We start from the raw sequence: 57,671 nt of genomic DNA, 5'->3' as shown, positions 1-57,671 counted from the left end.
AAGGGGTGTTATTAATTGAAGGAGTTACCTAAGATATCAGATGCAGAGTGGCAGGTTATGAAAGTAGTGTGGAAAAAGACACCTATTACTTCAAGTGAAATTATTGATGGCTTAAAACAAGACAGCCTATGGAGTTCAAAGACCATACATACACTCATAAGTAGATTAGTTAAAAAAGAGGCACTTGGAGTAGAAAAGAATTCATCACATTATTTATACTATCCACTTGTTTCTGAAGAAGAATGTAAAAGAGAAGAAACAAAATCTTTTTTACAAAAAGTTTATGACGGTTCTATTAATCTTCTGATTTCAAATTTTATAAAAGAAGAGAAACTAACAGAAGAAGAAATTGAAGAGTTGCAGAGTATATTGAATAAAAGTAAGAAATAAGTAGGTGAGATATGAATTTATTAATATTGTTTAAAACAGTAATTTCTTTATCTTTTATGGGAAGTATAGTTGCTTTGTTAATAGTAATGATTAAACAACTATTTAACAATAGATTAAGTGCCAAATGGCACTATTATATTTGGTTTCTTCTTATCCTAAGGCTTATAATACCCTATAACCTGCAAAGCAACTTTAGTATATTTAATTTATTCAGCAGTGCTCAAAGAAGCATTCAATTACTTCAAAATAATATATTAAATAAAGATAACAGTATTAAGGAGCAAGACCACAGTAACGAGAATTTACAAAATAAAGCAATAAATAATGATTCTACGAAAGAGATAAATAGTAATTTGAAGGATAAGGTTACTATAGGAAACTCAATAAACAAGGAAATTTACAAAAATAATACTATGGATATTAGTATTGTAAGTAATAATAGGAGTGCTATTAGCAGTTATTTGGCTGGAATATGGTTTATAGGTATTTTAACTATAATTATATATGTGATAACTGTGAATATGAGGCTTCAAAGGATAGGTGAAAAAGGATCTAAATGGGAAAGGGATAACATAACCCAGCTTTTGCAGCAATGTAAAAAGGAAATGAAAGTAAAAGGAGATATTTCTATTATTATTAATAATGAGAACAAAGCACCTTATCTCTTAGGACTCTTAAAACCTAAAATTTTCATATTCTCAGGAATTATTGATGAATTTTCAATGAAAGAAATAAGATATATATTTCTACATGAACTTGCTCATGTAAAGAGAAAGGATATATTGATAAATTGGACAATTATATTAGTACAAGCAATACACTGGTTTAACCCTGTAATATGGTATGCACTAAACAGAATGAAATTAGACTGCGAAATTGCCTGTGATGAAACGGTTCTAAATAGTATAAGCTTCACAGAACGTATAAGCTACGGTCAGACAATAATAAACTTGACAAAGATGTTTTTTAATAACCGCCTAACTCCAGGAGTAACAGGAATGATAAATAAGTCTGAGTTAAAAAGGAGGATTATCATGATTTCAAAGTTTAGTAAAAAATCAATAAAGAGGACAGTAATCACAATACTAATAACTCTAATTTTAGCTGGAGTAGGGTTAACAAATGCCAATGAGTCCTTTAAAGGATACCTAGGATTAAATAGTTCAAAAGAAAATAAGGAAAAAGGAATATCAAAGGAGGAATCAGAGGTTTTAACCTCAGAGAAACAAAGGGCTATACTTGATAACCTTGACGATTTAATAAAGAAAGATACTAGTACAAATCAATTCATCAAAGTTTTAAATGACAATGTTGCAAAGGTTTCAAAGGAATATGCATCAACAATGATTTTTAAACTGGAAGAAATGCAGAAAAAGAATTTGCCTAAGCTAGAGGAAAGATTCTATAATGATGATATGCAAAGTAAGATTAACAAAATATATAACATTAATTTTAACATAAACAAAATAGACTACATTGAGGACAAAGAACTAAAAGATCTGTTAGTAGAAACAAGAAACGGTGGATATAAAATTGAAACTGCAGAGGGAATGTACTTTCCTGTGTTGGACTATGAGTCTTATAAACAATATAGCCCATATGTAACAGAAGATATTAAGAATTATATACAAATAATGGCTGTTGAATCAAATAAGACTCCTATAAAAGATGCAGCTCTTATGATTAGCTGGGATGAGTTGTTGAAAAGAGCACTGAAACAGGAAGAGTTCATTAGTAAGTACGGGAATTCAGTAAAAATAAATGATGTAAGGCAGCTGTATAAGCAATATATAGTCTTTATCTTATACGGTGCAAATAATACTCCAATTTTTCAATATGATACAAAAGAGTTAGTGCCTGAAGCTAAAATCAGCTACACAAATGCAATAAAAGAAAGTAATAATAGTGAAACTTTAGGGAATATAAAAGGTTTCATTAATATATTGGAAGAAAGTAATTATAAAATTACAGAAAAAGTGGAAAGTTATAGAAAAGGAATATTAGAAAAAATGTAGAAATTAGATATATTTCCAGTTGGTTAGTGGGAACTATAATTTGCTGGGGAGATTATGGTTCCCAGTTAAGTGTGTTTTGATAGGGTAAATTAATCATAGTGAAAATGGAGGGATATTTTTGGTAAGGAAGAAAGAGAATAGAGAAGTAAAGGTGAAAAAAATAGTTATAACTGTCCTCATGTTCCTTGTATTTGTTGGAGGTTCTTATTATAGTTTACATAAAACTGTCTATAAGAAACTAGCTGATGAAAAGGTTTCTAGCAATAATAGTAGTGAAAAAGATAGTAATAATGAAAAAAATACTATTGATAAAAAAGAACCAGTTCAAACAGAGGTGCTTTTAAGTAGCGCTGGAGATTGCACTATAGGACATGATACAAATTTTGGATATGCTAATAGCCTACCAGCAGTTTTAAATCAAAAGGGGAATGATTATTCTTATTTTTTTAAGAATGTGGCAGAAATTTTTAAAGAGGATAATATTACTACTGTTAACTTAGAAACCACCTTTACAAATGCAATAGTAAAAGCTGAGAAGCAATTTAATTTTAAAGCTCCTCCAGAATACGCAAAAAGCCTTCCATTAGGAAATATAGAAGCAGTAAACCTTTCTAATAATCACATATACGATTATCTAGATAAAGGTTTTAAAGATACAATTGATTCAGTAAAGGCAGAGGGAATTAATTACTTTGGTGAAGGAAATAAGTGGTTAACTGAAGTTAATGGAAATAAGATGGCATTTTTAGGATATAGGGGGTTTAGCTCTGATAAGGCTTTCCTAAAGAAGGTTAAGGGCGATATAGAAGAACTAAAAAGTAAAGGTTATACTGTTGTAATTAATTTTCATTGGGGACAGGAAAACTCCTATTATCCAAGTGAGGGACAGAAACAAATTGCTCACTATGCTATAGATCAAGGAGCAGACCTAATTGTAGGTCATCATCCTCATGTAATTCAGGGAATTGAAAAGTATAAAAATAAAATTATTGCATATAGTCTTGGAAACTTTGCCTTTGGTGGTAATATGAACCCAAGAGATAAGGACACCTTTATCCTTCAGACAAAATTTGTATTTAAGGACAATAACCTTGTATCTTACGGAATCAAAGTCATTCCGTGCAGTATTTCATCTGTGAGTTATGTAAATGATTACTGTCCTACACCACTAAAAGGAAACAGGGAACAGGAAGTTCTGGCTAAGCTAAATAAAATTTCTATGAATTTAGATTTTGAATTAAAGAATGATTTTGTATTTTTACAACACTAAGAGAGGGTTCGCTAATAGCAAACCCTCTCTTATGCTTAGCGTGGCCAGCTGCTATCTCTAATATTAGCTGAATTAGGATGAAAATAAATATTTCTCATAATCTCAATAGTTTGCTATAATAAGGTTAGTTAAGAAAACCTAGTCAAAGGTAGATATTTAATTAATCTAATTAATCGGTGAAATGAGGGCTTAATATGTCAGATGTTTTATCTCAAAGTGAAATAGATGCGTTACTGGCAGCTATGGCAGCTGGCGAAATGATTGGGGAAGAAACAGTAACTGCTGATGAAAGTAATACTCCCTCTACGGTATTAGAGGATAGCCTAAGGTTCTCTGATAAGGATATGGAGGTTTTAAAATATATTCATACAAAATACAGTGAAATATTATCTTCATCTATTGTAAGTACCGCAAAGGCAGAGATTGCGTTAGAGTCTATAGAGGAAATAAGATATGAAGAATTTATAAGGTCTATTCCTTGTCCAACAGTTGTGACAGTATTTAAATTGAATCCATTAGAAGGACACTTACTATTTGAAACAAGTCCTACTTTGATTTTTCAGATAGAAGATCTTCTTTTAGGTAAAGGCAAAACCTGTGAATTAAATATTTTAAGATTTTCTGAAGAAGACAAGAATACTTTTATGGAAATAACCAGTGATTTTATAGCAGCACTTAGAGAAGCTTGGAGTGATGTGTTAACTATTAGAGAAGAACTTGAATATGTGGAAACAGATCCAGCTGAAATAAACCTGTTTGAAAAGGATGAACATGTTGTTTTATTATCATTTTCAATAAATGTTGGCAAGATAAATGCTTTCTTTAATATATGCATACCATATTCAACTATAGAAAAACATTCAGGAAAATTAAAAGTAACACATAGGAGTTCAAATGGACAGTTAAGTAATAATTTAGATAGCACAAATCTAAATATAAAAGTTATATTAGATACACTTCAGCTATCCTTGGATCAGGTTATGAATTTAAAAAAGGGAAAAATTTTAGTCACTAATAAAAAGTATAGTAATAAGGTAAGTATATTAGTGGAAGAAAAACATTGTTTCAACGGAGAGGTAGGTTTATTAAACCATCGCAAAGGGGTTAAAATAATAGATTGTTTAGGTAAGGATGTGTAATTATGAGTAATGGATTATCACAAGAAGAAATAAATGCTTTATTAGAAGGAAATATTAGTGATGAGCAGTTGAATGGAGAAAGCAGTAACAGGTCTAATATTATTTTAACAGATATTGAAAAAGATATATTAGGGGAAGTAGGTAATATATCCATGGGATCTGCTTCCACAGCTTTATCAGATATGATAGGAAAAAGGGTTAATATAACTACTCCAACTATATCTACTACAACCTTAAAGGAAATGAGAGAGAGTTTTGAACTACCTAATATTGCTTTAGAGATAAAGTATGTTGCCGGAATTGCAGGAAAAAATATTTTGATAATGAGAGTTAGAGATGCAGCTATAGTAGCCAATATAATGATGGGCGGAGAGGGACAAGTTACTTCAGACGAATTATCTGAAATAGAAGAAAGTGCAGTTTCCGAGGCAATGAATCAAATGATGGGTTCAGCGGCTACAGCTATGGCAACTATGTTCTCAAGGAAAGTAGACATATCTCCTCCAAAATCAAAGATTTGGGATTCTATGACTTCTAATATGTCGGAAAATATTGAAGAAGAGGAGGAAGTTGTTCAAGTAGCCTTTAGATTACATATAGAAAATCTGTTAGATAGTGTTATTATGCAGGTGTTATCAGGAGAAACAGTGAAGCAAATAGCGTCTATAATGATGGGAACTGAAGCTCCTTGTGAGAGCCCATCTAACGATATTGTAATCGAAAGTAAGCAAGATGCTGTAGAAAAAATAAAAGAACAGGCAATTGTTATGGAGAAGCAGGAAGAAAATAGCATAGCAGGTTATGCTGAACAGGGAACTTCTTTGGAGCATAGTATAGAAAAAGTTCAGTATAAACAATTTAGTGATTTTGATAATGTCTCTAGGAATACCAACTCAATACTAGATGTTCCTTTAAATATACAGGTAGTATTAGGAGACGCTCAGAGAAGCATAAAAGAAATTTTAAATTTTAAAAATGGAACGCTGCTTCAGTTAAATCAGATGGAAAATCAACCAGTAGAACTACAGGTCAATGGAAAGGTAATTGCCTATGGAGAAGTGGTTGTAGTAGATGGTAATCTTGCTATAAATATTACAGACGTAAATAATGACAATATTTAAAAAGGGATGGTTTACAATTTTTCTGAAAATGAAAGATTGTGAACCTTTTTTATTTATAAATCTTTAATAATTAAAACCAACTGAGCAGCTAAAGTTTAACTTTCATTTACGCTTCTATATTAGAGAAATAAATTTTTTGTGAAATAATTAAATGTGATTTTGTAGTTTAAATTTTATAACTATAAAATTTTTTTCAGCATAGTGAAAAAACAGTAGACTTTACCAAAGATAAGTATTATAATTATAATTGTAAGAATTATTAAAATATTAGCACCGTAATAGCGAGATTTTACTAAAAAATAGTGAGGAAATACTTATGACAGAAGATGTAGGAAGAAAGATAAAAGAATTAAGAATTAGTAAAAATTTAACCTTAAAGGATTTGAGTGCCGAAACAAATTTATCCATTGGGTTTTTATCTCAATTAGAGAGAGGATTGACCACTATAGCTATAGATTCTTTAGACAAGGTTGCTAAAGCTCTAGAGGTGAACTTATCCTATTTTCTAGATGATTTTAAGAGTAATAAAAAAGTTATACTTCGAAGCTATGAAAAAGAGGTGTTCCAGGTCTATAGTAATCAGTTTATACACTATCATTTAACAAATGATGTAGGAGAGAAAAGCTTTCTGCCTAGGCTTATAGAGATACTACCTACAAATAGCAAAGAGGAAGTAGCGCCTTATCCACATGAAGGTGAAGAATTTATTTATGTTTTAGAAGGAATTTTAACACTATTTATAAATAATGAACAGCATGAACTGTATCCTGGAGATAGTGCTCATTATAACTCAAGCATTGTCCACAATTGGGCAAATTACACAAGCAAAACTGTAAAAATCTTGACCGTAAATGGTCCAAGTGTTCTTAGGTAGTAAACTATTAAACTCACTGAGCAAGTTTATCTTTGGTAAGGTAAAAGAATAAAATAAAAATAAATAATATTAATATCTAGAGAGTTTGACTTTTTTATAAATAATACTAGATATTATTTATTTTAAGTATAAATGTTAAAAATTTAACGCTAATAGGAGGATGAAATGACGTCAGGAACTGTAATTAACATTCAAAAGTACTCTATTCATGATGGGCCGGGAATTCGAACAACAGTATTTTTAAAAGGCTGTCCCTTAAAGTGTTGGTGGTGTCATAATCCAGAAAGTCAGAGTTTAAAGCATGAAATCATGTTCTTTGAAGAAAGATGTACAGGATGCGGGAGCTGCATCAAGAGATGTCCTGAAAAGGCCATCCAGTTCAAGGATAGTTATCCTGTTGTAGATGAGAACAAATGTAAAATCTGTGGTAAATGTACTGATTTTTGTCCGAATAATGCTAGGGAATATGTAGGAAAAGATATGACAGCTCAGGAGCTTATGAGGGAAATAATAAAGGATGAGGTTTTTTATGATGAATCCAATGGAGGAGTCACATTTTCAGGGGGAGAGCCTTTAATTCATGCAGATTTTTTAGCCCAGCTTTTAAAGCTTTGCAAAGAAAGGGGAATTCACACTGCTGTAGATACCAGCGGCTATGTGGCCTGGGAAAACTTTGAGAAAATATTTGACAAGGTTGACCTATTCTTATTTGATCTTAAGCATATGAATAACGATATGCATAAGAAATATATGGATGTACCTAATGATTTAATCCTAGAAAATTTAAAAAAACTATCAGATAAAAACTGTAACATATTCATAAGAATGCCTATTATTGCAGGTGTCAATGATGATAGTGAGCATATTGAAAAAGCTATAGAATTTATAGAAAAGCTAAATGTTCTACAGGTAAACTTATTGCCATATCATAAAATGGGTATGGATAAGTATAGAAGGCTTAAAATGGACTATAGGTTATCTGGTATGGAAAAGCCATCTAATGAAAGGATGGAGGAAATAGCAGATAAATTTAAAAAGTCCGGAATAAGGATTAAAATAGGGGGGTAACGGATCATGATGACTGAAAGAGTAAAAAAATTAAAAGAGCAGAGTTTAAATGCAGAGCCACGAATTTCTATGGAAAGAGCTAAAATTGAGAATGATGTCTATCAAAAATACGAAGGAAAGGTCAGCGTTCCTGTACTTAGAGCACTAGTTTTAAAAGAACTAATGACTAGAAAAGAACTGTGCATAAACGAAGGGGAGTTAATAGTTGGAGAAAGAGGAGAGGCACCAGCAGCAACTCCAACCTATCCTGAATTATGCTGTCACACAATAGAAGATTTTGAAATAATGGATATGAGAGAAAAAATATCTTTTAAGGTTACTGAGGAAGATAAAAGAATTCAAAGGGAAGTCATAATTCCATACTGGGAAAAGAGATCTATGAGACATAAAATTCTAGAAAGCATGTCTGAGGAATGGAAAGAGTGTTATTCCGCAGGAATATTTACAGAATTTATGGAGCAAAGGGGACCTGGACATACTACTGGAGACGATAAAATATTTAATAAAGGTTTTTTAGAGTTTAAAAAAGATATAGAAATAGCTATGGGGAAACTGGACTATTATGGAGATGACGAAGCTTTAGATAAGAGAAATCAACTAGAAGCTATGAATATAGCCTGTGATGCAGTAATTACTTTAGGAGAACGTTATGCAAAATATGCTGCAGAGTTGGCAGAAAAGGAAGAGGACCCTATTAGAAAAAAAGAGTTACTTGAAATATCACAAGTATGTAGCCATGTTCCAGCTAATGCTCCAAGAAATTTTAGAGAAGCTCTTCAGATGTACTGGTTTGTTCACCTATGTGTTATTTCAGAGTTAAATCCATGGGATGCATATAATCCAGGAAGATTAGATCAGCATTTATACCCTTTCTATAGTAGGGAATTAGAAGAGGAGACATTGACAAGAGAGGAAGCAGAGGAACTATTACAGTGTTTTTGGGTTAAATTTAATAATCAACCGGCACCACCTAAGGTTGGCATAACCTTAAAAGAAAGTGGAACTTATACAGACTTTGCCAACATCAATATTGGTGGAGTAAGAAAAGACGGATTAGATGGAGTTAACGAAGTAAGTTATCTTCTATTAGATGTAATAGATGAGATGAGATTACTGCAACCTAGTTCAAATGTTCAAATTAGTAAAAAGAGCCCACAAAGATTCGTAAAGAGGGCCTGTGAAGTTTCAAGAGAGGGATGGGGACAGCCATCTATGTTTAATGCAGATGCAGTTATTCAAGAGCTAGTAAGAGCGGGGAAATCAATAGAGGATGCTAGATGTGGTGGTACTAGTGGATGTGTTGAAGCTGGTGCTTTCGGAAAGGAAGCTTATATTCTCACAGGATATTTTAATTTGCCTAAGATTCTTGAAATAACACTTAATAACGGCGTAGATATAATGACTGGTAAAAAGCTAGGCATAGAAACAGGAGATGTTACAAAGTTTGAAAGCTTTGAGGAAGTTTTTGAGGCATTTAAGAAACAGCTTAAGCACTTTATAGATATAAAGGTTAGAGGAAATAGAGTAATTGAAAGATTATATGCAACTTTAATGCCTGTACCATTTCTTTCAGTAGTAACCAGCGATTGTATTTCAAAGGGAAAGGATTATAATGCCGGTGGTGCTAGATATAATACCACTTATATTCAAGGAGTAGGTATAGGAACTATTACAGACAGTTTAACTGCCATTAAGTATCAAGTTTTCGATAAAAAGAATGTATCTATGTCAGAGTTAATGGAAGTATTAAAAGACAACTTTGAAGGTCATGAGGATATATTAAATCTGGTAAGGAATAAGACCCCTAAATACGGTAATGATGACGACTATGCAGATACTGTAATGAGGCAGATATTTGATGCTTACTATAATGAGGTAAATGGCAGAAAGAATGGAAGAGGAGGAGTTCACAGAATAAATATGCTTCCAACTACTTGTCATATCTACTTCGGTTCTGTTATGGGAGCAAGTGCAAATGGAAGAAAAGCACAGGTTCCAGTTTCAGAGGGTATTTCTCCGGAAAAAGGATCGGATGTAAAGGGACCTACAGCAGTAGTAAAATCCGCTGCCAAGATGGACCACTTAAGAACGGGAGGAACTTTATTAAATCAAAAATTTGACCCTTCTGTTGTACAGGGAGAAGTAGGTTTAAATAATATGGCAAGCTTAGTAAGAGCATATTTTACAATGGATGGTCATCACATTCAATTTAATGTAGTAAGTAAGGAAACTTTAATAAATGCCCAAAAGAATCCAGATGAATATAAAAATTTAATTGTTCGTGTTGCCGGATATAGTGATTATTTCAACAACCTAGATAAGGTTTTACAGCAGGAAATAATCGATAGAACAGAACAATCCTTTGAAGGAGCATGCTGCTAGGTTATTTATTGAAAATTATTATGGGAAAGTGTTTAAGAGGTGAAGGAAAATGAACAAAATAATAGGGTTTATTGGATGCGGTAACATGGGACAGGCGATGATTGGGGGAATAATCAAAGCAAAAATAGTTTCACCAGCTAATATAGTAGTGGCTGACTTAAATGAAAAGAGTCTTGCTGAAACTGAAGTAAAATATGGAGTAAAAGTAACTAAGGACAATAAAGCTGCTGCTGAAAATAGTGATATTTTAATACTGTCGGTAAAGCCGAATTTATATCCAGTGATAATCAAAGAAATAAAGGATAAGATTAAAGAAGATTTAGTAGTAGTTACTATTGCAGCAGGAAAATCTATTAATGGAACAGAAGAACAGTTTGGAAGAAAGATAAAAGTGGTTAGAGTAATGCCTAATACACCAGCACTTGTAGGAGAGGGAATGGCTGCTTTGTGTCCTAATGATGCAGTAACTAAGGAAGAATTAGAGGAAATTAAAAATATTTTTGAAAGCTTTGGTAAATCAGAAGTTGTAAGTGAAAATTTAATGGATGTTGTAACCTCTGTCAGTGGTTCATCACCAGCTTATGTATATATGTTTATTGAGGCTATGGCAGATGCCGCTGTTTTAGATGGTATGCCAAGAAATCAAGCTTATAAATTTGCAGCACAGGCGGTTTTAGGTGCAGCAAAAATGGTGATAGAAACAGGAATGCATCCAGGAGCACTTAAAGATATGGTTTGCTCTCCAGGAGGAACAACTATTGAAGCAGTAGCTACTCTTGAAGAAAAGGGCTTAAGAGATGCAGTTATTTCTGCAATGAGAAGTTGTACTAAAAAATCTATTGAGATGTCTAAGTAGCTTAAGAAAGGGTATGAAAGTTTTTTCATACCTTTTTTAATGGTTAAAATTAGTGAATTTTATCTTAGTTTTTAGATAATATATAATTATCAATTTTTAGGTCAATTAGACAGCATATCTGATATAATTAAAGAAGAAATAAATGGAGTTTTAGAAGGTGATTACTTTGGATTTAATTTTAGCGACTACTATAACATTTATATTACTAGTTTTAAGTGTTTATAAAGGAATATTTCTTGCATATCCATTAACCGTTGGTCTGGTGTTGTTTTCTATATTGTCATTGAAAAGAGGATACTCTGCAAAAGATACCCTAATTATGATTTATAATGGAGGAAAAAAATCTTTTATAGTCATAAAAATTTTTTTGCTTATAGGAGCTGTCATAGCTATGTGGATGACTTCAGGTACTGTAGCAGCTATAGTTTATTATGGAGTAGGATTAATAAAACCCAATATATTTATTCTCTGTGCCTTTTTAATCAGCTGCCTTGTATCCTCTTTAATTGGTACGTCGGTGGGAACAGCAGGAACGGTAGGGATAGCCCTTATGGTAATTGCAAAGGGCGGAGGGGCAAATATTGCAGCTACAGCTGGAGCAATCATTGCTGGGGCTTATTTTGGTGATAGGTGTTCTCCTATGTCTTCAAGTGCCAGCTTAGTAGCCTATTTAACAGGAACTAATATTTATGATAATATTAGGAACATGTTCAAGACATGCATCATTCCCTTTGGTATATCAATAATCTTCTATTATACAATATCAAGAGTATTTCCACTTCATAGTTCCGTCAGCGGTATAAATGTGGAACTTGCCAAGGCATTTAACATAAATCTTATTGCTTTGCTTCCAGCAGTGGTAATTATTGTGCTTTCAGCGTTTAAAGTCAAGGTTAGAGTTTCTATTATTATAAGCATAATTACCTCATTTTTTTTAGCGGTTTTTATGCAGCATGAAACTGTAGTAAACTGCGTTAAGTTTATAATTTTTGGGTATAGTATGGACAAAACTAATACTCTTTATAATGTAATAAAAGGAGGAGGACTAGTTTTAATGCTGAAAACATCTTTAGTTATATTGGTTGCATCAGCATTTGCAGGCATAGTTGAAGAAATTAAAATGTTAAATAGTATTGAAACTATAACAAGAAAAGCCAATTATAGATATGAAATTTTTAGAAATATGATAATTACTAGTATATTTACTGCTGCTGTGGGCTGCAGTCAGGTATTTGCAGTAATTTTGACTCATATGCTAAACAAAAATGCCTATGAAAAAAATGAAATAGATAATTCAAGTATAGCTATAGATTTAGAGAATACAGCCATAATGATTTCTGCACTAATTCCTTGGAATGTTGCTCTCCTTGTGCCAATTACCATCCTAGGAACGGACAGTTCCTGTATACCTTATTTAATTTATATATATATTCTACCACTTTGGAATCTAATATCCTTAAGAAGTAGGAATGATAAAAAAAGTGCTGTGGCAGGTTTAAATTCTTAAAGCCTATTCTGATAATAATAAAAACACTATCAAATTAAGAAACTTTGATAGTGTTTTTATTATTTTAGAATATTACATACACTTTATAAAATTTGTGTTTCAGGAAAACTATTTAATTAAGTATGTAAACGGTAACCGTTCGTCTACCCCAACTTCTAGCTTCTCCTTCTGAGTGAAAGAATACATCTATTATATTTCCTTTTATAGCACCACCAGTATCACTGGCAACAGCGTATCCATAACCTTCTACGTAAACTCTAGAACCTAGTGGTATAACTCTTGGATCTACAGCTATAGTGCTATATCCACCAGCATCTCTTGTGGTCCCAGCTCCGGAAGCTGTAATACCATCTCCTGTATAAGCTGTTGATTGCATAGTCAGCACCTTTGAATATGAAATGGACTTTGAACTACCACGAGATAAAGTACCGCTCTTTTTAACAGTGCTAGAAGCTTCAACGGCTAATAGCTGGTTTTCCTTTTCAGTGGCTTTACTTAGAAGTTCCTTCTGTGATTTAATGTCCTTACTTAAAGTTGCCAAAGTATTTTCATTACTTTCCTTTAAGGCTTCTAATTTTTTATTTTCGTTACTTAAGGCATCCTTTTCCTTTGATATAGCCTTCTGCTTTTCTCTAAGCTTTGCAGTGATTTCGTTATCATAACCTATTACCTTTGAAATCATGTCCACCCTTGACATAAGGTCAGTTAAGTTATCAGCAGATAAAACTACCGAAAGATAGCTATCTGCACCACTGATGTACATAGCTCGTACCCTCTTTTTAAATAAATCTTCCTGTTCCCTTGAGTTTTTTTCTGCAGCTTCTAATTTGGCTTGAGTATTTTTCATGTTTTCAGCAATTTTATTCATAGATTTTTTATTGACATCAATTTTCTTTAAAACATCATCAATTTGTTTATCTAATTCTTGAACCTTCGATTGTAATTTTTTCTTTTCATCTTGAGTTTGCTTTAATGTATTCGTTGTACCACTGCTTGGTGCAGCAAAAACACTGGCGTTTATGATTACAGCTAAAGCTAAGGTCATGATAACAGATAAAGTTTTTTTATTCACTTTTACCCCTCCTTAAGCTAGTTATCAATATACAATATTACTTCAAATTTATTGCCGTTCCTTATTATACCATTAAACACTACTTAAATTCAAGTTTATGCAAAGGGAAAAGCTATATAGCAGTTTTTAGTGGCATTTACCTACTTTAAAATTAGGATATAATTGCCTAGAATAATCTATAAATATTGTTTATAATAAGATATGAATGTATAAGAAATTATAATACATTTTAAAGAGGAATAAATTATTGTTAGATTTAAGGAGGAATGACTATGAAAAAGTTAGTTGTTTTTGGAAGTAAGTATTGACCGGATTGTGATCCACTGAAAGAGTTTCTTTCTGAAAATAATATAAAATATGCCTTTGTTGATATTACTGAAAGTATGTTTAATCTAAAATTGTATCTTAAATTCAGAGATAACAGACCGGAATTTGATGAGATTAAAAAACAGGGAAGAGTGGGAATACCATTTATATCTGTTAACAATGGAGAAAAGCTAATTTTTGACGAACAACCGGATTTAAATGAACTTATATAATGTTTATGCCTATAGATGGCAACAATATTAGAAACTACAGCTAGCGGGGGATTGTAACCAATATCTACGCTGGCTGTGTTTTTATCCATATTCCTGTAAAGTAACATATGTTACTGATTTTAAGCTTAAATAGGCATATAATTTACTTAAATAGAAAAGATTATATAATGAAGTTAATGTTTCAATGAGAGGAGAATACATAGATGATGCCAGAAAAATTACTGGAAATATTAAAATATGAGGGAGTAGTAGCTATAGTTACTCAAGGAGAGCAAGAGCCTCATGTTGTCAACACTTGGAATAGTTACATTAGAGTAACAGGAGAAGATAGCTTTTTAATTCCTGCAGGATATATGAAGGAGACAGAAGCTAATATAGAAAAAAATAATGCAGTACAGCTTACCATAGGAAGTAGAGAAGTTCAGGGCTTTAATGGTCCAGGTACTGGATTTTTAATAAGAGGAACTGCCGAGTTTTTAAAAGAAGGAGCTAAGTATGATTTAATTAAGGTTAGCTTTCCTTGGGCAAGAGCTGCCTTGGAAGTTAAAATCACTTCTGCTGTACAAACTTTATAATCCTCACTAAGTATGAAGTATTAAGAAAAAAGCTGTATCTTTTAGGATGCAGCTTTTTAAATATATGTAAAAAGCATTAAGATATAACTTATTATCGACAAAATACTGATTAAAATGACAAATTACTGCAAAGATGATATATTAATTTTAGTGAGAAAAGAATTATTTTTAGTAACTAGGAGGATTTTATACAAATGATTAAGTTAAATGAAGAAGCAGGAAGATGCCTATTATGCAAAAACCCAAGATGTAAGCACAGCTGTCCTATAAATACTCCAATTCCGGAAGTTATTGATTTGTTTAAGAAAGGGGAATTAACAAAGGCTGGGGAAATGTTATTTGACAATAATCCCTTATCAATTATTTGTTCGATAGTATGCCCTCATGAAGAACAGTGTAAAGGGAGTTGCATAAAGGGAATAAAAGACGTGCCTATTAGTTTTCATGAAATTGAAAAGCATATCTCAATGAATTTTTTAGAAAATGTAGAACTTAAACCTAAAAATAAACTAGAGGATAGGATTGCTATTGTTGGGGCAGGTCCAGCAGGACTTACAATAGCCTTTATTTTAGCTAGAAAAGGTTATAAGGTTACAATATTTGAGAGTAAAGAAAAAATAGGTGGGGTATTAAGATACGGAATACCAGAGTTTAGATTGCCTAAAAGTATTTTAGATAAGATAGAAGAAAAGTTGGTTCAGTTAGGAGTTAAGATAAGGCCTAATACTTTAATAGGACCGGTAATAACTATAGATAAACTATTTAGTGATGGATATAAAGCAGTATTTATCGGCACAGGAGTGTGGAATCCTAAGACTCTTAATATCAAAGGAGAAAGTCTTGGAAATGTTCATTATGCAATAGACTATTTAAAAGCTCCACAGGTATATAGCTTAGGAAAAAGAGTTTGTGTAATTGGTGCAGGAAATGTAGCTGTTGATGCAGCAAGAACTGCCAAGAGAAATGGGTCTTCAGAGGTATATATACTTTATAGAAAAGATTTTGAAGATATGACTGCTACGAAAGCAGAAATTGAGGAAGCAAAGGAAGATGGTGTTCAATTTGAACTATTTAAAGCTCCTGTTGAAATATTAGAAGAGGGAGTAAAATATATAAGCACCAAAAAAACAGTTGATGAAAATGGAAAAGTAAGAATAGTTTCAGTAGAGGGAACGGAGTCTTTATTTGAATGTGATTCTGTAATAGTGGCTGTTAGTCAGTCTCCAAGAAACAATATAGTTCTAAATAACAAAGGTTTTGAAACTACAAAGCAAGGCCTATTAGTAACAGATGAACTAGGTCATACCACTAGAGAAGGAGTATTTGCTTCAGGCGATGTCGTTACAGGTGCAAGAACAGTAGTTGTAGCTGTTAACCATGCAAAAACCGTTGCAGATACAATCGACAGATTCTGTACAGAACTTAGAAATGAATAGGCATCAAAGTGGCATATTTATATTTAGATTTATATGCAACTAAACTATAATTATTTCATAATTAGGAAGAATTCTGGTAAAAAGAGGTTATTTTATAGTATTATAATGGGAGGAAATATACAAATTAATACTTAAAATACAACTTTGGAGGGAACATTTATGAAACTAATATCATGGAACGTTAATGGATTGAGAGCCTGTGTTACAAAGGGGTTTTTAGATTTTTTTAAGGAAGTAGATGCAGATGTATTTTGTATTCAAGAAAGTAAGCTGCAGGAAGGCCAAATAGATTTAGACCTTGAAGGTTATTATCAATACTGGAATTATGCTGAAAAGAAAGGTTACTCAGGAACAGCTATATTTACCAAAATTAAGCCTCTAAGTGTAGCTTATGGAATAGGTATTGAAGAACATGATAAAGAAGGAAGGGTTATTACTTTAGAATTTGAAAATTTTTATGTGGTAACAGTTTACACACCAAATTCTAAAGAAGGATTAGCTAGATTGGAATATAGAATGAAGTGGGAAGATGATTTTAGAGATTATCTAAAGTCTTTAGAAAAGAACAAGGCAGTAATTGTCTGCGGGGATTTAAATGTAGCTCATAAGGAAATAGACCTTAAGAATCCTAAGACAAACAGAAAAAATGCAGGATTTACCGATGAGGAAAGAGGCAAGTTTACCGAACTTGTTAACTCTGGTTTTATTGATACTTATAGATATTTTAACCCAGATAAAGAAGGGGTTTACTCTTGGTGGTCTTACAGATTTAATGCCAGAAAGAATAATGCTGGTTGGCGTATAGACTATTTCTGTGTTTCAGATTCACTAAAGGATAAATTAGTAAGTGCATATATACATACTGAAGTCTTAGGTTCAGATCACTGTCCTGTAGAACTTGTTGTGGAATAGTATATAATTACTAAGTATAGAAGGAGTTACAACTCCAAGTAGTATGATATTAAAGGAATAATCTTAGCTCTAAAATGGGTACACTTATACAAAGTGTACCCATACATTTTGCATAAAATTTCCTGTGGAATATAATAGTAGCAAATGAATTATTTTGCACGAAGAATGCAAATAACATTAGAAATTTATTCATAAGGGGGAGAGTTTTATGCAAAAAGAAAGTATCTTACAAAAGAAGCCAAAAACAATAGAAACTGCAAGTCTTGTTCAAATGGCACTTATGATAGCTATAACCTGTGTAGCTACTATGGTTATTAAAGTTCCTACACTTTTTGGTGTGGGCTATGACCACTTAGGTGACAGTATGGTATTTTTAGGAGCAATTCTTTTTGGGAAGAAAAAGGGAGCTATAACAGCAGCGGTAGGTATGAGTTTAGCAGATTTTCTTTTAGGATATGCTTACTATGTACCTTTTACCTTCCTAATAAAGGGAATAATGGCTTATATAGCTGCATCTATTGCCTATAGAGGGAATTATGAGGGGAAAAATATTTTAAATAATATCCTCGGTTTTGTTCTTGGCGGTGCGTGGATGGTTTTTGGATATTTCTTAGCTAAAATCGTAATTGTGCAATATATAGTAGTTAAAGCAGGGACTTTTAGAGAGGCCTTTATCATTGCTCTGGCAGGTATTCAAGGTAATATAGCTCAAGTAACCTTAGGAATGATAATTGCAATTCTATTAGTAAAGGCTTTACATGGAAGATTAAAAGTTTATCAATAAAAATACAAACATTAAAAAATCACCCTTAAAAAAGGTGATTTTTTAATGTTTGTATTTTTTACTGAGCAATATTCATAAAACACTTAAAAATTATAAACAATTGCACAAATCCTATAGCAGGAATACCTAATATAAACTTTAAGTGCTTAGTTTTATGTCTAAATAGCTGCATGCCTAAAAATATTCCAGCACTACCAAAGACAGTAGCTACAATAAAAAGCCTAGCTTCTGGTATTCTCCATTGACCTTTTCTAGATTTATTTTTGTCATAGAACATTAAAAACAATCCGTATAGGTTTATAATTATCAGGTAATATAAGAAAATTTTCATTGGTAACCCTCCTAAATTTGTCTATTATAACTGATTTGTTTTTATGTTAATTTTAAAAAATTATTTTATATAGTTATAAGAATTATAACAGATTTGGTTTAAAAAAATCTTTACATCTTTTTAACTTTCCCTAAGGTTATTTTGAAGCAATAGAAAGTTCTTAGAATTTTCAGCTAGAAATATGACTATAAGAATCTGCTATATATAGACAGAGAATTATAAAAAAATGCAATAAATCAATACATTTACTTTTTTATATAATAATATTAAAATTAATACTTGGTATTTTATATTAAGAACTTTAAGGAGGATCAGTAAATTGAGGAAGATTAGTAAATTATTAGGAGTAGTTCTAGCATTATCTCTATCTACGTCAGTACTATCTGCCTGTGGCGGTAAGCAAGAGGCTAAAAACACTGATGAAATTAAGACTATCTCCACAAAAGGCCTAAAGGATAAGGTTGGCAAAAGTGATTGGGTTATAGTTGACACAAGAGAAAATGATGCTTTTAATGGATGGAAACTTGATGGTGTAAAAAGAGGTGGACATATTAAAGGGGCAACAGATTTTTCAGCAGCATGGTTGAAAGTTGATAACAAAAATAAGGACAAGACTTTAGAGGAAGCTTTAAAAACAAAGGGAATATCTCCTGAAAAAAATGTGGTTTTATATGATGCCAACGGAAAAGATGGGAAGGAAGTTGCAGATTATTTATCTCAAAAAGGATATAAAAATATATATAGCTATGATGTTAAAGATTGGGCAAAAGATGAAACTCTTCCTATAGAAGCCTATGTTAACTACCAAATGTTAGTTCCAGCTTCTTGGGTAAAGGATTTAATTGATGGTAAAAAACCGGAAAACTATAACGGTAAAGAATATAAGGTTTTTGAAGTTTCTTGGGGGGAAGAGAAAGATTCTCCAGATTATTTAAAGGAAGGTCATATTAAAGGGGCAGTACATATAAATACCGATGAAGTAGAAGAAGGACCTCTTTGGAATCGTCTTTCTGATGACAAGCTTCAAAAATTTGCAGAGAGCAATGGAATAACAGTAGACACTACAACAGTATTGTATGGTGCTGATTCAATGGCAGCCTATAGAGTAGCGGCTATACTAAAGTATATAGGTGTTAAGGATGTTAGAGTATTAAATGGCGGAACTGCTAAATGGAAAACTGCAGGATATGACCTAGAAAAAACATCTAATAAAAAGACTGCTATAGCTTCCTTTGGAGCAAAGGTTCCTGCAAATAAAGACTATATTATTGATTTACCACAAGCTAAAGAAATAATAGCAGATAAACAAGGTAGCAGATTGGTGGACATAAGAAGTTGGGATGAACATATAGGCAAGACCTCAGGATATGACTATATAAAACCTATGGGTCGTCCAGCAGGTTCAGTATGGGGACATGCTGGCTCAGATAACTCAAGTTTAGAACATTATAGAAATATAGATAATACAATGCGTAATAAAGATGAAATTATTGATATGTGGAAGGAATGGGGAATTACCCCGCAGCAAAGGTTATCCTTCTTTTGCGGAACTGGATGGAGAGCAGCAGAAGTATTGTTATATGCAGATGTAATGGGATTAAAAAATATATCTCTATATGATGGAGGCTGGAATGAATGGAGTGGGAACACTGGAAACCCAGCAAATCCAATAGAAACAGGCGAACCTAAAAAACAACAATAGATATATTTTAATGGTATTAAAATATGAAAATAAAAAATATTTTAAAATGGATAGGAACTTTTTTTCAGATAATCTTAGTGATATTTGCCATGACAATACACTTTCTGTCAGATAAAAAGATGGGAATAATGCGTTCTTTAACATATAGGAATGCAGCTTTTGATAAAGTCTCTTTAAAGATTAAAATAATTTATGCTTTAATTTTTATATTGTTAGTAATCTTAATTTTAACTATTAGATACTATAGAGACTTTCAAAAGTTTAAGTGGCACTTATTGTTTATACTATTTAATTTAATAATAGTAATTTTTGCACTTAAGTTAGATAGTGAAACACTAGTATCCTATTATGTGCTGCTAATATCAGCTTTTGCTGTATTGTTTATACAGTTAATAAAATTTATTTTTACTTAAATAGAAAGAGTAGACAACTAAAGGTCTACTCTTTCTATATTTTTTAAATTTATGGTATAATTAAATAAAAATGATACTATAAAAAGGAGACTTGAAAATGAAAAGAATTATAAGTAGATTATTAGTAACAGTTTTTGCTATATCCACTGTAATAGCTATACCAGCACAAAGAGTTCATGCTGATGCCTTTAAAGTAGTTACTTTAGGAGCAGATTTAAGCAGTAAGCAAAAGGAAGATATGCTTAAGTATTTTGGAGTGAATAGACAGGAAGCTAGTGTGTTAGAAGTAACTAATGCAGAGGAAGCTAAATATCTAGCAGAAGTGGCATCTGCAAAGGAGATTGGAACAAAATCCATATCCTGTTCTTACGTAGAACCTACAGATAAGGGAGGACTAGTTATATCTACAAACAATATATACTGGGTTAGTGAAAGTATGATAAAAAATGCTTTAATTACTGCAGGTATAAAAAATGCTACAGTAAAGGTATCTGCGCCTTTTAATGTATCAGGTACAGCAGCTCTCACAGGAATATTAAAGGGTTTTGAGAACAGCAGTGCTGGTGAAAAAATTGATGAAAATAAAAAAGAGGCTGCCAATCAAGAATTAGTAGTCACTGGTAAATTAGGAGAAAAAATAGGACAAGATGAAGCAGCAGGATTAATAAATGAAGTTAAAAAAGAAGTTGTAAAGGAAAAGCCTAAGACTGACGAGGAAGTAAAGGATATTGTAGTTAATATAGTTAACAACTACAACTACAACTTAAGCCAGGAAGATATAGATAAAATAATAGCAGTAATGAAAAAGATAAGCAGCTTAAATCTAGATTTTAATGCACTAAAAAACCAACTAAACGATGTTTCAAAGGGGTTACAAGCAGTACTACAAAGTGATGAAGCCCAAGGGTTTTTTGAAAAAATATTTAGGGCTATAAAGGCTTTTTTCTCAGAACTTTCTAGTTAATAAAGAGGATAATTTGTTGCTTAAAAGGTATTGACATTGGTATTAAATGGAGTTAAAATAGTAAAAACAGAAAATTTTAAAAATAAATACTAATTTAAAAGCTAGTATATTCCGTTGATATTTTCATATATATTAATAAGTATATAAAACTGTGATAGGGATAAGTAGATATGTTAAGTATCTTTTAGAGAGTGGGTATTGGTGGAAGCCTACAGATACACATATTGAAACTCACCCTTGAGTTGTAAGCTGAACTTATTGGTAACTTAAACTAGATGAAATTTAAATTTTATCTAACTTTTAGTTATCAAATATAGTAAGCTGAGCCGGTGATGAGCCGTTATCAAATTGAGTAAAAAATTTGGGTGGTACCGCGAACAGACTTCTCGCCCCAAGGCGAGAGGTCTGTTTTTTATTTCTAAAAATAAATAATGAGTAAAAACTATGATAGGAATAAGTAGATATGTTAAGTATTTTTCAGAGAGTGAGCAGTGGTGGAAGCTCATAAATACACATATTGAAACTCACCCTTGAGTTGTAGACTGAAATAAGTATAGTCTAAAAAGGAGAAGGTTTAAAAAAATCTCATTTTAGTTTATAGATAAAGTAAGTTGAGCCGGCAATAAGCTGTTATTAAATTAAGTGAAAAATTTGGGTGGTACCGCGATAGACTTCTCGCCCCAAGAGAGGTCTATTTTTTATACCCTAAAATGATAATAATTTTCTTCTGGCCAGAGAAAGTTTATTAATATATGTAAATTTATTGAAAACATGTAATTATAAGGAGGGGGAGCAAAATGTTAAAATGTCAGGAGTTTAATAAAGTTAATGGTTCCGCAGGAAATAGCGAAACATCAATAGATGCTGCTGAAAAGGCAGGGAATAATACAGGAATGGATTTAGTTTATGAAGCAGGAAAATCATATTATAACTATTTAAGTAATATGAAATCAGAAGAGTCTTCTGGTAACAGTGATTATTGTACAGTATTTATGATGTTGTAAGTTTAGAAAAGACAATTTTAAGTTGCTTTAGATAATGTAGGTGGTAAATGCACCTAAGACATTTACCACTTACTTAATCAATATTGTAATTAGTTAAGTGTACACAATTAAGAGTTACTTCAATTTTGGATCTTACTCACTACAGTAAATAACTAGGTTTTTGCAGGAACAGAAATGCATTGATTATAAGGAGGAAATAAGATGACTAAGAAAATATATATTTTTGACACCACTTTAAGAGATGGAGAACAAACTCCTGGTGTGAGTTTAAATATAGAAGAAAAGCTCCAGATTGCAGTACAGCTTCAACAATTAGGGGTAGATGTAATTGAGGCAGGCTTTCCCTTTGCATCCAAGGGGGATTTTGAGGCAGTTAAAGCAATTGCGGAGAATATAAGGGGACCAGTTATTGTAGGACTGGCTAGGACAACAAAACAGGATATTAATACAGCATGGCAAGCTTTAAAGTATGCTGAAAATCCTAGAATTCACACTTTTATTGCTACTTCTGATATTCACATGGAGCATAAACTAAAGATGGAGCCAGAGGAAGTCTTAAAAAGAGTTTATGAAATGGTATCCTATGCCAAGTCTCTGTGTCCAAGTGTTGAATTTTCTCCAGAGGATGGTACTAGAACAAGATGGGCATTTTTGTATAAAGTTATAGAAACTGCAATAGATGCAGGAGCTGATGTAATTAATATGCCAGATACAGTAGGTTATTCAACTCCAAGTGAATTTGGAGCCCTTATAAAAGATATTAAAGATAATGTCCCTAATATTTACAAGGCTATAATAAGTGTTCACTGCCATAACGATCTAGGACTTGCAGTGGCAAATTCTTTGGCAGCAGTTGAAAATGGAGCAGAACAAGTAGAATGTGCTATAAATGGATTAGGGGAGAGAGCTGGAAATGCTGCACTAGAGGAAATAGTAATGGCTATAAAAACTCGTAACCTTCACTTTAATTGTCATACCAACATTATAACAGAACAGATAACTAAAACAAGTAATCTAGTGAGCTACATTACAGGGATGCAAATTCAGAATAATAAAGCGGTAGTAGGGGTAAATGCCTTTGCTCATGAATCTGGTATTCACCAGCATGGAGTTTTAGAGTGTAGAGAAACCTATGAAATAATGACACCGGAATCTGTGGGATTAAAGAAAAATTCTATAGTTCTTGGTAAGCACTCAGGTAGACATGCCTTCGAGGAAAGACTAAAGGAATTAGGTTACACTAATGTAAGCCATGATAAGATAAATGAGGCTTTTGTGAAATTTAAGGATTTAGCAGATAAGAAAAAAGTAGTATCTGATGAAGATATTGAAGCATTGATAAATCATGAGGTATTTCGAACTTCGGAGATATACACCCTTGAATATTATCAAATTTCAAGTGGAAATAGCACTGTCGCTACCGCTACTGTTAAGGTTAGCTTTAATGGAGAAACTTTTAGTGAGGCTGCTTGTGGTGATGGTCCCGTTGATGCAACCTTTAAAGCTATTGAAAAGGCTGTAGGCATTAGCGTGAATTTAAAGGATTATTTTATAAAAGCAGTAGGTACAGGAAAGGATGCCTTAGGAGAAGTTACACTAAAGATTGAGAAGGAAAGCAAGATATTTTCAGGCAAAGGAATAAGTACGGATATTGTAGAGGCAAGTGCAAAGGCATTTATTAATGCAATTAATAAAATGCTCTATCTTAATTCTAATGACATTGGTGCATAAAAATTATAAATTGTTCATTTATCAGTAAGATATTGGATAAGTCCATCTAAAAATAGGTTATGTCATACGTTATAATAGGTTTATGTATACTTTGAAAAGTTTTACTTATGAAGTTAAATCAAATCAGGAACTCAGTGCTATTTAAGTTTATTAAAAAACTTTAATTTGATAATGAAAAAGAAATTTTGTCACTGTTATATAGTAAAGAGATATACTGTTGACAGTTGGGTATTAGAGTAAAATAGATAGGGGGCAATAAAATGGGAATGACAATGACACAAAAGATTTTAGCTGCACATGCAGCAGTAGATAGTGCAAAAGCAGGAGAATTAATTATGGCTAAGATAGACTTGGTACTTGGCAATGATATTACAACTCCTGTAGCAATTAGGGAATTTAATAAAATAGGGGCAGAGAAGGTTTTTGATAAGAATAAAATAGCTATTGTACCAGATCACTTTACACCAAACAAAGATATTAAATCAGCGGAACAGTGCAAATGTGTAAGAGAATTCGCATATGACAAGGATATAGAAAACTATTTTGAAATTGGTCAAATGGGAATTGAACATGCTCTAATTCCCGAAAAGGGACTAGTGGTTTCTGGAGATGTGATAATTGGAGCGGACTCACATACTTGTACCTATGGAGCTTTAGGTGCATTTTCCACCGGAGTTGGAAGCACAGATATGGGTGCTGCTATGGCTGTAGGAGAAACCTGGTTTAGAGTGCCAGAGGCTATAAAGTTCATACTTAAAGGCAAATTGAATTCTTGGGTAAGTGGAAAAGATTTAATTCTTCATATTATAGGGATGATAGGAGTAGATGGAGCTCTTTATCAATCTATGGAGTTTACAGGGGAAGGAATTAAGAACCTATCTATGGACGATCGTTTTACTGTGGCAAATATGGCTATTGAAGCTGGAGCAAAAAATGGAATCTTTGAAGTAGATGAAAAGACCATAGAGTATATGAAGGAACATTCTAAAAAGAATTATACAATTTTTAAGGCTGATGAAGATGCAAAATACTCAAAAGTTATAGAAATAGATTTAGGAACTGTTAAACCAACGGTAGCTTTTCCACATCTTCCCGAAAATACAAGAACTATTGATGAAGTAGGAGATGTAGCTATTGATCAAGTAGTTATAGGATCTTGTACTAATGGAAGGATATCAGATATGAGAGTAGCGGCTGAAATTCTAAAGAAAAGAAAGATAAATCCAAGAGTTAGAACCATAATTTTTCCAGCAACTCAAAAAATTTACCTTCAGGCAATAAGAGAAGGTCTTATTGAAATTTTTATAGAAGCAGGAGCAGTAGTAAGTACACCAACTTGCGGGCCTTGCCTTGGAGGACATATGGGAATTTTAGCTAAGGGTGAAAGAGCAGTAGCTACTACAAATAGGAATTTTATAGGGAGAATGGGACATACAGAAAGTGAAGTGTATTTAGCAAGCCCAGCAGTAGCAGCGGCTTCAGCGATTACAGGAAAAATTTCATCACCAGAAGAGATTTTTTAATATAATCTAGAAAATTTAGTTATTAGGAGGCTTTATAATATGATGAATGGAAATGTAATTAAATATGGGGATAACATAGATACAGACGTTATTATACCAGCTAGACACTTAAGCACCAGTGAACCTAGGGAGCTTGTGCTTCATTGTATGGAGGATTTAGATAAAAACTTTTCAAGCAAGGTAAAAAGTGGAGATATTATGGTGGCAGGAAAAAACTTTGGATGTGGCTCTTCTAGAGAACATGCACCTATAGCAATTAAGGCTGCTGGCATTAGTTGTGTAATTGCGGAGACCTTTGCAAGAATTTTTTATAGAAATGCAATAAATATTGGACTTCCAATAATGGAATGCCCAGAAGCTGCAGAGGATATTGAGGAGGGTAATGATATTTCTATAAATTTTATCACAGGGGTTATCACTAATAGAACTAAAGACAAAACTTATTCGGCAGCTCCTTTTCCAGAGTTTATGCAAAAAGTTATGGAATCAGATGGATTTATAAATTACTTAAAGAAAGAGGTTGGTAAGTAATGAGAGTAGCAGTTATACCAGGAGATGGAATCGGTAAAGAAGTAATTAATCAAGCCGTTAAAGTGTTAAAAGCTGTATCTAATAAATATAATTTTAGTATTAATTTCAAAGAGGCATTACTTGGAGGAGCAGCTATAGATGCAACAGGAGTACCTCTTCCCAATGAAACTATAGAAATTTGTAAGAATAGTGATGGGATACTTTTGGGAGCTGTTGGTGGCCATAAGTGGGATAAGCTACCTGGAAATATAAGACCAGAGGCAGGCCTTCTTGGTATAAGAAAAGAATTAGGTGTATTTGCTAATTTAAGACCGGCAATTCTTTTTTCGGAGCTTAAAGCTGCTTCAAACCTAAAAGAAGAAGTTCTAGGTGATGGATTAAATATCATGATAGTTAGAGAACTTATTGGTGGAGCATATTTTGGAGAGAAGAAAAGAATAGGGGATAAAGCTTGGGATACTATTACCTATTCAGTACCAGAAATAGAGAGAGTTACAGTAAAAGCCTTTGAAATAGCAAGAAAGAGAGCGGGAAAGCTTACTCTTGTAGATAAGGCAAATGTACTTGAAAGCTCCAGGCTTTGGAGAGAAGTGGTTAATAGGATAGCGGGGGATTTCAAAGATGTTCAGTTAAGCTATATGTATGTAGATAATGCAGCAATGCAGCTTATTAGAGATCCTAAACAGTTTGATGTAATTCTTACAGAAAATATGTTTGGGGATATATTAAGTGATGAGGCTTCAATGCTAACTGGATCTCTAGGAATGTTGCCATCTGCAAGTCTTGGTGAAGGAACTGTGGGGCTATATGAGCCAATACATGGATCTGCTCCAGATATAGCAGGACAGGATAAAGCTAATCCTATTGCAGCTATTATGAGTGCGGCTATGATGCTTCGTTACAGCTTTAACAATGAAGAAGCAGCTAATGACATTGAGAAAGCTGTTGCTAGAGTTATCGAGAGAGGCTACCGATCCTTGGATATTATGGAAGCTAAAATGAAAGTTGTAGGCACAGAAGAAATGGGAAATCTCATTGTCAGTGAAGTGTCAAAATTTTAAATTTTTGAAAAATAAAAAAGTTTTTATTGACATAGAAAATCTAGGTGATATAATTTTTAATAATATAGTTTTAAAATGGAAATTAATTAAAGTGATTTATAAATTAAGAACTGTTTGGAGGATTAAATTATGAAAAATATCATTGGAAAGGGAATAAGCGGAAAACTTTACTTTTACTTTAGCTGGGGCTATTTTTACTTTAGCGCTGGTTACTTTTTCTGCAAAAAAATATTTATTTCCATTCACAATGAGTTTAATAAATCTAAGTTTATATCCTGTAGGAGACTTCTACAGGTATAATAGCATAAATTTGATTTATAAAATAAGGCTCATTAGAGCCTTATTTTTTTTATCAAGATTTATAGAAAGTATACTCACTTATATCAATATTTATATTAATTAGCTCTTAAGCCGGCAAAGAGTTATTAATTATATATTAAATAAAATTTTATTATGAATTTAGAATGTTGATGATGTTTAGTAAGGCCATAAAATTTAGGTATAAGATAGTGATATTAAAATCTTTAAGAAATTTAGGAGGGGTATACATGATAGTAATAATGAGAAATGATGCAACTAGAGAAGAAATAATAAAGCTAATAGAAAAAATTGAAAAAGAGGATTGTAAGGTAAGTGTAGTGCAGGGAGAAAAACAATGCGTATTAGGGCTTATTGGAGACACTACAAGAATTGACCCAAGTAAAATTGAAGCAAAGGAGTTTGTAGAAAGGGTTACTAAGGTGCAACAGCCTTATAAATTAGCTAATAGATTATTTCACCCTGAGGATACAGTTATAAAGGTTGGAGATGAAACTATAGGAGGAAATAAACTAGCTGTTATAGCAGGTCCTTGTTCTGTAGAAAGTGAATCTCAGATTATTGAAATTGCAAAAAAAGTAAAGGAAAGTGGGGCGGGATTCTTAAGGGGAGGAGCTTTCAAGCCAAGAACTTCACCCTACAGCTTTCAGGGGCTTAAAAGACACGGTTTAGAACTATTAAAAATTGCTAGAGAGGAAACTGGGCTTCCAATTGTAACAGAAATTATGTCCCCAGATATGATAGATGACTTTGAAAGAGATGTTGATATTATACAGGTAGGGGCTAGAAACATGCAGAATTTTGAACTTTTAAAGCAGCTAGGAAGAACAAATAAACCTATACTTTTAAAAAGAGGTTTATCTGCCACCATTGAAGAATTGATTATGTCTGCAGAATATATAATGTCAGAAGGCAATGAAAAAATAATTCTATGTGAAAGAGGTATAAGAACTTTTGAAACTTACACAAGAAACACCTTAGATTTAAGTGCCATACCTGCCATAAAAAGATTAAGTCATTTACCAGTAATAGTTGATCCAAGTCATGCAGCAGGAATGTGGTGGATGGTAGAGCCATTATCAAAAGCAGCGGTGGCTGTTGGAGCGGACGGTTTGATTGTTGAGGTACACAATGATCCTGAAAATGCTAAATGTGACGGGCAGCAATCCATAAAACCGGAAAGATTTAAATCACTTATGGAAGACTTAGCTGTAATGGCTAATATAGAAAAAAAGGTAATTTAGAATACCTAAATTATAAATCTGGGGGAGATATTATTGGATGAATGTGACTTTAGATTTAATATAGTAATTGTAGGTCTTGGTCTTATAGGAGGCTCTTATGCAATGGCACTTAGACAATTAAGACCAGTTCAAATAAATGCAATAGACATGGACGAAAAGGTTTTGCATACAGCCTTTGAAATGGGGATAATAGATAAGGGCTGTGATAATAGTGAGGATATACTAAAGGAAGCTGATTTGGTAATCATAGCTCTTTACCCAGAGGAAACCATAAGGTTTGTAAGAAACAATATAATGAATTTTAAAAAGGGTGCTGTGATAACTGATAGTTGTGGAGTAAAAATTGAGGTAGTGGAAAAGATAAATTCTTTCCTACCTCAAGAAATAGATTTTGTTGCAGGACATCCCATGGCAGGGAAAGAATCAAAGGGTTTTCAGCAGGCTTCCAGGGATATTTTTAAGGATGCTAATTATATAATTACTCCCACTAAAAGAAACAAAAAAGAGAATATAGCGCTTATAGAAAAAATGGCAAAGGCAATAGGATGTAAAAATGTAGTATATTTAACTCCAGAAGAACATGATAAAATAATATCATTTACAAGTCACCTTCCACACGTTATAGCAGTATCTCTTATGAATTCAAATATTGCAGAAAATAATATTGGGCTGTTTACTGGAGGAAGCTTTAAAGACGTTACAAGAGTTGCAGCAATAAATTCTACGTTGTGGTCAGAACTTTTTACACTGAACTCGAAAAATTTAATTGATGAAATTGAGAGTTTCGAAAAGGGTATTAAAGAAATAAAAAAAGCTATAGAATTAGAGGATAGAGAAACATTAACTGATATTTTAAAAAATGCCTCTATAAAAAGGAGAAAGATTTTATGAAAAGCAACATACTAAAAATAGAGCTTAAAGAGAATAGCTATAGTATTTATATTGAAAGAAATATTTTCAACAAGGTAGGAGATTACCTAGATGAACATTATAAAAATAGGAAAGTAGCTATAATTACAGATAATAATTTAGAAAAATTATACGGAAAAAGTTTCAAGGAGATTTTAGAGAAAAGAGGATTTAATACAAAAATTATTTCTGTAAAACCTGGCGAGGAGAGCAAATCTATAGATACCCTTAAAGAGATATATGAAAAACTATCAAATTTTAGGCTTGGAAGAGAGGATTTAATAATAGCTTTAGGTGGTGGTGTTGTAGGAGATTTAGGAGGCTTTGCAGCCTCCACCTATTTAAGGGGAGTTCCTTATATTCAAATTCCAACTTCTCTTCTAGCTCAAGTTGACAGCAGCATAGGCGGGAAGGTAGCGGTAGATTTACCTTGGGGAAAAAATTTAATCGGAAGCTTTTATCACCCAAGGGCTGTTTTTATAGATCCAGAGTTATTAAAAACCTTACACAAAAGGTTCTTTCATGATGGATTAGCAGAGGTTATAAAATATGGATGTATAAGAGATGAGAGCATTATTTTTCAGCTCCTAAACTTTAAAGATGATAAAGAACTCCTAGATAACATAGATACCTTAATATTTAAGTGTTGTAGCATAAAAAAATCAGTGGTAGAACTAGATGAAAAGGACTTTGGAGATAGAATGCTTCTCAATTTCGGACATACTTTAGGTCATGCTGTAGAAAAATACTTTAATTATAAGGAATATACCCATGGAGAAGCGGTGGCTATTGGAATGGCTGAAATAACTAGAAAAAGTGAAAAACTTCAAATTACAGAAAAAGGGAGTTCGGAATTAATAGAAGAAGTATTGGAAAAGTACGAACTACCTTATAAGGCCCCACTAATGGATAGAGAAGAAATCTTTAAAGCTATAGCTTTAGACAAAAAGAATAGTGGAGAGAATATTAACTTAATTTTACTTAGGAAAATGGGAGAAGGCATGATTAGAAAAGTAAAAGTTGATGAGTTAGAAAAGTATATTTAAAATTAGATTAGTTGCTAGTAAAGAAGAGTAGGAGAGGTTTTATGAAACATATAAGAATTAATCCCAGTAAATTAAAGGGAAGCATAGCAGTTCCAGCATCAAAAAGTCTTTGTCACAGAGCAGTAATTTGTGCCAGTTTGTCTGAAGGAGTTAGTAATATTGAAAATCTATTTTTTTCTCAAGATGTGAATGCAACCTGTCAAGCTATGAGCAATTTAGGAGTAGAAGTGGTATACAAAGGAGAGTCAAAAATAAAAATAAGAGGTACATCTAAATTGGAGGCAAAAGGCAATAGTATTGATTGTTTTGAATCTGGCTCTACCTTAAGATTTTTAATACCTATAGCTGCCACCTTAGGAGAAGAGGTTACTTTTAATGGAAAGGGTAAGCTTGTGGAGAGACCTTTAGGAGATTATTATAGAATATTTGAGGAACAGCAAATTCAATATGAAAATATAAATGGAAAGCTACCATTAACTATTAATGGAAGACTAAAAGCTGGTGAATATAGAATCAAGGGAGATGTAAGTTCACAATTCATAAGTGGTCTATTGTTTGCACTTCCACTTTTAGAAGGAGATTCAAGGATAACAGTTACAACGGAACTGCAGTCTAAAGCCTATGTAGATTTAACTATAGATGTCCTTAAAGCTTTCTCAATAGAAGTGAAAAATGTTGATTATAGAGAATTCACTATTAAGGGAAATCAAAAATATATAGCATCAGATTATAAGGTTGAAGGAGATTTCTCCCAGGCTGCATTCTGGCTTGTGGCTAATGTTTTAGGATCAGAAGTGGTATGTAATGGAATGAATATGAATTCTCTTCAAGGAGATAAAGTTATAATAGAAACAATAAAATCTATGGGTGGAGAGATTGTTGTAGAAGGAGAGAAAGTTAAAGCTTTACCCTCTAAAACAAAGGGAACGGTGATAGATGCTTCTGAATGTCCAGACTTAGTGCCTGTGCTTACCGTATTAGGAGCCTTAAGTGAAGGGACTACAGAAATAGTAAATGCAGAAAGGCTTAGATTTAAGGAATCTGATAGGTTAGCAGCTATAACCTCTGAACTTAATAAAATTGGAGCGGACATAGAGGAAAAGGAAGATGGACTAATAATAAGGGGAAAGGAAACCCTCATAGGAGGCAAGGTTAACAGCTGGAATGACCATCGCATAGCTATGGCACTGGCAGTGGCATCTACAAGATGTAAGGAGCCTCTTATAATAGAAGATGCTGATTCTGTAAAAAAATCCTATCCGAATTTTTGGGAGCATTTTAAAGAATTGGGAGGTAGTGTAGATGAGTGGAATTTGGGGTAATAATATTAAGCTTTCTATTTTTGGAGAGTCTCATGGAAAAGCAATAGGAATAAATATAGATGGACTTGAACCAGGTATAGAATTAGACTTAGATTATATTAATAAAGAAATGGGAAGAAGAGCTCCGGGAAAAAGTAAGCTTGCAACTTCAAGAAAAGAAGAAGACAGCTTCCAGATACTAAGCGGATATTTTAATGGAAGGACTACTGGAACACCTCTCTGTGCAATAATTTATAACACAAATCAACATTCAAAGGATTATGAAAAAACTAAAAACCTAATGAGACCTTCTCACGGGGATTTCACTGGATATATTAAATATAAAGGATTTAACGATTATAGAGGAGGAGGACATTTTTCTGGAAGAATAACAGCACCACTAGTATTTGCAGGAGCGGTGTGTAAGCAGATTTTAGAAAAAAAAGGTATAGTTATTGGAAGTCATATAAAGAGTATTGGTAAATTAGAAGACAAAAGTTTTAATATGGTTGATATAGATGAGAAAGTATTAATAACATTAAGAGAAAACTTGTTTCCAACAATAGATGAAAAAATTGCCTTAAAAATGAAAGATATTATTATAAAAGCTAGGGAAGAAAAAGATTCGGTAGGGGGAGTTATAGAAACGGCAGTTATTAATCTGCCAGTAGGAATTGGAGAGCCTTTCTTCGATTCTGTAGAAAGTACTCTAGCACAGCTTTTATTCTCTATTCCAGCAGTAAAGGGAGTAGAGTTTGGTTCAGGATTCCATATAACAGAGTTGAAGGGGTCAGAGGCTAATGATGAATATTATATGGATGGAGATAAGGTAAGAACCTATAGTAATAATAATGGAGGAGTTTTAGGAGGAATTACTAATGGAATGCCTTTAGTCTTTAGAGTTGCCATAAAACCAACGCCTTCAATTAGTAAGGTTCAGAGAACTATAGATATAGACAGTGGTAAAAATAGAGAGATGGAGATAATAGGAAGACATGATCCCTGTATTGTGCCTAGGGCGCTGCCAGTAGTAGAAGCTGCTGCAGCTATAGCTATACTGGACTTATGTTAACTTGTTTAGTAACATTTGCTGTCTCTAAAATCTCAGTTTAAATAGGTTTAATTTAACGAATTAATTGTAGAACCTATTGTCTATTTGAATAAGAGGAAGTGATAATATTGAGAGAACTGGAGGATTTGAGAGGACAAATTAATGAAATAGATAAAGCCTTAGTGAATTTATTTAAGAAGAGAATGACAATAGTTTCTAAGGTGGCAGAGTATAAAGCTAAAAATTCCATGGAGATATTTGATGGGACAAGAGAGGACCAAATTATAAATAAACATTTACAGAGCATAGAAAATGAGTCTTTAAAACTTAGTTTAAAAGAATTTCTTCAAGCTATGATGACAATAAGCAGAAGGTCCCAGGAAAAAATAATATCTGAAGTTTTACAGGGGAATAAAGTGGAACATAATAATACATGCTGCAATGTTGGTTTTCAGGGAGTAAAAGCCTCTTTTAGTCATCAAGCATTGCTGGAATACTTCGGTACGGAAACAGAAACCAGGTGTTTTTCAACCTTTAGGGAGGTCTTTGATGCAGTAGACAGAGGGGATATAAAGTATGCTGTTTTACCTATTGAGAATTCACCTACAGGAAGTATTGCTGAAATTTATGATTTACTCCGTAAGTATGGTTTCTATATAATAGGTGAAAAGTGTATTAAAGTTAATCATAATCTAATGGCAGTTAAGGGCACTGACCTTTCAGATATAAAGGAAGTATATTCTCATGAACAGGGTTTTTTGCAATGTAAGGACTTTTTTGATAATCATAGAGAATGGACACTTATTCCCTATTTTAATACTGCAAAAAGTGCTCTATATATTAGTAGGGAAAATCTTAAAAGTAAAGCTTGTGTAGCTAGTAAAAAGGCAGCAGAGGTATATGGGTTGGATATTTTAAAGGAAAATATCAATTATAATAGTAATAACTATACTAGATTTATAATAATAGGCCGGCACATGGAACCTAAAGAAGAATGTGATAAGTTAACTATAGTTGCATCGCTGCCTCATAAGGTTGGGGCTTTATACGGAATCTTAAAATACTTTGCAGAAAATAACTCCAATATGATGAAAATAGAGTCAAGGCCTATTGCAGATAAGTCTTGGGAATATTTCTTTTATATAGATTTTCAAGGTAACATATTAGAAGATAGGACTAAAAGAATAGTAGAAGAAATAAAGGAAAAAAGCCTATACTTTAAACTGCTAGGAAATTATAAAGGTGAGGTGAATTGTATATAAATGAGTAATTTTTATGGGTTAATAGGAGAAAAATTAGGACATAGCTTCTCTCCTCAAATAAATAAGTTAATTTTAGAAAAGATGAAATTAAAGGGAGAATATAATTTATTTGAAATAAAAAAGGAGAATCTACAGAAGGTATTAGAAGGATTAAAAGCTCTCGAAGCTAAGGGGGTAAATATAACTATACCTTACAAGATAGAGATTATAAAATACCTAGATAAGCTTTCTAAGGAGGCAGAGAAGATAGGTGCAGTTAACACTATATCCTTTTCCAATGGAATACTTACAGGGTACAATACTGATTATCATGGCTTTGGTGCTTCATTAAAAAATGGTCAAATAGATATTTGTAACAAAGATGCAGTAATACTGGGTACCGGAGGTGCCTCTAAGGCAGTAGTTCAATATCTTATAGACAATGGAATAAAAGATATTATTTATATAAGCAGAGATCCCAAAAATGGACTAAAAAAAATAAAAGATTTTAAAATAATGTCTTATAAAGACATGGATAATTTAGGAGCTAAAGATATTATTATAAATTGTACTCCCTGTGGAATGTATCCTGAGGTGGAGTGCTGTCCAGTGAATCAGAAGAGTTTATCAAGATTTTCTGTAGCTGTGGATTTAATATATAATCCAGATCAAACGATTTTCCTTAAGAAATCGGAAGAACTAGGTCTTAAAACTGTAAATGGACTTTATATGTTAGTGGCACAAGCTGTAGCTGCACAGGAAATTTGGCAGGGAGTAGCAATTGCTGAGGAAACTACTGAAGAAATATATAAAGAGATAAGGAGCAAATTTTAATACTTCAATAGCAAAATAATAAGATAGTGAGATGTTATGAAAATGTATAAAAACATAGTTTTAATAGGTATGCCAGGCTGTGGAAAGACAACTATAGGTAAAATATTATCTAGTAGGTTAGAGTATAATTTTGTGGATTTGGATGAATATATAGAACAAATAAGCGGTAAGACTATAGATCAACTATTTAATAAAGGTGAAGGTTATTTTAGAGCTTTGGAAAGAGAAGCTGTGGGCAAATTAAGTAACGGAGAAAATCTGGTTATAGCCACTGGCGGTGGTGTAGTAAAAAACTATTTAAATATTAGAGATCTTAAAGAAAAGGGCGTTATAGTTTTTATAGATAGACCAGTAGAGAATATTGCACAGGATGTAGAAGTAGCAGGAAGACCTCTTTTGAAGGAGGGAGTACATAAGCTGTATGAACTCTTTAATGAGAGATATGAGCTTTATAAGGAGTATTGCGATTATCATATAGTTAACGATAAGGGTATAGAGAAGGCTATAAAAATAATAATAGAAAGGTTGACTTTAGAAGGATTACTGGCTACAGATTAAAAATACGAACCAAAGCATTACAGTTAACAGTAGATGCTTGGTTCGTATTTTTTAGGATTCTCATACTATTACAGGGTATAAATTATATCTCCTAGGACTTCTGCTTCCTTCATATCATGGGTTACCAAAATAACAGTTCTTTTATCAGTGTTATGAATATGTAAAAATTCTTCAATTATCTCTTTCTTTAATTTATTGTCTAAGCCTTTAAAAGGTTCATCCATTAAAAGCAATCTACTTTTATAAGCAAAAGCCCTTGCGATAGACACCCTTCTCTTCATTCCGCCACTTAGCTGTCTTGGAAACTTATCCCTATGCTCTAGTAGTTTAACTAAATCTAAATATTTATTTATAAGGAAGTCCATTTCTTCTTTATTCATTGTAGATTTTAATACGAAAGCAATATTTTGGTAAACTGTAAGGTGCGGAAGAAGTCTATCCTCCTGAAATATATAGGATATGCTGTTATCTTTTAAAAGCACCTGTCCACTGTCTTCCCTTTCAACACCACTTATTATCTTTAGCAAAGTAGTTTTTCCACAGCCGGAGGGACCTGTAATAACAGTAATTTTATTTTCTTCTATATTCATATTTAAATTACTTAGAACTTTATGTCCATCATAGGACTTACATAAATTTATTAACTGTACTTCGTAATTATTTTTCATAGTTTTAATAGTTTATAGCATGTATTAATTTTCTTTAAAGCTTGAAGGATACTGTCAATTTAAACAATTGTCTAGACAATATAGAATAACTATACAATGCTATATATCCTTTCTAATAATAGATAATAAATTTTTAATCTAAATATCTACAGGTAAAACAGCATTATTTCCAAAGTTAGAGTTAAGTCAACACTTTTTGTTGCCATTTTATCCCTTTACAATAACTATACTATATAGTTTATGTTGTTTCAATGCTGTTATATAATAAGTATGTAAGAAGCAGATAATCTATTAGAAGTACATTAAAGTTGTTAAAATACTTATCTCTGACAATTGCTACTATTATATTACTTTAAATATGGAGGAGTACAATATGAAGATTTTAATTATGGGAAATAAAGACCGTTATAAAAAATATATGCCGGACATAGATATTATAAAAGATATTACTATGGTTTTCTGTCCTCGTGATGCAAGTGATGAGGAACTGTTACAAGTTGCTTCTGATGCAGAGGCCATTGCTATTGACCCTACGGCAAAGCTTTCAGGGAATGTTATTCGTAAGATGGCTAATCTAAGAATAATCCAGTCAGAAGGTGTTGGATACAACGGCATTGATTGTGAAGCTGCAAGGGAAAGGGGCATATATGTCTGCAACAGCAAAGGTACAAATGCAGCTGCAGTGGCAGAGCAGACAGTGCTTTTAATGTTGGCATTACTTCGTAAAATTACCGTCGGTGATCGTACGGTGAGGGAAGGCAATCAAATACATATGAAGGAACAAATGATGATAGAAGGCATCACAGAACTGTCTGATTGTAAAATCGGTCTTATTGGATTCGGTGACATTGCAATGGCAACAGCAAAAAGGCTGGAACCCTTTGAATGCCAGCTATACTATTATAGCAGAACCAGAAAAGCATTAGATGTGGAAGAGGAATACAAGGTTTCTTACATGGATTTAGAGGAACTAGCAGGTACCTGTGATATTATCAGTATTCACTGTCCAGTGACCCCTGAAACTACCGGAATGATTAATAAAGAATTTCTAAGTAAAATGAAGGCAAGTGCATATATCGTTAATACAGCCCGTGGTGAAATCGTTGACAATGAAGCACTTTATCAAGCCATTGTATCGGAACAAATACAAGGTGCTGGTTTAGATACTGTGGCTCCAATACCTGTTACATTAGATAACATACTTTTAAATTTACCGGAGAAATATGCTGACCGAATTATTTTTTCACCACATGTCGGTGGAGTTACTACTAGCTTTTTCTACCGTGCCCATAAGAAAAACTGGTTGAATATTGACGCTGCATTAAAAGGGCAGCGTCCTAGTAATATTGTAAATGGATTATAAGCTTATTATTTCCTAACATAGTACTTAAAAAGAGCTTCAAAAATAAAACTCAAAAGTACTACAACTATAGTCCAGGCAAAGAGTTCTGCTGTTTCTAAAGTGGACTTGGCATTTAGAAGGTTTAAGCCTATGGAATATTTAGGTGTACTTAAAATTTCAGAGGCTACAGAAACCTTCCAGCCAAGACCTAAACACATAAGAACTCCAGAGATAACATAGTGTTTAATAGAGGGTAAATAAACATCCTTTAAAATATACTTTCTTTTAACCTTGTAGACTTTAGCCATTTGTATTAAATTAATGTCTACTGCTTTTATACCCTGAAGTACATTAGTATATATTATTGGGAAACATATTAAAATAGTTGTGAAAATTACTACATTAGAAGACCTAAACCAAACCAAAGCCAGTATTATTATAGACATTACTGGAGTAGCTTTAACAACTATTATAAAGGGCTGAAGAAGTTCTTCTATAAATTTTACTAGTCCAGCAACCACCCCAATTAATAAGCCCATTGTTATAGAGAAAAGAAGTCCCACTAATACTCTAAATATACTGCTGAAAACACTTCTCCAAAAATATAATTTCCCTGTAAGAATAGATAGTACCTTTAAAACCTCTAAAGGAGAAGGCAGTAAAAGAGGATTGTTAACAAAAAGGGAGCAAAGCTCCAAAATAAAAAACCAAAATACTAGTATACCTATTTTTCTGCCTATCTTTTTACTTTCCACTGTAATAGAACTTTTCATCTGGGATTTTTCCTCCGATGGATTTAGGATCATTTTCCTTTAGAACCTCATAAAATTTATTTAAGGCTTCTTTTGACTCCTCTGCAGACATAAATACTATATTGCATTTTGGAATAGCCATTTCTGCTATCTTAGCATTAGCTATTATTCCATTTTTCTCTATAAGTTTTCCTGCCTCTGCTTTATTATTGTTTACAAAATCTACGGAAGCTTTATATTTAGTTAAAAAGTCCTGTACATCCTTCGATTTCTTATCTACAAAGTCTTTTCTAAATACCAAAGTACCCATAATCAACTTGCCCTTGTCTCCTGATACCTTTTCCCATTCCTTAGTAAGGTCTATAGGAACCTGAAGCTCTTTGTTTTTCATTTTGGTAGTAGTTACAAAAGGCTCCGGCAGCACTGCTATTTGTACTTCCTTTGATGCCACTGCTGCAGCTAAGTCACTGTGCTGCATTTTATACTCAATTTTAACATCTTTATCTGGCTCTAAGCCGTTTTTCTTTAGAATGTAGTTTAAAGTGTATTCCGGTGTACCACCTTTACCGCTGGAATAAATAGTTTTTCCCTTTAAATCCTTAATATCTTTAATACTATTGCCATTTTCAACTATATAAAGAATTCCTAAAGTATTTACTCCTAATAATTGAATTTTTCCTGAGGTTTTGTTATATAAAATCGGTGCTAGGTTAGACGGTACTGCAGCTCCATCTACATCACCATTTACAATTTTAGAAACTATCTGATCCGGTGAGTCAAATAGGGAAATATCATAAAGATCTTTATTATCTTCCATAAGCTTTACTATACCCATTCCTGTAGGACCCTTTAAAACCGCTATTTTAATTTTTTCTTTTTTCTCCTGTTGAGGAGCTTGTCCTGAATTGCTAGTTTCCTTTGAACAACCTACTGCAAATAATGCTGAAAATACAAGCATTAATGATATAAGTAGGGTTCCTATTCTTCTTTTCATTTTGACACCCCCTGGTTTTTTAGTAGTTATGTTACATTAGTGTTAAGTAATAACTATAATTATAATTATATACCAAAATAATCTTTAAATCTATTGAAAAATGTATATTTATGTAAAATTACATTTTTACAGCGGTTATGTATTAGTGTTTACTGAGCAGCATAGAAACTGTAGGTAGCCCCCAATATTACTGCTAAATCAACTGTGCTTAATTAAGGGGTGTATATGCTTTTCTATTATAAAGGTGGTATACTAAATTAGACAGATTACATTCTCAGAGGTGGTTTAATTTTGATAAACTTGATTCAAAAATTAATAAATAATCTTGGCTACATAATTCTACTGGCCTTTATAGTATCACGCTCAGGAAGCTTTCGAAATATAATTCAAAGGGATAAATTGAAGAACATAGATAGAGTTACTTTGTCCATTATATTTGGCAGCTTTGGTATTCTTGGAACCTATACTGGAATGGATTTACACGGCGCTATAGTTAATAGCAGAATAATTGGTATAATGGCTGGAGGGATTTTATGCGGTCCCTTTGTTGGTATTGGCTCTGGCTTAATTTCTGGTATACATAGACTTCTTATAGACAGGGCGGGAATAACTGCGGTACCCTGCTCTATAAATGCAGTTTTATCCGGACTAATAGCTGCTTATATTTACAAAAAATGTAGAAAGCAAAATAGATGGATTTATGGGATATTTGGGGGAATAATTGCAGAAACTCTGGAGATGATTTTGATTTTGCTTATAACAAGGCCCTTTTCTTCTGCTCTTATGATAGTTGAGAAAATTTATATTCCTATGGCCTTTATTAATGCGATTGGGGTATCTATTTTAACTTCCTTAATTCAAAATCTTTTTGATGAAAAGGAAGAAATCGAAGCTATGCAGGCAAAAATTACTTTAGAGATAGCTAATAAAACTTTGCCTTATTTTAGGGAGATAAATGAGGAATCCTTAGAAAAGATTTGTAATATTATAAAGGATTATATAGGTGCTGATGCAGTAGCAATTACTAATAAGGAATATATATTATCTCATGTTGGTCTTGGTTCAGATCATCATAAAAAAGGAGGGAAAATCTTAACAGAGGCTACAAAGACGGTTATGAAGTCTGGAGAGATTTTATGGCTAAACAGCTCTGAAGAAATAAACTGTACTTCTGATACCTGCCCTTTTAACTCTGCAATCATAGTGCCTATAAAGGATAGAGATGAAATTACAGGTACTCTAAAAATCTATTACAGAAAAAAAGATGCTATATCCTTCAAGATTAAAAATTTAGCAGAAGGACTTTCTAATATAATATCTAATCAGTTAGAAATCAGCAAAATAAATAAACTAAAGGAAATGGCAAGTAGAGCAGAGTTAAAGGCTCTTCAAGCTCAAATTAATCCCCACTTTTTATTTAATGCTTTAAATACCATTGTATCCTTTATACGAATTAGTCCAGATAGAGCAAGGCAATTAATAATAGATTTATCTACTTATTTAAGACATAATTTAGAAAACATAGAGAGTTTTGTAACCCTTAAGGATGAAATTAAACAGGTTAAAGCTTATGTAGAAATTGAAAAGGCTAGGTTTGGTAATAGGCTTAACTTTATATATAATATTGATGACAGTATAAACACAAAGGTTCCTAACCTTATAATCCAGCCTATAGTAGAAAATGCTATAAAACATGGAATATTAGAAGGCAGTGGAAGTGGTACTGTAAAGCTTATGGTAGAGGCCTTTGATGAAAACAGAGTAAAAATAACTGTTGAGGATGATGGTGTGGGCATAGCTGAAGAGGTTATTCAGAAGGTATATGAGGGAGATATTAAAAAAAATAAAATTGGACTTTCAAATGTACATAACAGGTTAAAACATATTTATGGAAAAGGTATAGATATTAAAAGATTAGAGAAGGGTACTAGAATGAGCTTTCTCGTATACTCTTTAAAGGACTAATAAAGTGAACTATATAATTGTAATTTAAATAGGGTACCGGAAATAATTTCTTGGTTTAAATTGCTGTAGCTAATATATAGTGAAGCTGTACTTATTAGAACCTTAAGTGAAATAGAAAAATACTGAGACAGTAAAAGGGGCCCTATGGGGTGAACACTAGAAAAAAGTATTTCACCTATAGAGTCTCTTTTACATTACAATGAATGCCTCAGTACTTTTTTATCCTTCGCAGGTTATTAGAAGGGGCGTCTATCTTTTAAAGACAACCTTTCCACCTAATATAGTCATTTGTATTTGAATATCTTTGATTTTATCTTCAGAAACCTGAAAAATGTCCTCAGATAAAACTGCCATGTCTGCTAGTTTACCTTCTGTAATAGAGCCTTTAATGTTTTCTTCAAAGGAGGCATAGGCACTTCCAAGGGTGTAGTTATAAAGGGCTTCTTCGACGGTAAGCCTTTGCTCCGGCATCCAGCCTTCCTCTGGGTAACCTTTAAGATCCTTTCTAGTTACTGCACAGTAAATTGAAGGCATAACATCTAGTGGCTCTACAGGGCAGTCAGTGCCAAGTGCAATATGAATTCCCTTTTGCAGCATTGTTTTAAAGGCATAGGAGTTTTCCATTCTGTTCTTTCCAATTCTATCTTCTACCATATGCAAGTCATAATGGATAAAGATTGGCTGAATATGAGCTAGTACATCTAGTTCCTTAAACTTGTTAAGTAAGGTCTCATCAGTTATTTGACAGTGAACTATGCTGTGGCGGTGATTCTTTCTAGGAATAACCTGTAAGGCTTTTTCTATTGCTTCAAAGGTCATATACATTGGTTTATCTCCGATACAGTGAACTGCAACCTGCATGCCTTGTCTGTGAGCTATTCCTATAAGTTCATCCAATTCCTTTTGAGTATAAACTAATATACCAGAGGTAGAAGGGTCATCAGAGTAGGGTGCGCATAAGGCTGCAGTTCTAGCACCTAGAGAGCCGTCAACTAATATTTTAAGAGGTCCTATTTTAAAGAATTCATCACCCTGTCCTGTCATATAGCCTTCCCTTAAAAAGTTTGTTACTTTATCCATAGTTTTTAGAAGGCATTGTTCATATATTCTTAAGGTTAGGTTGTTTTCATCTTTTAATTCCTTATAGGCCTTTATAACCATATCGTAATCTACACCTGGAATGTGGCCAAAGTCATCAGATTGAATAGAGGTTAGGCCTTGGCTGTTAGCATAGGCTGCTGCTTCCTTTATCATCTCTTTTACTTCTTGTAAAGTCGGGCTTGGAATTTTGTTGTTTATAAGAGCAAGAGCCTTTTCTCTAAAAATACCTAAAGGCTCACCTTTTTCATCTACATCAAACTGTCCTCCCTCAATTTGAGGAGTGCCCTTTGTAATACCAGCAAGTTCAAGGGCTTTGCTGTTAACCACTGCTATATGAATGCAGGCTCTAGTTAAAACTATTGGATGCTCCGTAGATATTTTATCCAAATCATATCTTGTAGGAAATCTCTTTTCACTTTGAAAGTAATCGTGGTTCCAGCCCTTTCCTAAGACCCACTTACCTTTCTCTATAGCTTTTTCCTCTATAAAAGTCTTTGTTTTTTGCAGTATATCATCTATAGAGGTACAGTTATTTAGCTCTACCATTTTTAAGCTGTTTGCAAAGTTTAGAAGGTGCATATGGCTGTCGTTAAAGCCTGGAACCATTACTTTTCCGCCTAAATCTATAACCTCAGTGTTTTCAGTTTTAAGGGATAAAACCTCATTGTTTTTTCCGGTTTTAATTATTTTTCCATCTTTAACAGCAACAGCCTCTACAATTTCTTTAGAGCTGTCCATGGTGTGAATTTTTCCATTTGTTATTATTAAGTCCATATTTTAAGACCTCCAGTTTAGAAGTTTTTTATAGTTTAATATTCTTACTAGTCATATAGTATGTATTTATCCCTGCAACTAAAGCTGTAATCTTTAATTGCAGGATGGTATAATTTTATGCTTCTATTTTTTTCTTATTAGACTCATTATTCATTCTATTTTTAAACACATAGTACACAGGTATGCCTACTATAGGGACTATAAGTCCTATTAGTGAAGAGCGAGGGTCTGTAATTAAAGTATTTACTAAAATAAATAGAGAAACTAATATTACTAGAATTGGCAATATTGGATATCCCCATACCTTATAAGGTCTTTCCATATCAGGATATTTTTTTCTTAGTACAAATACAGAACATATAGTAAGAATATAGAATATCCACTGTGAAAATACAACCATTGTTGTTAGCTGCTGGAAAGAACCAGTGAAAATCAATAATATAGATACTACAGCAGAAGCAATTAATGCTGGTACTGGAGTTTTATATTCTGGGTGAATTTTTTCAAACCATTTAAAGAAACTACCGTCCTTTGCCATAGCGTAGTACAAACGTGGAAAAGCAAGCACACAGCCATTACAAGAACCAAATATAGAGAGAAAAGCTCCAATTGTAACTAAAATTCCGCCGGCAGAACCTATAAGTTTCACTGCGGCAGCGGCACCAGGGTTTGCATTTGAAGCTATAACACCAACTGGTAAAACCTTTAAAAGAGCATAGTTAAATAGCATATAAACTGCTGTAACACCAGTTATAGCAATAATCATTGCAAGTGGAAGGTTTTTTCTAGGGTTTTTAATTTCTTCTGCCACTGTATTAAGGTTTGTCCATCCTTCATAAGCCCAAAGTGATGCTATTAAGGCTACAGCAAAGGTTCCTGCAATTCCTGTTCCTGCACCAGGTGATACTGTCATAGGATTATGTTCACCACCAAGAGCAAAGCCTAAAGCAATAATTATTAGTATAGGGATTAGTTTTCCAATCATGAATACATTTTGAATTAAGCTTCCAAATTTGATTCCCAGGCAGTTTATAACTGTTAAAATAATTATAACTGCTACTGCAAAGAGTTTTATGGCTATAGGAGATAGGGGATACAGATTGCTAAAATAGGTTCCAAGACCTACCGCAAGAGCTGCAATAGAGCCGGAAGCACCAATCCAAAAGAAGGTCCAGCCTTGCAGAAAACCAACTAGAGGACCGAAAGCCTCTCTTAAGTAAACGTAGGCTCCTCCAGACCTTGGCATAGCTGCTCCAAGTTCAGCATAGCAAAGTCCTGCCAGTAAACTAACTACTCCTCCTGCCAGCCAAACCAGCATAGCGAAACCGGGAGCATTGTTTGAACGCTGAAGTACAAAGGAGCCTATAAAAAATATTCCAGATCCTATCATAATTCCAGCGATTATGGACACAGCACTGAAAAGTCCCATTTCTCTTTTAAGTTCCGTATCTATTTTTGTAAGTTCTGATATTTTATTATTATTACTCATTATAACATTCCTTTCATACTAAATTTAACTAAAAAGTCATTTTTTCTATAAAAATGGAAACAAAAAAACACCTAACAGGTTGTTAAGTGTGTCTTTTATACATATAAGTATGCATACCTACACCTCCCCCTTAAACCTAGAATGAGATAGCGCTCCATTAGAATAATGGTCAGTTATTCTAATGACAGTCCTGCACCTCTTTGATGCAGACCCAACCTTAAGCTTTAGGTGCTTAAGATTTCGGCGATGGCTCCTTTCTGTATACTTCTCCGGTTTCCAGCCTCCATATACTTACTTTTAGACATCGCGCCTCTACCTCACCTCTTTAGGAGATGAGGCATTATTCATTTTTTTTAATATTAATACAATATGGTTAAAGTTGTCAAGAGCAAATGAAGGAAAATTTCAATTTTTCTTATCATTGTTTCGGTTTTATAGCTATAGTATAATTTAGCTATAAATACAAGAAAGTCTTGTAATCACTTAATTTTTAGGGGAGTGAAGATTAAAATGGGTAACTTTGAAAAAATGACTTCGTGGGAATTGGAAAAAAAGCTTTTAGAACTGAAGGAATACTTAGAGGATGTAGAGGAGGAAAGAATGCATGTGCTAGGACAGACTGGAATACATGTTCCTGGTGCTGCGGTAAGAAAATATGAAGCAGAGATAGAGGAAATAAAAAATAATATTAGGCAAGTAGAGCATTTATTAGGAAAGAAATAAGAGAGAGTAAGGTTTATAGCAAAAGACAGAGGTGACAAGATGAACAAAACCATTGGAATACTAGCACATGTAGATGCAGGTAAAACTACCTTTTCAGAACAGCTGCTTTATCATACAAAAAGTATTAGACAGAGGGGGAGGGTTGATCATAAAAATGCTTTTCTGGATAGCCACCATATAGAGAAGGAAAGAGGAATTACTGTATTTTCAGGGCAGGCAGTAATGACTTACAATGACTCAAATTATTATTTAATAGATACTCCTGGACACGTAGACTTTTCTTCTGAAATGGAAAGAGCCATACAGGTGATGGATTATGCCGTAATAATAATCAGTGCTGTAGAAGGGGTAGAAGGCCATACAGAAACGGTATGGCAACTTCTTAGAGAGCACAATATACCAACCTTTTTCTTTATAAATAAAATAGATAGAGCAGGTGCAGACCTAAAAAAGGTATTGGAAGAAATTCGTGTAAATTTAACGGAGGATGTTTGTGATATAACAACTTCCTTTAATGAAGCTAGTATGAGTGAAGAACTAGTAGAATTTATTGCTGAAAGAGATGAAGAGCTTCTTGAAAGATATATGGAGGATAATTTCCACTTTGATCTATGGCTAAACTCCATGAGGACTATGATTAAGGAGAATAAGCTTTTTCCATGCTGCAATGGTTCTGCTCTTCAAGATATAGGCATTGTAAGTTTTCTAGAGAAATTAGATAAATTGACCTTTACAAAGTATTATAAAGAAGGCGATTTTTCAGGAAGAGTGTATAAAATTGGTCATGATGTAAATGGTACGAGAGTGACCTATATAAAGGCTTTAAGTGGAAGGTTGAAGGTAAGAGAGGAACTGTGCTATGGTGATGCAGAAGAAAAAATTTGTGAGAAAATAACTGGTATTAGAGTTTATAATGGAAATAAATTTAACCCTGTGGATGAGGTATATGCTGGAGAAATTTTTGCAGTAACAGGATTATCTAATGCTTCCGCTGGTGATGGCCTAGGAATATTAAGGGAAAAAGCAGTTTATGAAATGGTGCCTACTTTAAAATCTAAAGTGATATTTGATCCTTCTCTAAATATAAAGGAAATTTTACGGTGTTTTAGAATATTGGAAGCAGAAGACCCTTCTTTAAATGTAACCTGGGAAGAAAGTCTTCAAGAGCTCCAAATTAGTGTTATGGGAATTATTCAGCTGCAGATACTAGAGGAGCTGATTAGAGAAAGATTCAATTTAAATGTATCCTTTGGAAGGCCAGAAATTCTTTATAAGGAAACCATAGAATCAGTGGTAAAGGGCTGTGGTCATTTTGAACCCTTAGGTCATTATGCTGAGGTTCATCTTAAATTAGAGCCTGGCGAGAGGAACAGTGGAATAATTTTTGAGAATCTCTGTCACCCAGACCATTTAACAACTGGTAACCAAAATTTAATTGGCCATCACATTTTTGAAAGGGAACATCATGGACTGCTTACTGGTTCGCCGCTAACAGATGTAAAGATTACCTTATTAACAGGAAGAGCTCACAATAAACATACCTCTGGTGGTGATTTTAGAGAAGCTGCTTACAGGGCTCTAAGACAGGGATTGGAAAAAGCAAAAAATGTTTTGTTAGAACCTTATTACAGCTTCAAGATTAAGGTTTCTCTAGACCACATGGGAAGAGTTTTATCTGACCTAGAAAAGGCTAATGGAAACTTTCAGCCCCCTAAGATCATAGGGGATAAGGCTATTTTAACAGGTAAGGTACCAGTAGCTACCTTTATGAATTATAGTACTGAGTTAGCTTCCTTTACAGGGGGAAAGGGCACTTTAAGTTTAGTTTTTGGCGGTTACAGTCACTGCCATAATAAAGAAGAGATTATTGAAAAGATTAACTATAACAAAAATGCAGATCCTGAATATACATCCTCTTCAATTTTCTGTTCTAAAGGGCAAGCTTATGTTGTGAATTGGGATAGGGCAGAGGAGGAGATGCATTGCTTATATTAACAATTGAAGAAGATATTATTTGTTTTGTAGGGATTAAAGAAAGAGGTTATACCACTTTTTAAAAAGGGTATAACCTCCTTTTTTAAGCACCTTCGCTTAAAAATCTATATTGGGATGTATAAAGATTGTAATATAGTCCCTTTAACGCTACCAGTTCGTCATGAGTTCCTGTTTCAACTATTCTACCATCGTCAACCACCATAATTTTATCACAGTCCCTAATAGTGGAAAGCCTATGAGCTATAACGAAGGAGGTCCTTCCTTGAAGCAGCTTTTCAATACCTTTTTGAACAAGCTTTTCCGTCTGTGTATCAATATTGGAAGTAGCTTCATCTAGAATCAATATCCTCGGATTTGCTAGCAGTGCTCTTGCAAAAGAAATAAGCTGTCTCTGTCCAACAGACAATCTGGAGCCTCTTTCGTTAACCTCTGTATCATAGCCCTTTTCTAGGCTCATTATGAAGTCATGAGCATTAACGGCTTTGGCGGCAGCAATAACCTCTTCCTCTGTGGCATCAAGCTTACCGTATCTTATATTTTCCTTAATAGTTGTGGAGAATAGGAAGGTGTCCTGAAGCATAATCCCCATTTGGCTTCTTAAAGACTCTAGTTCTACATTTTTAACATTTTTTCCATCTATTAAAACATCTCCGCCTTGTGTGTCATAGAAGCGGCTCACTAGGTTTACAATAGTAGTTTTTCCAGAACCAGTTTCTCCAACTAACGCTACTGTTTCACCAGGGTTAACCTTAAAACTTACACTATCCAAAACTACAGTACCATCCTCGTAGCCAAAGGTAACATTTTTAAATTCTACTTGCCCCTTAATTTTAGCCATTTTTGAGGCAGTAGTTACATCAATAATGTCTGGGTTTACATCCATTATTTCAAATATTCTTTCTGCTGCAGCAAAGTTCATTATTAAGGTATTATAGAAATTACTTATCTCTAAAATTGGCCTCCAGAACATACCTATATACATTGTAAAGGCTATAATGGTACCCATAGTTATACTATTGCTGATAAATAGTTTGGCGCTGGTCCAGTAAAGTATTACCATACCTAATCCCCAGGATAAATCCACTAGAGGCCAGAATAAGTCATTAAGTTTTACAGCACTTATAAAGGAATTCATCATATCCTTAACTAAGCCTAAGAAGGTTTTTGAAGTTTTTTCTTCATTAGAAAAACCTTGAACTACCTTAATACCTGAGAAGTCCTCGTGGGTATAGGCGTTGAAGGTAGAACGCTTTCTTCTAAAGTCCTGCCATCTTCTTCTGGAGACTATCTGTATAGCAAAGAGGCTTATGCCAAGCACAGGAAGTAGTACCATGGAAGCTAGGGCTAGCTTCACATTTAAATAAAACATCATAGCTCCAGTGCAGATAATAGTTAACAGCTGAGGAATAAAGTTGGTGACACTGTTGTTAAACAAATCTTTAAGAGCGTTAACATCACCTATAACCCTAGCTAGTATTTTACCTACTGGTCTGTTGTCAAAGAATGCAAAGGACAACTTTTGAATATGACTGTAAAGATCCTGTCGTATTTTTAAAAGTATATTGTTAGTAACGGAAGCCATTTTCATAGTGCTGAAATAGGAAGCAGTCATTGATATGAGATTCAATAACAGCATAAATGCACCTATTAATAACAAACCCTTTAAATCATGATTTTTAATATTCTTGTCTATAGCCACTTTAAGGAGGTAAGGGTTTATAAGGTTGACTACCATTACAAATATTAAAAGCAGCGACACAGTAAAGACTTTTAGTTTATAGTCTTTTAAATAAGAAAAAAGTCTTTTGCCTACTTCTATATTAGATAATTTTTTTAATTCTTCATCCTGTTTAACAGTATTTATAGCCATTATCCCACCTCCTTAGCAGAAGCTAAAGTATCAAAATCTTTAAATTGTTCACAGTATATTTCGTAATATTTGCCCTTTTTCAAAAGAAGTTCTTCATGAGTTCCACTTTCTACAATTTGTCCATCTTCCACATAAAATATCTGGTCTGCATTTTTAACTGCTGAAATTCTATGTGCTATTATAAAGGTTGTAGCCTTTTTATGTCTTTCATTTAAATTCTTTAAAAGCTGGTATTCTGTTTCCATATCTAGTGCAGAGGTAGAATCATCAAGAATTAAAATGCTGGAATCTTTTATAAGTGCTCTGGCAATAGAAAGTCTTTGTTTTTGACCACCGGAAAGACCGATACCCCTTTCGCCAATTACTGTGTGGTATTTATCCTCTAGTTCCTGGATAAATTCATCAGCGCAAGCTAATCTACAGCTCTCTCTTATTTCCTCTAAAGAAGCATCTGCCTTGCCAAAACGGATGTTTTCTTCAATACTGTCGGAGAACAGAAAAGTATCTTGAGGAACTACAGCCATTTTGCTTCTTAAGTCTTTAAGAGATATGTCTTTAACGTTGTAGCCATCTATGAGGATTTCACCTTCTGCTGCATCATAGTATCGTCCAATAAGGTTAATAATTGAAGACTTACCGGAGCCTGTAGTTCCCATTATGGCAACAGTGCTGCCTGCCTCAATCTTCATGGTTACATTTTTTAACACATAATCTTCCTTGTATTTAAAGAAAACATTTTTAAATTCTATAGTTCCTTTCATATGAGGAAGCCTTATAGGATCTTCACTATCCCTAATTTCAGGTTGCACATTCATGATATTCAGTATCTTCTTAGCAGAGGCATTAGACTGTGCTATTAAATTAGTAAGCCATCCAAGCATTCTCATAGGCCAAATCAACATCCATATATAGCCGCTGAAGGCTACTAAGGTGCCTATAGACATAGAGTTGTCCATTACAAATACTCCTCCTAGTACTACTAAAAATACCATAGAAATATTAGTTAAGAACTCAATAGGAGGAAAGTAGGTTGCCATTATTTTGTTTTGCTCCATATTAAGGTTATAGTTTTCCTCATTAAGCTTAAGAAACTTTAAAATTTCATGTTTTTCTCTTGCAAAAGCCTTAACCAGTCTAACTCCTGCAATATTTTCTTGAGCAGCGGTGTTAAGGGCTACCCCCTGATCGCTTAATTTTCCATAAGATTCTCCAATTTTCTTTTCAAACTGCAGAGCTAAATAGGCTATAGGAGGCATTCCTACTAGACAGGCAAGGGTAAGCTTCCAGTCTAAGTAAAATAGTATTGCTGAAGCGGTTACAAAGTAAATAATATTTTCAATAAATAATCTTACTCCAAAGGACACACTTCTCCAGATGTTGTCTACATCCTCACCTATTCTGGACATAAGCTCTCCTGTATTCATGTTATCGAAATAACTAAAGGGTAGACTTTGAATATGGTTAAATAAATCTTTTTTTATATCAATACTAACCTTTGTTGACAGTACATCAAATAGATATTCTTTAGCGTAACCCAGTACGGCTCTGCTAAGGGTAACTGCAATAAAGCCCCAGAGTATTGGCCATAGTAAACTTTGCTCTCCTCCTATAAAAACCCTATCTGTTACTAATTTTTGCAAATAAGGATTCAACATATCTATAAATATTGCTGCTGTCATAGCTATAGAAGGTATTGCAAGCATTAGCTTATGCTTCCATACATATTTAAAGGTCTCTTTCATTATTAGTATCCCCCTTTCCTAAGGCAACTTTTTACAATTAAAAAATCATGGATGTACCATGATTTTAGCATTATTAATTAATGACATAATATTCTTCTATTAATTATATGTAAAAGGTCGCAGAATTAACTACATTAAGCTTACAGTCTTTTATAATAGATGTCAATAAGTTACTTTTTGGTTTCCAAGTTAAGATTATAGTTAGCTATAAGAGAAGGTTTATAATGTATTTTTAAACCCTTTTCCTTGAACTTCTGATGCATCAGAAATAGTTAAGAAGGCTTTGTCATCTAAGGCAGTAACTATTTGTTTCAGTTTTGGCAATTGAGAGAAAGGTACTATGCAATATAGTATCTTTTTATGTTCTTTAGTATAAGCACCTTCTCCATAAAAATATGTAACCCCTCTATGGAGACTTTCTAATATAGCATCCGCAATTTCTTCCTGTTTCTCAGTAATAATAAAAACGGATTTACTTTTATTAAAACCTCTTACCATGTTATCAACTACAAAAGAAGTTGTGTACATTGCTATTAGTGTATACAAAGCGTTAGATAGCCCAAATATAAAGGCACTTATAGAGACTATTACTAAATTAATAAGGAAAGATATTTTTCCTATGTTAAAGTTAGAATATTTTTTTCTAATTAACATAGTTACTATATCAAAACCTCCTGTAGAACCATTATGAACAAACACTAATCCAAAACCAATTCCATTAATTACTCCCCCGTATAAGCAGTAAAGTAAGTTGTCATTAATATTTAACATTTTAGAAGTTGGGTGAGTTATTATTAATGAAAGGGATAGAGATAGAGTGCCTACCAGAGAGTACAAAGTAAATCTTTTGCTTAGTTTCATAAAGCTTAAGATAAATAAGGGAATGTTCATTAGGAGAATAACATATCCTACCTGAATTTTGAACAAGTAGTGAAAAATTAACGCTATTCCGGTGACGCCTCCACTTAAGAGTTTGGCATGAATAATAAACATATTTATTCCTATTGAGCTTATAATTGTACCTATTATTATAAAAAACAAGTCAGTTACTTTGTATTTAAAAACAAGCCTTTCACCCATAGTATAGTCTCCTTTATATGTAAGGGTTTAATCTATTATATTATATTACAACTTTACTAAAATTATATATGATTTTTAAGAGTAATGGTTATGAGCATTTTATCAAATAGCAATTTATAATAGGGAGAAATTTTATGATTTTAATTATTAATAATTATTTAAATGCTTTTTATGCTTTGTTACAATCAAGATGGTTTGTTAATTAATAATACAGGCAACTATGTTTTACATAAGTGATCAAGTTTAAAAAAGCAAATGGGGGGATTATTATGAAGAAGAAGGGTTTGATTTTGCTTATAACTATGGTACTATCAGTAGGCGTTTTTGCAGGTTGTTCATCAAGTAGTGGACAACAAACAGTTCAAACATCCACAACTACAAAAAAAGCAGGTACAGCAGTAGATGGTAATGAGGTGAATATTGAAAAGGCAGCAATAAGACTTGTAAAAACCTCAGAAGAAGGCAAGTACGCAATTGTAAGCACAGAAGAGTTAAAAGGATGGATTGATAGCAAGAAGGAAATGACTATTATTGATACAATGCCTGCCTCTAATTTTAAAGGAGGGCATATTCCTGGAGCTGTTAATGCAGAATTGCCGAAGACGGGAATAAAGGATGTAACACCGGAACAAAAGGAAGCCTTTGTTAAACTATTACCAAGTGATAAGAATAAAGCAATTGTTGTATACTGTGGGTTTGTTTCCTGTGAAAGAAGTGATGTAGGAGCTAAAATAGCTAAGGAGTTAGGTTATAAAAATGTATACAGATATCCAGGTGGAATAGTTGGCTGGAGAGACGCAAAATATGCAGAGGAAAAGTAACTTTTAATAATTAAATTATATCTACATAAATCAATACGAAGACAGGGTAACTTAGGCACTGATTACTCTGTCTTCATATTAGTTTATACAAATGTGCTATGATATTTCAGTATAAATATCTGAAAACTCTACGGGAACTCTTTCAACTCTAGTTAGGGTTTTTATGTTATCTGCAGGGCCGTTCTCATCTATCAGTTTTACAGGTAATTCAAATATAAATTGACTTCCTTTTTCTAGCTGACTTTTTACATAAATTTTACCTTCGTGAAGCTCAACTAAGTGTTTAACCAAGGATAGTCCAATGCCTGAACCCTCAGTTTTTCTACTTAGAGAGCTATCTACTTGACCATATCTATCAAATATCATCTGGAGCTTATCTTCAGGTATACCTATTCCAGAATCTTTAACTGAAACTATAATTTTTTCTTTTCTATCGAGGATATTTACTTCTATGATTCCTCCCTGAGGGCTAAATTTAATTGCATTGGAAAGTAGATTTAGCATAATTCTTTCCATCATATCAGAATCGAAAGCCATTATCTTTTCTTCTATTTCGGTATCAAATATAATATCAATATTGCTTAAATTAGTATACTCAACCACAGATAAGGTTATGTCCTCAATAACTTTAATTATGTTATTATTTTCTAATTTGATTTTAATGTAATTAGACTCTGCCTTATTAATATCTATTAAGTTATTAATAAGTCTCAACAGTCTATAGCTGTTTTGTTTTTGCATTTTTATGTACTTATAGTATAATTTATTGAAAATTTCATTGGAAGGTTCTAACTTTTCAAGAAGCTGAATACAGCCTAATATAATATTTAAAGGTGTTCTTAGTTCATGAGACATAGTTGAGAAAAACTGTGCTTTTAGGTTGTTATATTCCTCTACTTCCTTGGCCCGCTTATGTAAACACTCCGCCATTGTGTTAAAGGCTTCACCGACTTCTCCTAATTCATCTTTTTCTAATCCGCTTACATTAACGTTTAGATTACCCTTTATTATTTCATTAGCAGAATCCCTTAATTTTCTTATCCTTTTAATAAAGTTATTACAGAAAGCAATTGCTATAATAAATGAAATTATATATATACATATAAATATTATAAGATTATTTTTTACTAGTGCTCTTTCTTTTGATAACAGCTCTGGTACAGAACTACTTACAAAACAGCTCCATCCTATTTCTTTAATAGGGTAACCTATTGCCATTCTTTCTAAATCATCAAAGCCATGGTACATGGAGTAAGTCCTAATAATTTCGCCCTTTAGAGCTTTTCTAGAGGGAGAGTCTTCTGGAACTACTCTTTGGGAAAAGGGAGTATTCTTGCCATCGCTACGATACACAATCCTGGCATTACTATCAACAATGCCAAAAGTGCTTTCCTTTGCTAGTCTATGTGAAGGAAAAATTTTATCTAATTTATTAATGTCTAGTCCAGTAACAACAATACCCATTAGCTGGTTATTAACTCTAATGGCTCTTACAACATGTAATATTATTTTTTTGTTATCATAACTAGGAGTTATATTACATATTATTTCATCTCTGCCCTTTGATATTTTATCTGTGTAATCACTATCTAAAATGCTTTTTCCTTTTAATTGATCGTTAGTTGTTGCAATAACCTTTCCAGAAGGACTTAGCCAAGAATATCCGATATTTGTTTCATCCTCTTGGAGAATTTTTTTTAGATAGGAGCTAATATCCTTTTCATTCCAATGAGGGTTTGAAGTTATGGCTGCTCCTATAGCATATTGGCTTGTCCATGTTTTATTAAGAAAGACCAGAAAAGAATTTCTTATAGCTTCAGCAAAATCCTGGCTAGCTACTAACTCAGCTTCAATTCTGTTACGATAGTTACTTTGAATTTTTACAAATTCTAAAATTGATAAAGGAATTAATGTAATGAAGATTAAAATTAGTATTTTTGCTCTAATAGATTTTTCCACCTTGTTCACTCCTAACAAATGTGACTACATGTGAATGAAAATATTACTGAATTTTCCAATAGTTACATCGTACCAGAAATTACATATTTATTCAATATATGCTACTATTTTTAGGTTTAAAGTAAAGGTTAGAAGTTATTTGATAACAAAAATATACATGAAAAACTTACTTTTAAATGAAGAAAATATTCTATCTGTCAAGCTTAAATTTACAAAAATTCTATGATATAATCTTTTACTGATGAATAGGTAAAGATTAATATTAAGGAGATAAATTAAGCTAATGAGAAATAATAATAGTAAAGAAAAAAAGCAGGAGCAAGTTGGTAGAAAGTGGTGTCAATTGAAACAAAAAGAACAAATATGGATATCTAGCTTACTTAGAGATAGCTATATTAAATTTGTGCTAGAAAGAGAAAGAAAGCCTAGCAAATCAGAAAAAGAATTTATTGTTGCATGTGCTTATCTAGACATTGAAGACAGAGGCATAGGAATAACTGTTAACGAGGTTAGGAAATACTTTGAAAGTAAGATTGAGAAGTATAATAACTCAATTATCAAGGCAGGCCTTGAGCCTTATAACTGGAAGTAGGTTAGTGGAGCCTTTGCAGTTGAAAAACTATTGTTTTCTACGAATAGTTGAATAATTTTTAATAAGCATTATAATTGTTAGAGGAAGGGGTTGAATAAGATTGAATGGCAATAAAGATAAGGAAGAAAAGAAGGTTGTTTTAGCATATTTAGCTGTATGCATTTTTTGGGGTTCTACATACCTAGCAATTCGTATAGGAGTAAGCGAGTTGCCTGCTACAATTTTTGCAGGTGTAAGATTTTTGGTAGCTGGATCAATTATGTTAGCTTTTGCTAAGCTAAAAGGGTTAGAGTTTCCAAAGAAGACAGTGGATATAAAAAGGATAGCAATAGTAGGAATGTTTCTATTACTAGGGGGAAATGGTCTAGTAGTTTGGGGAGAGAAATGGGTAAGTTCTGGCATGACTTCTCTTATTGTGGCTACAGGCCCACTTTATACAGCTATAATAGAGACATTTTTTACGAGAAGTAAGTCAATGAATATTAAAGGATGGTGCGGTATTTTAATGGGATTTGTAGGAGTTGGATTACTTGTGCTACCAAACTTAAGTACAGGTGCAACTAGTGCAAAGGGAGTAATTTTTGTAATGTTAAGTGCAATTTTATGGTCTAGTGGTTCTATTTATTCAAAAAGTTTTAAGGCTTCTGGGTCAGTAGTAACTCATATAGGTATTCAAATGTTATCAGGCGGTATAGGGCTTTCAATTATAGGAACATTTCTTGGAGAACTGCCTAAAATTCAGTTAACAGGTAGAGGTGTAGGAGCACTTTTATATTTAGTTTTATTTGGCTCTATAGTAGGTTACAGCTGTTATATCTATATACTACAAAAATGGCCAGCATCTAAAGCAAGTACTTATGCTTACGTTAATCCTGTTGTTGCAGTGCTTTTAGGGGCAGTTATTTTGAAAGAGGCTGTATCTATAACTATATTAGTATCAACTGTTGTTATTCTAGTTGGAGTATTTTTAGTTCAGACTTCTGGAGCCGCTGAAGTTAGCCAACAAGAGAAGGTAAATGGGGAGAGTATTGCGGAATAGTAGATAGATGGATTTAGAGAAAAATTAATATAAGAAACTTGAATAGATTTAGAACTAGCTAAATACCTATTTTTTATGATACTAGGGAGAAATTTTTGGATGATCTATAAACGTAATAGAGTGTTGTATGGATTTATGACAATAGTTGTAGTTTTTTTAGGACTATACTCAAGACGAATGAAAAGTTTTATACCGGAATTTTTAAATATATACTTAGGGGATATTCTCTGGGCATTAATGATTTTTATTGCTTTTGCTTTCATCCTAAGAGCTAAGACAACAAAGACAGTTGCAGTAGTAGCAATATCTTTTTGTTATTCTATTGAATTAAGCCAATTATACCATGCAAACTGGATAGACAATATTAGAAAGACAGCGTTAGGCGGATTAGTATTAGGATATGGATTTTTATGGAGTGACTTGATAGCCTATGCTGTAGGAGTTGGAATAGGTGTGATTATAGAATTAGTATATTTAGCTATGGTAAGGGGTGTCATAAGGTAGAAAGTATTTTCTACCTTATGACATCCTTTTCTATATTTTAAATTAATTAAATAACAACTGTGATAACTAAGAAAATGTTATAGATGAATTTCAAACTATTGGCAAAGTTAAGGGGAAAATGAAACTAACATTAGTTGTAAGATAAATAAACTGAATCAGGTGTATCAATAGAATTATTACAAAGATATTAGAAGTAAAAAGGAGTATACGTCATTTAACTTATTCTTAAAGTATAAATCTATTATACTAAATAGTATTAAAGATGGTAAGATAGTCTTCGTCGCTTGATGGGTAACAAAATAAACAGGCGGCTAGTCAGTAGTAAAATCTTTCAACAAGAATTAAAGATAAAAAACATTTAAAATATTGTTGACAAGAGGAAACAAAGATGATAAGATGTACAAGCAGTCGAGATGAGACAAAATGATCCTTGAAAATTAAACAGAGTAAGGTAAGTAAAACTTATCTATAATATAAACCAGCAATTCTTTAATGAGTCTTCTCAATGAATTGAGAAGTAAGCGACTATCACAAAATCTATGATTTTGGATATCTGCTT

General features: G+C 33.0%; 51 protein-coding genes, 1 riboswitch and 2 other annotated features. Of the genes, 40 read left to right on the top strand and 11 right to left on the bottom strand.

Going from position 1 to position 57,671, the window contains the following annotated elements; genetic code table 11:
* The first annotated feature begins 15 nt into the window (after positions 1-15).
* From N4T77_RS17725 to N4T77_RS17680, 10 genes are all read left to right on the top strand, one after another.
* Positions 16-390, top strand: coding sequence for a BlaI/MecI/CopY family transcriptional regulator (locus N4T77_RS17725; protein WP_261673192.1), 375 nt, complete (start codon positions 16-18; stop codon positions 388-390).
* An 11-nt stretch (positions 391-401) separates the two neighbouring features.
* A complete protein-coding gene (locus N4T77_RS17720) occupies positions 402-2,405 on the top strand; it encodes a M56 family metallopeptidase (protein WP_261673190.1) in 2,004 nt (667 codons plus the stop codon).
* 118 nt (positions 2,406-2,523) lie between these two features.
* Positions 2,524-3,675, top strand: coding sequence for a CapA family protein (locus N4T77_RS17715; protein WP_261673188.1), 1,152 nt, complete (start codon positions 2,524-2,526; stop codon positions 3,673-3,675).
* A gap of 194 nt (positions 3,676-3,869) precedes the next feature.
* Complete coding sequence (locus N4T77_RS17710; protein WP_261673187.1) at positions 3,870-4,814, top strand: flagellar motor switch protein FliM; 945 nt, start codon at positions 3,870-3,872, stop codon at positions 4,812-4,814.
* A gap of 2 nt (positions 4,815-4,816) precedes the next feature.
* Positions 4,817-5,935, top strand: a complete 1,119-nt coding sequence (gene fliY, locus N4T77_RS17705) for a flagellar motor switch phosphatase FliY (RefSeq protein ID WP_261673186.1) — start codon at positions 4,817-4,819, stop codon at positions 5,933-5,935.
* A gap of 316 nt (positions 5,936-6,251) precedes the next feature.
* A complete protein-coding gene (locus N4T77_RS17700) occupies positions 6,252-6,809 on the top strand; it encodes a helix-turn-helix domain-containing protein (RefSeq protein ID WP_261673185.1) in 558 nt (185 codons plus the stop codon).
* A gap of 165 nt (positions 6,810-6,974) precedes the next feature.
* Positions 6,975-7,877, top strand: a complete 903-nt coding sequence (locus tag N4T77_RS17695) for a trans-4-hydroxy-L-proline dehydratase activase (protein WP_261673184.1) — start codon at positions 6,975-6,977, stop codon at positions 7,875-7,877.
* Between the two features lie 6 nt (positions 7,878-7,883).
* Positions 7,884-10,259, top strand: coding sequence for a trans-4-hydroxy-L-proline dehydratase (gene hypD, locus N4T77_RS17690; protein WP_261673183.1), 2,376 nt, complete (start codon positions 7,884-7,886; stop codon positions 10,257-10,259).
* Positions 10,260-10,308: 49 nt separating this feature from the next.
* Positions 10,309-11,115: a pyrroline-5-carboxylate reductase gene (gene proC, locus N4T77_RS17685; RefSeq protein ID WP_261673182.1), complete on the top strand. Its 807-nt coding sequence runs from the start codon at positions 10,309-10,311 to the stop codon at positions 11,113-11,115.
* A gap of 166 nt (positions 11,116-11,281) precedes the next feature.
* Positions 11,282-12,622 carry a Na+/H+ antiporter NhaC family protein gene (locus N4T77_RS17680; protein WP_261673181.1) on the top strand — a complete coding sequence of 447 codons (1,341 nt, stop codon included), beginning with the start codon at positions 11,282-11,284 and terminating at the stop codon, positions 12,620-12,622.
* Positions 12,623-12,734: 112 nt separating this feature from the next.
* Here the strand turns inward: N4T77_RS17680 and N4T77_RS17675 are convergent, their stop codons facing one another.
* A complete protein-coding gene (locus N4T77_RS17675; protein WP_261673180.1) occupies positions 12,735-13,694 on the bottom strand; it encodes a 3D domain-containing protein in 960 nt (319 codons plus the stop codon).
* Between the two features lie 383 nt (positions 13,695-14,077).
* Here N4T77_RS17675 and N4T77_RS17670 point away from each other — a divergent pair, with 383 nt between their 5' ends.
* The 5 genes from N4T77_RS17670 (at position 14,078) to N4T77_RS17650 (ending at position 17,940) form a co-directional block, all read left to right on the top strand.
* Positions 14,078-14,233: a hypothetical protein gene (locus N4T77_RS17670; RefSeq protein ID WP_261673179.1), complete on the top strand. Its 156-nt coding sequence runs from the start codon at positions 14,078-14,080 to the stop codon at positions 14,231-14,233.
* 203 nt (positions 14,234-14,436) lie between these two features.
* Entirely contained in the window at positions 14,437-14,808 is a 372-nt protein-coding gene (locus N4T77_RS17665) for a pyridoxamine 5'-phosphate oxidase family protein (RefSeq protein WP_261673178.1), read from the top strand.
* A 194-nt stretch (positions 14,809-15,002) separates the two neighbouring features.
* Positions 15,003-16,244, top strand: a complete 1,242-nt coding sequence (locus N4T77_RS17660) for an NAD(P)-dependent oxidoreductase (RefSeq protein ID WP_261673177.1) — start codon at positions 15,003-15,005, stop codon at positions 16,242-16,244.
* A 159-nt stretch (positions 16,245-16,403) separates the two neighbouring features.
* Complete coding sequence (locus tag N4T77_RS17655; protein ID WP_261673176.1) at positions 16,404-17,156, top strand: exodeoxyribonuclease III; 753 nt, start codon at positions 16,404-16,406, stop codon at positions 17,154-17,156.
* A 208-nt stretch (positions 17,157-17,364) separates the two neighbouring features.
* Complete coding sequence (locus tag N4T77_RS17650; protein WP_261673175.1) at positions 17,365-17,940, top strand: ECF transporter S component; 576 nt, start codon at positions 17,365-17,367, stop codon at positions 17,938-17,940.
* Between the two features lie 58 nt (positions 17,941-17,998).
* Here the strand turns inward: N4T77_RS17650 and N4T77_RS17645 are convergent, their stop codons facing one another.
* Positions 17,999-18,271, bottom strand: a complete 273-nt coding sequence (locus N4T77_RS17645; protein ID WP_261673174.1) for a DUF1294 domain-containing protein — start codon at positions 18,269-18,271, stop codon at positions 17,999-18,001.
* Positions 18,272-18,590: 319 nt separating this feature from the next.
* On the opposite strand from N4T77_RS17645, the gene N4T77_RS17640 reads away from it, so the two are divergent.
* The 17 genes from N4T77_RS17640 (at position 18,591) to N4T77_RS17560 (ending at position 35,702) form a co-directional block, all read left to right on the top strand.
* The gene (locus N4T77_RS17640) at positions 18,591-19,973 is read left to right on the top strand and encodes a rhodanese-like domain-containing protein (protein ID WP_261673173.1); all 1,383 of its coding nucleotides are present in this window, start codon (positions 18,591-18,593) and stop codon (positions 19,971-19,973) included.
* 89 nt (positions 19,974-20,062) lie between these two features.
* Positions 20,063-20,386 (top strand): hypothetical protein, encoded by a 324-nt coding sequence (locus tag N4T77_RS17635; RefSeq protein ID WP_261673172.1) that lies wholly within the window; start codon positions 20,063-20,065, stop codon positions 20,384-20,386.
* 91 nt (positions 20,387-20,477) lie between these two features.
* Positions 20,478-21,350: a DUF1002 domain-containing protein gene (locus N4T77_RS17630; RefSeq protein WP_261673171.1), complete on the top strand. Its 873-nt coding sequence runs from the start codon at positions 20,478-20,480 to the stop codon at positions 21,348-21,350.
* A gap of 142 nt (positions 21,351-21,492) precedes the next feature.
* Positions 21,493-21,747 (top strand) — a binding site (T-box leader).
* Between the two features lie 38 nt (positions 21,748-21,785).
* Positions 21,786-22,036 (top strand) — a binding site (T-box leader).
* A 111-nt stretch (positions 22,037-22,147) separates the two neighbouring features.
* Complete coding sequence (locus N4T77_RS17625) at positions 22,148-22,354, top strand: hypothetical protein (RefSeq protein WP_261673170.1); 207 nt, start codon at positions 22,148-22,150, stop codon at positions 22,352-22,354.
* A 201-nt stretch (positions 22,355-22,555) separates the two neighbouring features.
* The gene (locus N4T77_RS17620; RefSeq protein ID WP_261673169.1) at positions 22,556-24,085 is read left to right on the top strand and encodes a 2-isopropylmalate synthase; all 1,530 of its coding nucleotides are present in this window, start codon (positions 22,556-22,558) and stop codon (positions 24,083-24,085) included.
* A gap of 260 nt (positions 24,086-24,345) precedes the next feature.
* Complete coding sequence (leuC, locus tag N4T77_RS17615) at positions 24,346-25,608, top strand: 3-isopropylmalate dehydratase large subunit (RefSeq protein ID WP_261673168.1); 1,263 nt, start codon at positions 24,346-24,348, stop codon at positions 25,606-25,608.
* 39 nt (positions 25,609-25,647) lie between these two features.
* Positions 25,648-26,139, top strand: a complete 492-nt coding sequence (gene leuD / locus N4T77_RS17610; RefSeq protein WP_261673167.1) for a 3-isopropylmalate dehydratase small subunit — start codon at positions 25,648-25,650, stop codon at positions 26,137-26,139.
* Complete coding sequence (leuB, locus tag N4T77_RS17605) at positions 26,139-27,200, top strand: 3-isopropylmalate dehydrogenase (protein WP_261673166.1); 1,062 nt, start codon at positions 26,139-26,141, stop codon at positions 27,198-27,200. The genes leuD and leuB overlap by 1 nt, the downstream gene beginning before the upstream one ends.
* A gap of 129 nt (positions 27,201-27,329) precedes the next feature.
* Complete coding sequence (locus N4T77_RS17600; protein WP_261673164.1) at positions 27,330-27,500, top strand: hypothetical protein; 171 nt, start codon at positions 27,330-27,332, stop codon at positions 27,498-27,500.
* A 248-nt stretch (positions 27,501-27,748) separates the two neighbouring features.
* The gene (gene aroF / locus N4T77_RS17595) at positions 27,749-28,762 is read left to right on the top strand and encodes a 3-deoxy-7-phosphoheptulonate synthase (RefSeq protein WP_261673163.1); all 1,014 of its coding nucleotides are present in this window, start codon (positions 27,749-27,751) and stop codon (positions 28,760-28,762) included.
* Between the two features lie 33 nt (positions 28,763-28,795).
* Positions 28,796-29,653: a prephenate dehydrogenase gene (locus N4T77_RS17590; RefSeq protein WP_261673162.1), complete on the top strand. Its 858-nt coding sequence runs from the start codon at positions 28,796-28,798 to the stop codon at positions 29,651-29,653.
* The gene (gene aroB, locus N4T77_RS17585; protein WP_261673160.1) at positions 29,650-30,717 is read left to right on the top strand and encodes a 3-dehydroquinate synthase; all 1,068 of its coding nucleotides are present in this window, start codon (positions 29,650-29,652) and stop codon (positions 30,715-30,717) included. Before N4T77_RS17590 ends, aroB begins: the two co-directional genes overlap by 4 nt.
* 41 nt (positions 30,718-30,758) lie before the next feature.
* Positions 30,759-32,039, top strand: coding sequence for a 3-phosphoshikimate 1-carboxyvinyltransferase (gene aroA / locus N4T77_RS17580; RefSeq protein WP_261673159.1), 1,281 nt, complete (start codon positions 30,759-30,761; stop codon positions 32,037-32,039).
* Complete coding sequence (gene aroC, locus N4T77_RS17575; RefSeq protein WP_261673158.1) at positions 32,020-33,090, top strand: chorismate synthase; 1,071 nt, start codon at positions 32,020-32,022, stop codon at positions 33,088-33,090. Before aroA ends, aroC begins: the two co-directional genes overlap by 20 nt.
* Before the next feature lie 107 nt (positions 33,091-33,197).
* Positions 33,198-34,331 (top strand): chorismate mutase, encoded by a 1,134-nt coding sequence (locus N4T77_RS17570; protein ID WP_396125152.1) that lies wholly within the window; start codon positions 33,198-33,200, stop codon positions 34,329-34,331.
* Positions 34,332-35,144, top strand: a complete 813-nt coding sequence (gene aroE / locus N4T77_RS17565; protein WP_261673156.1) for a shikimate dehydrogenase — start codon at positions 34,332-34,334, stop codon at positions 35,142-35,144.
* A 36-nt stretch (positions 35,145-35,180) separates the two neighbouring features.
* Positions 35,181-35,702: a shikimate kinase gene (locus tag N4T77_RS17560; RefSeq protein WP_261673155.1), complete on the top strand. Its 522-nt coding sequence runs from the start codon at positions 35,181-35,183 to the stop codon at positions 35,700-35,702.
* A gap of 68 nt (positions 35,703-35,770) precedes the next feature.
* Here the strand turns inward: N4T77_RS17560 and N4T77_RS17555 are convergent, their stop codons facing one another.
* Positions 35,771-36,370, bottom strand: a complete 600-nt coding sequence (locus N4T77_RS17555) for an ABC transporter ATP-binding protein (RefSeq protein WP_261673154.1) — start codon at positions 36,368-36,370, stop codon at positions 35,771-35,773.
* Positions 36,371-36,743: 373 nt separating this feature from the next.
* Here N4T77_RS17555 and N4T77_RS17550 point away from each other — a divergent pair, with 373 nt between their 5' ends.
* Entirely contained in the window at positions 36,744-37,733 is a 990-nt protein-coding gene (locus N4T77_RS17550) for a 2-hydroxyacid dehydrogenase (protein WP_261673153.1), read from the top strand.
* 5 nt (positions 37,734-37,738) lie between these two features.
* Here the strand turns inward: N4T77_RS17550 and N4T77_RS17545 are convergent, their stop codons facing one another.
* Both N4T77_RS17545 and N4T77_RS17540 read right to left on the bottom strand, forming a co-directional pair.
* Complete coding sequence (locus N4T77_RS17545; protein ID WP_261673152.1) at positions 37,739-38,485, bottom strand: ABC transporter permease; 747 nt, start codon at positions 38,483-38,485, stop codon at positions 37,739-37,741.
* Positions 38,457-39,458, bottom strand: coding sequence for an ABC transporter substrate-binding protein (locus N4T77_RS17540; RefSeq protein WP_261673151.1), 1,002 nt, complete (start codon positions 39,456-39,458; stop codon positions 38,457-38,459). The genes N4T77_RS17545 and N4T77_RS17540 overlap by 29 nt, the downstream gene beginning before the upstream one ends.
* A 291-nt stretch (positions 39,459-39,749) precedes the next feature.
* Here N4T77_RS17540 and N4T77_RS17535 point away from each other — a divergent pair, with 291 nt between their 5' ends.
* Positions 39,750-41,423, top strand: a complete 1,674-nt coding sequence (locus N4T77_RS17535; protein WP_261673150.1) for a sensor histidine kinase — start codon at positions 39,750-39,752, stop codon at positions 41,421-41,423.
* 249 nt (positions 41,424-41,672) lie between these two features.
* Here N4T77_RS17535 and N4T77_RS17530 read toward each other — a convergent pair whose 3' ends face one another.
* The gene (locus N4T77_RS17530; RefSeq protein WP_261673149.1) at positions 41,673-43,298 is read right to left on the bottom strand and encodes an amidohydrolase; all 1,626 of its coding nucleotides are present in this window, start codon (positions 43,296-43,298) and stop codon (positions 41,673-41,675) included.
* A 115-nt stretch (positions 43,299-43,413) separates the two neighbouring features.
* Positions 43,414-44,787 carry an APC family permease gene (locus N4T77_RS17525; RefSeq protein ID WP_261673148.1) on the bottom strand — a complete coding sequence of 458 codons (1,374 nt, stop codon included), beginning with the start codon at positions 44,785-44,787 and terminating at the stop codon, positions 43,414-43,416.
* 139 nt (positions 44,788-44,926) lie between these two features.
* A riboswitch (Lysine riboswitch) is annotated at positions 44,927-45,110 on the bottom strand.
* A 187-nt stretch (positions 45,111-45,297) separates the two neighbouring features.
* On the opposite strand from N4T77_RS17525, the gene N4T77_RS17520 reads away from it, so the two are divergent.
* Positions 45,298-45,510 (top strand): hypothetical protein, encoded by a 213-nt coding sequence (locus tag N4T77_RS17520; RefSeq protein ID WP_261673147.1) that lies wholly within the window; start codon positions 45,298-45,300, stop codon positions 45,508-45,510.
* Between the two features lie 39 nt (positions 45,511-45,549).
* Positions 45,550-47,505, top strand: coding sequence for a translation factor GTPase family protein (locus N4T77_RS17515; RefSeq protein ID WP_261673146.1), 1,956 nt, complete (start codon positions 45,550-45,552; stop codon positions 47,503-47,505).
* An 82-nt stretch (positions 47,506-47,587) separates the two neighbouring features.
* On the opposite strand, the gene N4T77_RS17510 is transcribed toward N4T77_RS17515, so the two are convergent.
* From N4T77_RS17510 to N4T77_RS17500, 3 genes are all read right to left on the bottom strand, one after another.
* Complete coding sequence (locus tag N4T77_RS17510; protein WP_261673145.1) at positions 47,588-49,375, bottom strand: ABC transporter ATP-binding protein; 1,788 nt, start codon at positions 49,373-49,375, stop codon at positions 47,588-47,590.
* On the bottom strand, positions 49,375-51,117 hold the full coding sequence (locus N4T77_RS17505) for an ABC transporter ATP-binding protein (protein WP_261673144.1): 1,743 nt from the start codon (positions 51,115-51,117) through the stop codon (positions 49,375-49,377). Before N4T77_RS17505 ends, N4T77_RS17510 begins: the two co-directional genes overlap by 1 nt.
* Positions 51,118-51,336: 219 nt before the next feature.
* On the bottom strand, positions 51,337-52,197 hold the full coding sequence (locus tag N4T77_RS17500; protein ID WP_261673143.1) for a YitT family protein: 861 nt from the start codon (positions 52,195-52,197) through the stop codon (positions 51,337-51,339).
* A 269-nt stretch (positions 52,198-52,466) separates the two neighbouring features.
* On the opposite strand from N4T77_RS17500, the gene N4T77_RS17495 reads away from it, so the two are divergent.
* Positions 52,467-53,018, top strand: coding sequence for a rhodanese-like domain-containing protein (locus N4T77_RS17495; protein ID WP_261673142.1), 552 nt, complete (start codon positions 52,467-52,469; stop codon positions 53,016-53,018).
* Between the two features lie 96 nt (positions 53,019-53,114).
* Here N4T77_RS17495 and N4T77_RS17490 read toward each other — a convergent pair whose 3' ends face one another.
* A complete protein-coding gene (locus N4T77_RS17490) occupies positions 53,115-54,977 on the bottom strand; it encodes a sensor histidine kinase (RefSeq protein ID WP_261673141.1) in 1,863 nt (620 codons plus the stop codon).
* Between the two features lie 283 nt (positions 54,978-55,260).
* On the opposite strand from N4T77_RS17490, the gene N4T77_RS17485 reads away from it, so the two are divergent.
* From N4T77_RS17485 to N4T77_RS17475, 3 genes are all read left to right on the top strand, one after another.
* On the top strand, positions 55,261-55,569 hold the full coding sequence (locus N4T77_RS17485; RefSeq protein ID WP_261673140.1) for a hypothetical protein: 309 nt from the start codon (positions 55,261-55,263) through the stop codon (positions 55,567-55,569).
* Positions 55,570-55,669: 100 nt separating this feature from the next.
* Entirely contained in the window at positions 55,670-56,608 is a 939-nt protein-coding gene (locus N4T77_RS17480) for an EamA family transporter (protein WP_261673139.1), read from the top strand.
* Positions 56,609-56,707: 99 nt separating this feature from the next.
* Positions 56,708-57,112, top strand: a complete 405-nt coding sequence (locus N4T77_RS17475) for a DUF2809 domain-containing protein (protein ID WP_261673138.1) — start codon at positions 56,708-56,710, stop codon at positions 57,110-57,112.
* The last annotated feature ends 559 nt before the right edge of the window (positions 57,113-57,671 follow it).

This window comes from Clostridium sp. CX1, from assembly GCF_025398335.1.
Lineage (GTDB): Bacteria > Bacillota > Clostridia > Clostridiales > Clostridiaceae > Clostridium_AM > Clostridium_AM tanneri.
Note: the sequence above shows the minus strand (reverse complement) of the source record. Positions and strands in the feature narration are given on the sequence as shown.

Excerpts from the sequence above, each read along its gene's own strand:
- N4T77_RS17655 (WP_261673176.1), top strand. The coding sequence starts at position 16,404 with ATGAAACTAATATCATGGAACGTTAATGGATTGAGAGCCTGTGTTACA.
- N4T77_RS17555 (WP_261673154.1), bottom strand. The coding sequence starts at position 36,370 with ATGAAAAATAATTACGAAGTACAGTTAATAAATTTATGTAAGTCCTAT.
- N4T77_RS17635 (WP_261673172.1), top strand. The coding sequence starts at position 20,063 with ATGACAATACACTTTCTGTCAGATAAAAAGATGGGAATAATGCGTTCT.
- N4T77_RS17525 (WP_261673148.1), bottom strand. The coding sequence starts at position 44,787 with ATGAGTAATAATAATAAAATATCAGAACTTACAAAAATAGATACGGAA.
- aroB (WP_261673160.1), top strand. The coding sequence starts at position 29,650 with ATGAAAAGCAACATACTAAAAATAGAGCTTAAAGAGAATAGCTATAGT.
- N4T77_RS17550 (WP_261673153.1), top strand. The coding sequence starts at position 36,744 with ATGAAGATTTTAATTATGGGAAATAAAGACCGTTATAAAAAATATATG.
- N4T77_RS17540 (WP_261673151.1), bottom strand. The coding sequence starts at position 39,458 with ATGAAAAGAAGAATAGGAACCCTACTTATATCATTAATGCTTGTATTT.
- N4T77_RS17660 (WP_261673177.1), top strand. The coding sequence starts at position 15,003 with ATGATTAAGTTAAATGAAGAAGCAGGAAGATGCCTATTATGCAAAAAC.
- proC (WP_261673182.1), top strand. The coding sequence starts at position 10,309 with ATGAACAAAATAATAGGGTTTATTGGATGCGGTAACATGGGACAGGCG.
- N4T77_RS17505 (WP_261673144.1), bottom strand. The coding sequence starts at position 51,117 with ATGAAAGAGACCTTTAAATATGTATGGAAGCATAAGCTAATGCTTGCA.
- N4T77_RS17620 (WP_261673169.1), top strand. The coding sequence starts at position 22,556 with ATGACTAAGAAAATATATATTTTTGACACCACTTTAAGAGATGGAGAA.
- hypD (WP_261673183.1), top strand. The coding sequence starts at position 7,884 with ATGATGACTGAAAGAGTAAAAAAATTAAAAGAGCAGAGTTTAAATGCA.
- N4T77_RS17600 (WP_261673164.1), top strand. The coding sequence starts at position 27,330 with ATGAAAAATATCATTGGAAAGGGAATAAGCGGAAAACTTTACTTTTAC.
- leuC (WP_261673168.1), top strand. The coding sequence starts at position 24,346 with ATGGGAATGACAATGACACAAAAGATTTTAGCTGCACATGCAGCAGTA.
- N4T77_RS17710 (WP_261673187.1), top strand. The coding sequence starts at position 3,870 with ATGTCAGATGTTTTATCTCAAAGTGAAATAGATGCGTTACTGGCAGCT.
- N4T77_RS17510 (WP_261673145.1), bottom strand. The coding sequence starts at position 49,375 with ATGGCTATAAATACTGTTAAACAGGATGAAGAATTAAAAAAATTATCT.
- N4T77_RS17625 (WP_261673170.1), top strand. The coding sequence starts at position 22,148 with ATGTTAAAATGTCAGGAGTTTAATAAAGTTAATGGTTCCGCAGGAAAT.
- N4T77_RS17650 (WP_261673175.1), top strand. The coding sequence starts at position 17,365 with ATGCAAAAAGAAAGTATCTTACAAAAGAAGCCAAAAACAATAGAAACT.
- N4T77_RS17665 (WP_261673178.1), top strand. The coding sequence starts at position 14,437 with ATGATGCCAGAAAAATTACTGGAAATATTAAAATATGAGGGAGTAGTA.
- N4T77_RS17560 (WP_261673155.1), top strand. The coding sequence starts at position 35,181 with ATGAAAATGTATAAAAACATAGTTTTAATAGGTATGCCAGGCTGTGGA.
- leuB (WP_261673166.1), top strand. The coding sequence starts at position 26,139 with ATGAGAGTAGCAGTTATACCAGGAGATGGAATCGGTAAAGAAGTAATT.
- aroE (WP_261673156.1), top strand. The coding sequence starts at position 34,332 with ATGAGTAATTTTTATGGGTTAATAGGAGAAAAATTAGGACATAGCTTC.
- fliY (WP_261673186.1), top strand. The coding sequence starts at position 4,817 with ATGAGTAATGGATTATCACAAGAAGAAATAAATGCTTTATTAGAAGGA.
- N4T77_RS17720 (WP_261673190.1), top strand. The coding sequence starts at position 402 with ATGAATTTATTAATATTGTTTAAAACAGTAATTTCTTTATCTTTTATG.
- N4T77_RS17695 (WP_261673184.1), top strand. The coding sequence starts at position 6,975 with ATGACGTCAGGAACTGTAATTAACATTCAAAAGTACTCTATTCATGAT.
- aroC (WP_261673158.1), top strand. The coding sequence starts at position 32,020 with ATGAGTGGAATTTGGGGTAATAATATTAAGCTTTCTATTTTTGGAGAG.
- N4T77_RS17495 (WP_261673142.1), top strand. The coding sequence starts at position 52,467 with ATGAAGAAGAAGGGTTTGATTTTGCTTATAACTATGGTACTATCAGTA.
- aroA (WP_261673159.1), top strand. The coding sequence starts at position 30,759 with ATGAAACATATAAGAATTAATCCCAGTAAATTAAAGGGAAGCATAGCA.
- N4T77_RS17700 (WP_261673185.1), top strand. The coding sequence starts at position 6,252 with ATGACAGAAGATGTAGGAAGAAAGATAAAAGAATTAAGAATTAGTAAA.
- N4T77_RS17515 (WP_261673146.1), top strand. The coding sequence starts at position 45,550 with ATGAACAAAACCATTGGAATACTAGCACATGTAGATGCAGGTAAAACT.
- aroF (WP_261673163.1), top strand. The coding sequence starts at position 27,749 with ATGATAGTAATAATGAGAAATGATGCAACTAGAGAAGAAATAATAAAG.
- N4T77_RS17475 (WP_261673138.1), top strand. The coding sequence starts at position 56,708 with ATGATCTATAAACGTAATAGAGTGTTGTATGGATTTATGACAATAGTT.
- N4T77_RS17645 (WP_261673174.1), bottom strand. The coding sequence starts at position 18,271 with ATGAAAATTTTCTTATATTACCTGATAATTATAAACCTATACGGATTG.
- N4T77_RS17545 (WP_261673152.1), bottom strand. The coding sequence starts at position 38,485 with ATGAAAAGTTCTATTACAGTGGAAAGTAAAAAGATAGGCAGAAAAATA.
- N4T77_RS17530 (WP_261673149.1), bottom strand. The coding sequence starts at position 43,298 with ATGGACTTAATAATAACAAATGGAAAAATTCACACCATGGACAGCTCT.
- leuD (WP_261673167.1), top strand. The coding sequence starts at position 25,648 with ATGATGAATGGAAATGTAATTAAATATGGGGATAACATAGATACAGAC.
- N4T77_RS17500 (WP_261673143.1), bottom strand. The coding sequence starts at position 52,197 with ATGGGTGAAAGGCTTGTTTTTAAATACAAAGTAACTGACTTGTTTTTT.
- N4T77_RS17485 (WP_261673140.1), top strand. The coding sequence starts at position 55,261 with ATGAGAAATAATAATAGTAAAGAAAAAAAGCAGGAGCAAGTTGGTAGA.
- N4T77_RS17520 (WP_261673147.1), top strand. The coding sequence starts at position 45,298 with ATGGGTAACTTTGAAAAAATGACTTCGTGGGAATTGGAAAAAAAGCTT.
- N4T77_RS17670 (WP_261673179.1), top strand. The coding sequence starts at position 14,078 with ATGTTTAATCTAAAATTGTATCTTAAATTCAGAGATAACAGACCGGAA.